Source organism: Deltaproteobacteria bacterium (assembly GCA_016933965.1).
Taxonomy (GTDB): domain Bacteria; phylum Desulfobacterota; class Syntrophia; order Syntrophales; family UBA2210; genus JAFGTS01.
Map to the genome: position 1 here is coordinate 1 of JAFGTS010000002.1, position 55,034 is coordinate 55,034.

At 55.3% G+C, this 55,034-nt stretch carries 47 protein-coding genes and 1 tRNA gene; 23 read left to right on the forward strand and 25 right to left on the reverse strand.

Annotated features, from left to right (window positions below; translation table 11 throughout):
* Window positions 1–39: 39 nt before the first annotated feature.
* A tRNA-Thr gene (locus tag JXO48_00290) sits at window positions 40–115 on the reverse strand.
* A gap of 120 nt (window positions 116–235) precedes the next feature.
* On the opposite strand from JXO48_00290, the gene JXO48_00295 reads away from it, so the two are divergent.
* The 9 genes from JXO48_00295 (at window position 236) to JXO48_00335 (ending at window position 10,813) form a co-directional block, all read left to right on the forward strand.
* Entirely contained in the window at window positions 236–2,485 is a 2,250-nt protein-coding gene (locus JXO48_00295) for an adenylate/guanylate cyclase domain-containing protein (GenBank protein ID MBN2282308.1), read from the forward strand.
* 34 nt (window positions 2,486–2,519) lie between these two features.
* Window positions 2,520–4,514, forward strand: a complete 1,995-nt coding sequence (alr, locus tag JXO48_00300) for an alanine racemase (GenBank protein ID MBN2282309.1) — start codon at window positions 2,520–2,522, stop codon at window positions 4,512–4,514.
* A 32-nt stretch (window positions 4,515–4,546) separates the two neighbouring features.
* Window positions 4,547–5,602, forward strand: coding sequence for a D-alanine--D-alanine ligase (locus JXO48_00305; protein ID MBN2282310.1), 1,056 nt, complete (start codon window positions 4,547–4,549; stop codon window positions 5,600–5,602).
* 96 nt (window positions 5,603–5,698) lie between these two features.
* The gene (locus JXO48_00310; protein ID MBN2282311.1) at window positions 5,699–6,763 is read left to right on the forward strand and encodes a D-alanine--D-alanine ligase; all 1,065 of its coding nucleotides are present in this window, start codon (window positions 5,699–5,701) and stop codon (window positions 6,761–6,763) included.
* Between the two features lie 2 nt (window positions 6,764–6,765).
* Window positions 6,766–7,545, forward strand: a complete 780-nt coding sequence (locus JXO48_00315; protein ID MBN2282312.1) for an ABC transporter permease — start codon at window positions 6,766–6,768, stop codon at window positions 7,543–7,545.
* Window positions 7,546–7,547: 2 nt separating this feature from the next.
* The gene (locus tag JXO48_00320; GenBank protein ID MBN2282313.1) at window positions 7,548–8,297 is read left to right on the forward strand and encodes an ABC transporter ATP-binding protein; all 750 of its coding nucleotides are present in this window, start codon (window positions 7,548–7,550) and stop codon (window positions 8,295–8,297) included.
* A gap of 71 nt (window positions 8,298–8,368) precedes the next feature.
* Window positions 8,369–9,799 (forward strand): MCE family protein, encoded by a 1,431-nt coding sequence (locus tag JXO48_00325; protein MBN2282314.1) that lies wholly within the window; start codon window positions 8,369–8,371, stop codon window positions 9,797–9,799.
* 151 nt (window positions 9,800–9,950) lie between these two features.
* Window positions 9,951–10,496, forward strand: a complete 546-nt coding sequence (locus JXO48_00330; GenBank protein ID MBN2282315.1) for a hypothetical protein — start codon at window positions 9,951–9,953, stop codon at window positions 10,494–10,496.
* Window positions 10,497–10,528: 32 nt separating this feature from the next.
* Window positions 10,529–10,813 (forward strand): zinc ribbon domain-containing protein, encoded by a 285-nt coding sequence (locus JXO48_00335; GenBank protein ID MBN2282316.1) that lies wholly within the window; start codon window positions 10,529–10,531, stop codon window positions 10,811–10,813.
* A 60-nt stretch (window positions 10,814–10,873) separates the two neighbouring features.
* Here JXO48_00335 and JXO48_00340 read toward each other — a convergent pair whose 3' ends face one another.
* The 6 genes from JXO48_00340 to selD all read right to left on the reverse strand — a co-directional run bounded on the left by JXO48_00340 (window position 10,874) and on the right by selD (window position 15,041).
* Window positions 10,874–11,092 (reverse strand): hypothetical protein, encoded by a 219-nt coding sequence (locus tag JXO48_00340; protein MBN2282317.1) that lies wholly within the window; start codon window positions 11,090–11,092, stop codon window positions 10,874–10,876.
* Between the two features lie 2 nt (window positions 11,093–11,094).
* Window positions 11,095–11,961 carry a sugar kinase gene (locus JXO48_00345; protein ID MBN2282318.1) on the reverse strand — a complete coding sequence of 289 codons (867 nt, stop codon included), beginning with the start codon at window positions 11,959–11,961 and terminating at the stop codon, window positions 11,095–11,097.
* Entirely contained in the window at window positions 11,949–12,515 is a 567-nt protein-coding gene (locus JXO48_00350) for a DUF3343 domain-containing protein (protein ID MBN2282319.1), read from the reverse strand. The genes JXO48_00345 and JXO48_00350 overlap by 13 nt, the downstream gene beginning before the upstream one ends.
* Entirely contained in the window at window positions 12,512–12,730 is a 219-nt protein-coding gene (locus JXO48_00355) for a sulfurtransferase TusA family protein (protein MBN2282320.1), read from the reverse strand. Before JXO48_00355 ends, JXO48_00350 begins: the two co-directional genes overlap by 4 nt.
* Before the next feature lie 15 nt (window positions 12,731–12,745).
* On the reverse strand, window positions 12,746–13,831 hold the full coding sequence (locus tag JXO48_00360; protein MBN2282321.1) for a YedE-related selenium metabolism membrane protein: 1,086 nt from the start codon (window positions 13,829–13,831) through the stop codon (window positions 12,746–12,748).
* A gap of 157 nt (window positions 13,832–13,988) precedes the next feature.
* Window positions 13,989–15,041 (reverse strand): selenide, water dikinase SelD, encoded by a 1,053-nt coding sequence (gene selD, locus JXO48_00365; protein ID MBN2282322.1) that lies wholly within the window; start codon window positions 15,039–15,041, stop codon window positions 13,989–13,991.
* 161 nt (window positions 15,042–15,202) lie between these two features.
* Here selD and JXO48_00370 point away from each other — a divergent pair, with 161 nt between their 5' ends.
* Complete coding sequence (locus JXO48_00370) at window positions 15,203–16,156, forward strand: LysR family transcriptional regulator (GenBank protein ID MBN2282323.1); 954 nt, start codon at window positions 15,203–15,205, stop codon at window positions 16,154–16,156.
* Entirely contained in the window at window positions 16,131–17,516 is a 1,386-nt protein-coding gene (gene thrC / locus JXO48_00375; protein ID MBN2282324.1) for a threonine synthase, read from the forward strand. Before JXO48_00370 ends, thrC begins: the two co-directional genes overlap by 26 nt.
* A gap of 336 nt (window positions 17,517–17,852) precedes the next feature.
* Here the strand turns inward: thrC and JXO48_00380 are convergent, their stop codons facing one another.
* From JXO48_00380 to JXO48_00390, 3 genes are read right to left on the reverse strand one after another with little or no spacing between them, the layout of a single operon-like run.
* The gene (locus JXO48_00380) at window positions 17,853–19,478 is read right to left on the reverse strand and encodes a peptide-binding protein (protein ID MBN2282325.1); all 1,626 of its coding nucleotides are present in this window, start codon (window positions 19,476–19,478) and stop codon (window positions 17,853–17,855) included.
* Window positions 19,479–19,519: 41 nt separating this feature from the next.
* Window positions 19,520–20,854 carry a nicotinate phosphoribosyltransferase gene (locus tag JXO48_00385; protein MBN2282326.1) on the reverse strand — a complete coding sequence of 445 codons (1,335 nt, stop codon included), beginning with the start codon at window positions 20,852–20,854 and terminating at the stop codon, window positions 19,520–19,522.
* Between the two features lie 30 nt (window positions 20,855–20,884).
* Window positions 20,885–21,499, reverse strand: coding sequence for an isochorismatase family protein (locus JXO48_00390; GenBank protein ID MBN2282327.1), 615 nt, complete (start codon window positions 21,497–21,499; stop codon window positions 20,885–20,887).
* Between the two features lie 284 nt (window positions 21,500–21,783).
* Between JXO48_00390 and tolQ the strand changes: the two genes are divergently transcribed.
* The 6 genes from tolQ to ybgF all read left to right on the forward strand — a co-directional run bounded on the left by tolQ (window position 21,784) and on the right by ybgF (window position 26,808).
* Entirely contained in the window at window positions 21,784–22,563 is a 780-nt protein-coding gene (tolQ, locus tag JXO48_00395) for a protein TolQ (protein MBN2282328.1), read from the forward strand.
* A complete protein-coding gene (locus JXO48_00400; GenBank protein MBN2282329.1) occupies window positions 22,560–22,979 on the forward strand; it encodes a biopolymer transporter ExbD in 420 nt (139 codons plus the stop codon). Before tolQ ends, JXO48_00400 begins: the two co-directional genes overlap by 4 nt.
* 3 nt (window positions 22,980–22,982) lie before the next feature.
* The gene (locus JXO48_00405; protein ID MBN2282330.1) at window positions 22,983–23,726 is read left to right on the forward strand and encodes a TonB family protein; all 744 of its coding nucleotides are present in this window, start codon (window positions 22,983–22,985) and stop codon (window positions 23,724–23,726) included.
* A 64-nt stretch (window positions 23,727–23,790) separates the two neighbouring features.
* Window positions 23,791–25,113, forward strand: a complete 1,323-nt coding sequence (gene tolB, locus JXO48_00410) for a Tol-Pal system beta propeller repeat protein TolB (protein MBN2282331.1) — start codon at window positions 23,791–23,793, stop codon at window positions 25,111–25,113.
* Window positions 25,114–25,378: 265 nt separating this feature from the next.
* A complete protein-coding gene (gene pal, locus JXO48_00415; protein MBN2282332.1) occupies window positions 25,379–25,960 on the forward strand; it encodes a peptidoglycan-associated lipoprotein Pal in 582 nt (193 codons plus the stop codon).
* Window positions 25,961–25,989: 29 nt separating this feature from the next.
* Window positions 25,990–26,808, forward strand: coding sequence for a tol-pal system protein YbgF (ybgF, locus tag JXO48_00420; GenBank protein ID MBN2282333.1), 819 nt, complete (start codon window positions 25,990–25,992; stop codon window positions 26,806–26,808).
* A 4-nt stretch (window positions 26,809–26,812) separates the two neighbouring features.
* Here the strand turns inward: ybgF and JXO48_00425 are convergent, their stop codons facing one another.
* The 6 genes from JXO48_00425 to JXO48_00450 form a co-directional block, all read right to left on the reverse strand.
* On the reverse strand, window positions 26,813–27,607 hold the full coding sequence (locus tag JXO48_00425; protein ID MBN2282334.1) for a DUF4292 domain-containing protein: 795 nt from the start codon (window positions 27,605–27,607) through the stop codon (window positions 26,813–26,815).
* 7 nt (window positions 27,608–27,614) lie between these two features.
* The gene (locus JXO48_00430) at window positions 27,615–29,345 is read right to left on the reverse strand and encodes a tetratricopeptide repeat protein (protein ID MBN2282335.1); all 1,731 of its coding nucleotides are present in this window, start codon (window positions 29,343–29,345) and stop codon (window positions 27,615–27,617) included.
* A gap of 5 nt (window positions 29,346–29,350) precedes the next feature.
* Window positions 29,351–30,217 carry a divergent polysaccharide deacetylase family protein gene (locus JXO48_00435; protein ID MBN2282336.1) on the reverse strand — a complete coding sequence of 289 codons (867 nt, stop codon included), beginning with the start codon at window positions 30,215–30,217 and terminating at the stop codon, window positions 29,351–29,353.
* Window positions 30,218–30,222: 5 nt separating this feature from the next.
* Complete coding sequence (locus JXO48_00440; GenBank protein MBN2282337.1) at window positions 30,223–31,587, reverse strand: S41 family peptidase; 1,365 nt, start codon at window positions 31,585–31,587, stop codon at window positions 30,223–30,225.
* A gap of 199 nt (window positions 31,588–31,786) precedes the next feature.
* Complete coding sequence (locus JXO48_00445; GenBank protein MBN2282338.1) at window positions 31,787–32,290, reverse strand: permease; 504 nt, start codon at window positions 32,288–32,290, stop codon at window positions 31,787–31,789.
* Window positions 32,291–32,353: 63 nt separating this feature from the next.
* The gene (locus tag JXO48_00450; GenBank protein MBN2282339.1) at window positions 32,354–34,591 is read right to left on the reverse strand and encodes a molybdopterin-dependent oxidoreductase; all 2,238 of its coding nucleotides are present in this window, start codon (window positions 34,589–34,591) and stop codon (window positions 32,354–32,356) included.
* Window positions 34,592–35,009: 418 nt separating this feature from the next.
* Here JXO48_00450 and JXO48_00455 point away from each other — a divergent pair, with 418 nt between their 5' ends.
* A complete protein-coding gene (locus JXO48_00455; protein MBN2282340.1) occupies window positions 35,010–37,025 on the forward strand; it encodes a HAMP domain-containing protein in 2,016 nt (671 codons plus the stop codon).
* Between the two features lie 114 nt (window positions 37,026–37,139).
* Here the strand turns inward: JXO48_00455 and JXO48_00460 are convergent, their stop codons facing one another.
* From JXO48_00460 to fdhF, 5 genes are all read right to left on the reverse strand, one after another.
* Window positions 37,140–38,771, reverse strand: coding sequence for a trehalose-binding protein (locus JXO48_00460; protein MBN2282341.1), 1,632 nt, complete (start codon window positions 38,769–38,771; stop codon window positions 37,140–37,142).
* Window positions 38,759–39,526, reverse strand: a complete 768-nt coding sequence (locus JXO48_00465) for an ATP-binding cassette domain-containing protein (GenBank protein MBN2282342.1) — start codon at window positions 39,524–39,526, stop codon at window positions 38,759–38,761. Before JXO48_00465 ends, JXO48_00460 begins: the two co-directional genes overlap by 13 nt.
* Window positions 39,516–40,181 (reverse strand): molybdate ABC transporter permease subunit, encoded by a 666-nt coding sequence (gene modB, locus JXO48_00470; GenBank protein MBN2282343.1) that lies wholly within the window; start codon window positions 40,179–40,181, stop codon window positions 39,516–39,518. Before modB ends, JXO48_00465 begins: the two co-directional genes overlap by 11 nt.
* Window positions 40,182–40,949 carry a molybdate ABC transporter substrate-binding protein gene (modA, locus tag JXO48_00475; protein ID MBN2282344.1) on the reverse strand — a complete coding sequence of 256 codons (768 nt, stop codon included), beginning with the start codon at window positions 40,947–40,949 and terminating at the stop codon, window positions 40,182–40,184. It abuts the gene before it with no gap.
* 268 nt (window positions 40,950–41,217) lie between these two features.
* Window positions 41,218–43,911, reverse strand: a complete 2,694-nt coding sequence (gene fdhF, locus JXO48_00480) for a formate dehydrogenase subunit alpha (GenBank protein MBN2282345.1) — start codon at window positions 43,909–43,911, stop codon at window positions 41,218–41,220.
* A gap of 459 nt (window positions 43,912–44,370) precedes the next feature.
* Here fdhF and JXO48_00485 point away from each other — a divergent pair, with 459 nt between their 5' ends.
* Complete coding sequence (locus tag JXO48_00485; protein ID MBN2282346.1) at window positions 44,371–45,435, forward strand: 4Fe-4S binding protein; 1,065 nt, start codon at window positions 44,371–44,373, stop codon at window positions 45,433–45,435.
* 278 nt (window positions 45,436–45,713) lie between these two features.
* Here the strand turns inward: JXO48_00485 and JXO48_00490 are convergent, their stop codons facing one another.
* A complete protein-coding gene (locus JXO48_00490) occupies window positions 45,714–47,270 on the reverse strand; it encodes an acyl--CoA ligase (GenBank protein ID MBN2282347.1) in 1,557 nt (518 codons plus the stop codon).
* A gap of 66 nt (window positions 47,271–47,336) precedes the next feature.
* On the reverse strand, window positions 47,337–48,746 hold the full coding sequence (locus JXO48_00495; GenBank protein MBN2282348.1) for an NAD(P)/FAD-dependent oxidoreductase: 1,410 nt from the start codon (window positions 48,744–48,746) through the stop codon (window positions 47,337–47,339).
* Between the two features lie 650 nt (window positions 48,747–49,396).
* Between JXO48_00495 and JXO48_00500 the strand changes: the two genes are divergently transcribed.
* Window positions 49,397–50,125 (forward strand): flavodoxin family protein, encoded by a 729-nt coding sequence (locus JXO48_00500; GenBank protein MBN2282349.1) that lies wholly within the window; start codon window positions 49,397–49,399, stop codon window positions 50,123–50,125.
* Window positions 50,126–50,421: 296 nt separating this feature from the next.
* Here the strand turns inward: JXO48_00500 and JXO48_00505 are convergent, their stop codons facing one another.
* Together JXO48_00505 and acs are read right to left on the reverse strand one after the other, a co-directional pair.
* A complete protein-coding gene (locus tag JXO48_00505; GenBank protein MBN2282350.1) occupies window positions 50,422–50,844 on the reverse strand; it encodes an amino acid-binding protein in 423 nt (140 codons plus the stop codon).
* Window positions 50,845–50,942: 98 nt separating this feature from the next.
* Entirely contained in the window at window positions 50,943–52,985 is a 2,043-nt protein-coding gene (gene acs / locus JXO48_00510; GenBank protein ID MBN2282351.1) for an acetate--CoA ligase, read from the reverse strand.
* 495 nt (window positions 52,986–53,480) lie between these two features.
* Here acs and JXO48_00515 point away from each other — a divergent pair, with 495 nt between their 5' ends.
* From JXO48_00515 to arsM, 3 genes are all read left to right on the forward strand, one after another.
* Window positions 53,481–53,813 (forward strand): metalloregulator ArsR/SmtB family transcription factor, encoded by a 333-nt coding sequence (locus tag JXO48_00515; GenBank protein MBN2282352.1) that lies wholly within the window; start codon window positions 53,481–53,483, stop codon window positions 53,811–53,813.
* A gap of 13 nt (window positions 53,814–53,826) precedes the next feature.
* Window positions 53,827–54,300, forward strand: a complete 474-nt coding sequence (locus JXO48_00520; GenBank protein ID MBN2282353.1) for an arsenate reductase ArsC — start codon at window positions 53,827–53,829, stop codon at window positions 54,298–54,300.
* A partial coding sequence (gene arsM, locus JXO48_00525) for an arsenite methyltransferase (protein ID MBN2282354.1) occupies window positions 54,269–55,034 on the forward strand: 766 nt, incomplete at its 3' end. The genes JXO48_00520 and arsM, both read left to right, overlap by 32 nt.

Below are 55,034 nucleotides of genomic sequence, written 5' to 3' on the forward strand. Positions count from 1 at the left end.
AAAGAGTTACAGGTCAAACACCGTAACCCTTATTATAACTGGAGCCGATGAGGAGACTCGAACTCCTGACCTACTGATTACGAATCAGTTGCTCTACCGGCTGAGCTACATCGGCTCGTGGAGTGCGTTTTTATATTAACATTATGGGATTGTCAAGGATAAGATGCCAATCCTTACCTTGACTTTCCCGGTCGCTTTGAATAAGATTCCGTCAATTCATAATTGGTCGAATTATATGAAAAATCTATTAAAAAAGCTTGTTACGATCTCACCTTTGAAGATCAGCTGGCTGGTGATCATCATTGTTGCGGCCCTTTTCATCATGAATGTGGCCTTTTTTAATTTTCTCGAGCTGAAGAGCCTTGATCTGCGAATGATATCGCGGGGTGTCGGGACCCCCGGTGACGAGACGCTTATTGCCGCCGTTGATGAGAAAAGCCTGAGCGAACTGGGCCAGTGGCCCTGGTCACGGACGGTGATCGCCCGGCTTATCGATACACTGCGGGAATACGGCGCGAAGGCGGTGGGATTCGACGTGGTCTTTGCCGAACCCGACGAGACATCGTCCGCCGAAGAGATCGAAGCGATCTCGAATGATATCCGGGGCCTCGGTTTTGAAGACGTGCGGGTCCTGCGTCTGCTGGAGGAAAAAAGAGCCGCCGCCGATACGGATGCCGTCCTTTCCGAGGCGTTGCGCCGTGCAGGGAACGTGATTCTCGGTTATTTCTTTCATACCGGCGCGAGTGATATCGGTCATCTCAGCGAGGATGACCTCCGGAGAGGTCAGGAATACATCGCCGGTTCGAAATACAAGATCGTTCAGATCAGGGGGAACCCGGCGAACCTTCCCGTCATCAGGGCGTATGGTGTCGTACCGAACATCGAACCCCTTTCACGTTCGGCGCGTGCCGGCGGATATTTCAATTTTGTTCCCGATGTTGATGGAACAAACCGCTGGTGTCCGCTGGTGATTCAATTCGGTGATGACTTCTACCCGCCCCTGTCAATCGCGGTCCTTCAGCAATACCTTGAGGGGACCATGCCGGCCCTGCGGATCGAGGAATACGGTGTTGACGGGGTTGCGCTGGGTAACATCGACATCCCGACGAACGAATCGGGAAAGATGCTCATTAATTATCTGGGACCGGCAAAGACCTTCCCACACTATTCGGTCACCGATATCCTCCACGGGCGGCTGGATCCCGAACTTTTCAGAGGCAGGATCGTTCTCGTGGGCGCCACGGCGACGGGGATCTATGACCTGCGGGTGACCCCTTACAGCCCTGTCTATCCCGGCGTCGAGATGCATGCCACGGTGATCGATAATATTCTTCATGGAAATTTCATCCACCGGCCGGGCTGGATCGCCCTGCTGGACCTTCTGACCATCCTTTTGCTGGGGCTTATCACGGGGGTGTTGATCTCCCGGATGCGTGCCGTGTGGGGGCTCATCGTCTGCATCCTGATCCTCGCCCTCTATATGGCCGGTAACACCTGTGTCTTCAGCGCTTTCAATGTCTGGCTCAACATGGTGTATCCCGTACTGACCGTTCTCGCCGTATATGTGGGGATCACGGTTTACAAGTACGTTACGGAAGAACGTGGGAAAAAGAAGATCCGCGGCGCGTTCCAGTATTATCTGACCGCCTCCGTCATAAACGAAATGCTGAAGGACCCCTCGAAATTGAAGCTGGGCGGGGACAAGAAAGACCTCTCGGTGCTCTTTTCCGATATTCGCGGATTCACATCGATCTCCGAAAAGCTGACGCCGGAAGAACTGGTCCACCTCCTCAACGAATACCTGACGGCTATGACCGATATCGTTTTCAAGTATGACGGACTCCTCGACAAATACATGGGAGACGCCATCATGGCCGTGTTCGGGGCGCCCCTGGACCAGCCCGATCATTCCTTCAGGGCCTGCAATACCGCCCTCGACATGATGGCGGAACTGAAGAAACTCCAGAAGAAATGGGAACAGGAAGGCCGCCCGGTTCTCGATATCGGCGTCGGTATCAACTCAGGTGACATGGTCGTGGGGAACATGGGTTCCGAGATGCGTTTCGATTACACCGTCATGGGAGACAGCGTGAATCTCGGGTCCCGGCTTGAAGGGATAAACAAGGAATACGGAACGAATATCGTCATCAGCGAATATACCTATGAGAAGGTGAGGGACAAACTCCTCTGCCGGCAGCTGGACGCCGTGAAAGTAAAGGGAAAGGCGCTTCCCGTCAAGATATACGAGCTCATGGGTAAACAGGGAGAGGACGGAGACTGGGCGGCCCTTGCCGCCGCTTTTGAGAAGGGACTGGAAAAATACAGGAACTGTCAATGGGATGAGGCTATTGCCGCCTTTGAAGGCGTGCTTGCCATGGCTCCCGGTGACGGTCCGTCCCGTTTGTACATCAGCCGGTGCCGCGAGCTTAAGGAAAACCCGCCCGGCGACGACTGGGACGGTGTGTTCACCATGACCAGGAAATAATTTGCGAAAGGGATCGGTCGGCGACGTATAGACGATGAATGCGGGATATGCCACGGGAACGGGGACAGAACAACGGGGATCGGAAACTCACAGATACCGGAGCTGGGTCGAGATCGACCTCGACAATTTCAGGAACAACTGGGAAGAGATCAAAGAGCTGACGGGACCGGCGGTCGGCGTCCTTCAGGTGGTAAAGGCGGACGCTTACGGCCATGGGGCCATTGAGATATCAAAGGCAGCCCTGAAGAACGGCGCCTGTTGTCTCGGCGTCGCCAACGCCGATGAAGGGATACAGCTCAGGATCAGCGGTATCAGCGCTCCCATCGTGATCCTGAGTCCTTCCACCTATTCGGAAATAGATCAGATCGTCAAGTACCGGCTGATACCTTCGGTCTCGGATGTTCAGTTCGCGAGGCGGCTCAACGAACGGTTCGAATCTGAGCGTTCAAAGGCCCCCGTTCATCTTGAGGTTGACACGGGAATGGGGCGGGGCGGCACGATCTATCCCGAAGCGGTGGACATGGTGGAAACCGTCATGAAACTTCCCCGCATCGAGGTGGCGGGCATCTTCTCCCATCTGTCATCAAGTGAAGAGGAAGACGAGGAATACAATCGTTTCCAGTGGGAACGGTTCCGCACGATACTGGAGGAACTTGAACGGAGAGGGATCAGGATACCCCTGCGCCATATTTCGAACAGCGGCGGTATCCTGAACTTCCCTTCCTTTCATCTGGATATGGTGCGGCCCGGTATCATGACCTACGGAATTTACCCGTCGCCGAAAACGGAGGCAAAAGCGTCACTGGCGCCGGTGATGAGTTTCAAGACCACCATCGTGCTGATAAAGGACTTTCCGGAGAACTACAGCATCGGGTACGGTCGCGCCTACGTCACGAAACGGCCGTCGCGCATTGCAACGATACCCGTCGGGTACGGCGACGGCTACGGGTTCATCCTTTCGAACCAGGCCGAGGCCCTGATACGGGGGAAACGGGTACCCATCGTGGGCCGCATATCCATGGATATGTGCACCCTTGATGTCACGGACATTGCGGATTGCGAGGTGGGTGACGAGGTGGTCCTCATGGGGCGGCAGGGCAGCGAGTATATCAGCGCCAATGAGATCGCCCGGAAGGCGGGGACGATCAGCTATGAAGTGCTGTGCGTCCTGGGAAAACGGGCCCCGCGGGTCTTCGTCAACAAGGGAGAGCCCGGCGCTGTGGAACCGAGGCTGCGGAGAATATTTGTGCCCGATGAAGAAAAATCATTTGCCCGGATAGACAGCATGATACGCAGTTGTTTCCAGGCGAGGGCGGAAAGCGTCGATCTGGGCGATGCCATATATTATGAGATGTTTGAGACGCTCTTCGGCAGGGAGGACCGGCAGCTCGAGCTGCGGAGCGGGTTCATATACGACATCAGGGTGAGCGATATTCCCCCGGGCGAAGGCGACGTACGGACCATCAGTGATTATTTCCGGGTGGCGACGCATATCGAATACACGAAGGTGCTGAGAAATCCCCTGTTCATGATCGGCTGCGCCCTGAACAACACCCAGCTCGCGGCGCTCTTTGAAGAGGAGAAATGTGAGTACCGGTGGCTTATCCATGGCAGGAACGAAGAGATCGGTGAGGCGGATTTTACCGTCGCGGCCGTCCGGATCGACGGCCAGGCGGTTCCCATCGTCCGCTCCGGCAACACTAAGCGGGGCTATGAGGTCTGGTGCGGCGGCGACGAGCTGATCGAAAAAATGAACCGGGACGTGAAAATAGAGATTGAGATTGTCACGAAAAAGTATAAAAGCAGCAATTATTTTTCCGTATATCTGGCCTACCCGACACGGGGCATGGAGATCAACTTCCACTACGGGGAAACGGATCTCAAGAACGTCCGGGAGGTGAGCTTTTTTGCCGGCAGGCACCCCTATCCGGATGTTTCCATCGACAGGGGCCGGTCGGTGACATTGAAGATCAGTGACGATGACTGGGTCTTTCCGAACAGCGGCGTCACCTTTCTCTGGGAACTGTGAAAGGCGGGGATATTCACAAGGGATCGGGTTTTATGGAAAAAACGCGTGTAGGGATCATACTGGGCGGCATGTCCTCGGAACGGGAGGTCTCTCTCAACAGTGGAAGGAACGTGTTCGACAACATGGACCGGGAACGCTATGAACCGGTGCCGCTCTTCATGGATTCGGCGGGAATGCTCTGGCATATCCCCTGGCAGCTTGTATCGCAGAATACCACGGTGGATGTGGAGGAACGCCTGGAGAAGGAGGCCCGGAGAATGCCTTACGAGGGGCTGAGGGACCATATCGACTTCGCGTTCATAGCGCTTCACGGAAAATACGGCGATGACGGCTGCATCCAGGGGTTGCTGGAGCTTTTGAACATACCCTATACGGGACCCGGCGTGCTCGCCTCCGCCCTGGGGATGGACAAGCACATACAGCAGAAAATCCTCCGGGCGGCGGGTCTTCATGTCCCCGAGAGCCGGGTCGTGGAGCGTTCCGAGTGGGAGCACGATGCCGGCTCCGTGAGCTCGAGCATACTGGACACCTTCGGCATTCCCTGCGTGACGAAACCGACCCGCGAGGGTTCAAGTATCGGCGTTACCATCATCCGGGATGAGAGCATGCTGCCGCAGGCCATGGAAACCGCCTTTCAATGGGACCGGCGGGTTCTCGTCGAAGAGTTCCTGTCGGGAACGGAGTTCTCCTGCATCGTCCTGGAGGAGGACGGGACCCCCCGGCCGCTCAGCGTTACCGAGATCCATCCCCGGGACATGTACTTCTCCTATGATGACAAGTACATGCCCGGACGCTGCCGGAAGTTCACGCCGCCCCGTACGATCGACCCCGACGTGGTGGAACGGATAAAGGAGGAAGTGGTCAGGGCCTTCGAAGCCCTGGGATTCAGGTCCTACGGCAGGATCGACGGGTTCATCCTGGAGTCGGGCGAGGTGATGATCACCGATCCCAATTCATCATCGGGCATGGCGCCCTCGTCCTTTTTCTTTGAGCAGGCCGCGGAAGAGGGAATGCTTCCCTCCATGATCATCACCAGGCTGATCGAATGTTCCCGGCAGGTCCATGCGGAGAAGAAGGGGCCCCTCTGAAATGATGACCGCTGAAGGGAACAGAGGTTCTGAGAGGAAGAGAAATACGGTGATATGCACGATCGAAAGCAGCGATAGGGGAGAAAAACAGTTGGCATGGTGATGAAAAAGAACGGAAAGATCCGGGTCGGTGTTATTCTGGGAGGGATGTCCTCGGAGAGGGAGATCTCCCTTGAGAGCGGGAGAAACATACATAGCAAACTGAACCGGGAAAAATACGAACCCCTGGCGTTGTTCATGGATCCCCGGGGTGCCCTCTGGGAGATTCCCATCAAGCTTCTGATGCGTAATTCGACGCAGGATATCGAGATGGACCTGGAAGGGGAGGCCCGGCGGGTTCCCTATGAAGACCTGGGGAACCATGTCGATATTGTCTATATCGGGCTTCACGGCAAGTACGGGGAGGACGGGTGCCTGCAGGGGCTCCTGGAACTCCTGAACATACCCTACGTGGGATCGGGCGTGCTCGCCTCCGCCCTGGGCATGGACAAGTATAACGCGCGGCGTATCCTCGAGATCGAGGGGATCGAGGTGCCGAAAACCCTGCCGGTTACCGCGAGAGCATGGAAAGATTCTCGACAGGAGATACAGAAAAGGGTAAAAGAAACAATCGGTTTTCCCTGTGTCGTGAAGCCTTCCCGGGAAGGGTGCAGCACGGCCGTCATGAAGGTGGTTACGTCCGAAGGGATCGATGCCGCTATGGAAGCGGCCCTTGTCTGGGATCCGCTGGTCCTGGTGGAGGAATTTCTCGAAGGTATGGAGGTGACCTGTGGTGTCCTTGGAAACGACGAGCCCAGGGCCCTGACTCCCTCCGAAACGATTCCGACGACGGACATCCTGACCCTTGAAGACAAGTTTCTGTACGGTCAGGGAGAGAACAAGACGCCGGCGCGACTTCCCGAAACGGTTCTGAAAAAAATTCAGGAGACGGCGGTGAGGGTATTCAAGGCACTCGGCCTCAACGTGTATGCCAGGATCGATATGTTCGTTCTCAAGGACGGCCGTGTGGTGGTGCTGGAACCGAATACTCTTCCCGGAATGACGCCGTCCACGGTACTCTTTCACCAGGCGGCGGAATCGGGGATCAGCCAGACCGAACTGATGGACCGGGTGATCGATCTCTCGTTCGAGGCGCACCGGAACAAGCGGGGACCCCTGTAAGAATGAACAGCACAGCGGCGTTGCTCGACAAACTGGGACGACTGGTCCTCAACCACGTGGAGGAGATGGGAAAGATACTCATCTTCTTTCTTTCCACCGTGAGATGGGCCGTTCGTCCTCCCTTGAAACTGCGTCTCATATTCAAACAGATGGAGTTTGTGGGAGTCAAATCGACCTTCGTGGTGGTTCTGACCGGGACCTTCACGGGCATGGTCATGGCGTTGCAGGGATACTACGGTTTCAGCATGTTCAATGCCGAGAGCCTCGTCGGATCCACCGTGGCGCTGGGATTGACGCGCGAACTGGGGCCGGTCCTGACCGCTCTCATGGTGACCGCCCGGGCCGGGTCGGCAATGGCAGCCGAGCTGGGAAGCATGCGGGTCACCGAACAGATAGACGCACTGTCGGTAATGGCGGCGAATCCCATGAAGTACCTCGTCGTTCCCCGGATCGTCGCCGGCGTGATCATGCTTCCGATCCTTACTATTCTCTCCGACTTTGTCGGGATCCTGGGAGGATATTTCGTCGGTGTTTCCGTGCTGGGCATCAATGCCGGCGCTTTTGTGAACAACATCTATGACATGGTCGGCCTTGACGATATCTACAACGGGCTCATCAAGGCCGCCGTTTTCGGCTTTATCCTGTCCCTCTTCGGCTGTTACAAGGGATTCAATAATGAAGGAGGCGCCGAGGGAGTCGGCAAGGCCACGACGGAAGCCGTGGTGCTCTCGTCGGTGTATATCCTGGTAAGTGATTATTTCCTGACGGCGATTATGTTCTGATCATGATAAAAATGGTTAATCTTCACAAATCCTTCGGCCCGCAGGAAGTCCTGCGCGGCCTCGAACTCGAGATAACCGAGGGGGAAACCACGGTCATCATCGGCCAGAGCGGCGGCGGAAAGAGCGTGCTTCTCAAGCATATCATCGGGCTTTTGAAACCCGATCTCGGACAGGTCATCTTCGAGGGAAAAGACATAACCCGAATGGACGACAGGGAGCTGAACGAAGTAAGGAAAAAATTCGGCATGCTTTTTCAGGGCGCGGCCCTGTTCGATTCCATGACCGTTGGTGAAAACGTGGCGTTTCCCCTGCGGGAACATACGAAAAAGACCGATGAGGAGATCCGGGAGATCGTCAACGACCGGCTCAGGGCCGTGGGGCTGCCGGGGGTTGAGAATAAAATGCCCTCGGAACTGAGCGGCGGCATGAAGAAACGGGCCGGCCTGGCCCGGGCGATCGCCATGCATCCCCAGGTGGTCCTGTTCGATGAGCCGACGACGGGACTGGATCCGGTGACGGCGGAGGCGATAAACCAGCTCATTATCGAGACGCAGCGGCAGTTCAACCTGACCTGCGTGGCCACCAGCCATGATATGAAATCCATATTCACCATCGGTCACAAGATAGCAATGCTGTACGACGGCAAGGTGGTCGCTTTCGGAACGCCGGAAGAGATACGCCAGTCATCGAACGAGGTGGTCCAGCAGTTCATCCATGGTAAGCTGGACGGTCCGATTCACATGAACGGGTAGGGCGATGAGACGGCGGCGGAACCGCTGCGGGAAACCGTACAACACGTTTCAATAACGACACGGGGCGCATTATGTTTGCATCAATCAGTACGGAAGCGAAGGTCGGGTTGTTCATCCTGGTGGCGCTCATAATCCTGGCATACATGTCATTCCAGGTGGGAGAGCGCAGGATCGGATTCAAGAAAGGCTATGTGGTGAGCGCCACGTTCGACAATGTGTCCGGTCTTGAGCGGGATGCGTCGGTCCGCATCGCCGGTGTGGAAGTAGGGCGGGTGCAGGAGATCATTCTGCTCGACGGCAAGGCGCGGGTGACCATGAGGATCATTCCGGAGGTCCGCCTCGAAAAGGATGCCCGGATACTCATCAAGGCATACGGGATCCTTGGTGACAAATATATCGAGATCGTGTCGGGTTCCGCCGAGGAGGGCTATATCGGGGACGGCGGGGAGATCACCAAAGTGGAGCAGCAGGTCGACCTCGACAGGCTTCTGCGCGACCTGGGCGTGATCGCCGGGGATATCATGGCCATAACGGATTCCTTAAAACAGGTGATCGGCGGTGAGGAGGGGACGGCGAATCTTCGTGATATAGTCACCAACACCAGGAATTTGACCGATAACCTGAATCGTGTCGTCTCTGAGAACAGGGAAGAAGTGAACCAGATGATCGGTCGTCTGAACAATGCTTCCGAAAAGATGGAGAAGACCTTTACCGCCCTGAACGAGATAATGGACAGAATAAACCGTGGTGAGGGAACTATCGGAAAACTGGTGGAAGACGAACGGATCTTCGACAATCTGAACGATACGGCGGCATCGCTCCGGGAGATAACGGACAAGATCAACCGGGGCGAGGGCAGCATCGGCAAGCTCGTCAATGATGACGAGACCGTGAACAACCTCAACGCGGGCCTGAAGAGCATAGACAAAAGCATGGAGGGCATCAGTTCATACCTTTCCAAGGCGGAGCGGTTCCGGACATCCATCGGGTACCGGCATGAATATCTCTTCGACGACGGTGATTCAAAGGGATACGTTGAACTGCGGATCAGCCCCCGGGAGGATAAATTTTACATTCTCGGTCTCGTTGCCGACCCACGGGGGCGGCGGACGGAAAAGGAGCGGTGGATAGACGGGAAGTACAGCGAGGAGGTAATCTGGGAAAAAGGCGGCCTTCTCTTCAACGCGCAGATTGGGAAGCGGTTCAAGGACATCGCCTTGCGGGGGGGATTGCTCGAGTCCACGGGCGGTTTCGGCATCGATCTTTTCACCCTCGATGATGATCTGAAATTCACGTTTGAGGCCTTTGATTTTGACAAGGACCGGAATCCGCACCTGAAAGCCTATGCCGGCTATCGCCTTTTTAAACATATCTTTCTCACGGCGGGCTGGGATGATTTTGTCAGCGACGAGGGGAACGAATCACCCTTCGCGGGAGTATCCATTCATTTCGACGATGATGATCTGAAATACATCATGAGCAGCGCGCCGCTTCCCAAATGACCGTATACGTGAGAGAACGGGAGCCGGGGGATATCCGTCCGCAGTGGAGAGAAGCGCCTGAAAAGGGTGTTGCGGTCAAGACGATACATCCTTGACAGGAAGGAAAAAATGAATATATTAGCCCCGGAACACCGGCGGACAGGGGTTCAATATGTATTTCAGCGTACCGGAGAAATCCACTGTGCAACGGTCCTTCGGCCACGCCGAGAAGCTGGCCGAACGGTACTTCGTTCTGGGAAGCGGAGGAATCCGCTCGCTCCGTTATGAAGTACAGACTCTTGCCCACCTGAACGAGGCCGAGATCCGGGAGGACGCCTTTGCCCATCTCTGCCGGTATTACTGCCGGAAAGAGGGGCGGGACGATCATCCCCATAATTATTATTTTTACAAGGTGTGCCTGCAGGATAACCGGATCCTCGACGCCGTAGAGAGAGGAAGCAGCTTTATAAAGCTCGGGCCGCTGATGCTGTACATCGCGCTCCACGAACTCGTTCATGTCGTGCGGTTTCACTCGGGCGACGTGGATTTCGATGCGTCCATGGAGGAAAAAATTCTCGAAGAGGACCGCGTCCACGGAATAACCCGGAACATCCTGCATCCGATCGGTGATCCCGATGTCAACCTGGTGATCGACTGTTTTACCGAACGGTACCATGTGGGTGATATTTTCACGGTCGCGCCGGAGCAGAGAAACTGAGCGAAAAAGACCCTTTCGGAGGTTCGAAGGATATGCCCATATACGAGTATAAGTGCAGGAAATGCGGAAGGCAGTTCGAAATCCTGCAGAGCATTACCGATGACGATGTAAAACGGTGCAAATACTGCAAAGGACCCGTGGACAAACTGATGTCCCTTTCTTCCTTTCATCTGAAGGGTTCGGGATGGTATGTCACGGACTACGGCGGAAAGAAGCCCTCGACCGGGGAAAAGTACGAAGAAACGTCCCCGTCAACTCCGAAAGAATCAAAGGAAACGTTGTCCCCGTCAGCGAAATCAGAAAAAACAGGGGAATAGGCAAGTCATCAAGAGATAAGAGGCAGGTGGCCGTTACTGCATGATGCTTTCAGAAACGCATCACTCGCGTGCCGCCTTCTCCAGCTCTTCGAGAAGCCGGTGCAAGTCGATACCGTGACGGCCGCACAATTCCGTTAATGTTTCAAACAGGGCGTTGCAGCAGATGCAGAATCCGGCCTGTTGGTCGTAGTTTCTGAAAACGGCCTCGGTGCCACGAAAGCGGTTCACCACGTCCAGGACCGTCATGTCAGCCAGGATCAATCTATCCTTCGTTTCCATCGTCATTTCCTTACTTCCATCAGGGCCTGACCCACCGCGGCGGGTATGTGTTCAATGAACTCGGCGATCTGTGTGGCCGGTGTGGGCCGCGTGAGGGAACCGGCGAGACGGTTCGCCTTCATGGCGATAACCGCCGCTTTTTCCATCGGAACGGCGGCGTCTATCAGCGCAGATACAATCCCCGTCAGGGTATCGCCGGTGCCCCCCATGGCTTCCAGAGCCTCCTCCACGGGATCGTCGACCGTGGCGATGATACCGCCGCCCTGTGCGAGATAGTCCCGCCTTCCCTTGACGATCAGGTGGCGGGCAGCGTTTCCGTGCGCGTACGCCCTGGCTATGAGGTCGGGTACACGGTTCTCGTCATGGAGGATGAAGCCCCTGGTGTAAAAGGGGTGAGGCGCCTGCTCGTCGGCGAGAAAGGCGAGCTCTCCCACATCGGGGGTGAAGAGGTCGTACAGCGAGGACATGCCGCTCATCTTTGCCGCATACATGAAGCCGGCATCGGCGATAAGCCGTGGTTGTTGATGCAGGTTCCTGAGTACGCCTTGTAACTTTTCATGCCAGTGAAGAATGGGCTGGAGGTAATGAAGGGTCAGGGTGTCAAAGTGCGATCGCGGCAGTTCTTCCGTCAGACAGTGATAAAGTCTCCTGCTTCCCTTTCCCAGGCCGACGTCACCGACAAGAAAAGCGGTCGGACCCGGGTGTCCCAGCACGCGGGCCGTCTGAACGGCCGCGGCTATTAGAGCGGGTGTTCCCCGGTTGACGTGGACCGTTCTGCCGCACAGGGTGATCGTATCGCCGTTGAGAAGCGCCTCTCCCCTGACGAGGGGAAAGTCTTCTTCCGGCACCGTTCCCGCTATTCCGAGCACCGCCGCAGGACCTCCTCATAAGCGAGCTGCAGGGCGTACCCGCAGAGAGTATGGCCGATATCGCCCGGACGGGGGGCTTCCCTGAGAGCATGCCCGACCATGGCGCAGGCAAGATAGGGCACGTCCGGACATCCTCCGCCGGATATGTTGACGATCTGTTGCGTGTTCTTGTCCACGGTCAGTTTCATGTTCGCCGCCCGGACCATCAGGTATTTACCGAAATCCTTCACATGAAAAAGATCGACCGGACGCAGCAATGGACCAGTCACGGGCACGACTTCAAGGGGAGGGATATTGACCCTTTTGAGAGATCGGACGATATTGAGTTCCTCGATAAGGGGGAATTCGATCACCAAGTCGCAACCGCGCTGAACTTCAGGGGGTGGACCCATGACCCGGATGTCCCAACCGTCCTTCTTCAGCAGGGTTTCGGCCTGGATGACCTCGCTGGTGTTTTCAAACAGAAGGATCCCCCGATCCCCGTTCCGGGAAGAATGTTCCCTCTTTTCCGCCTGCCCGCTTTTTTTGAAAAGACCGAAGATCGCCACGATCAGTCCTTTTTGATGATGACTTTATAGCCGCTTCCGTCTTCCACCACGTCGGCTATCGTCCATCCCTGGTGTTCCGCCGCGCGACTTACGTTCTCTCTGGACGTGTCCGTGTCGACCAGAACTTCCAATTCACGTTCATTGCCGGCCTTGATCTCATCCAGCGTCATGATGACCGGCTGGGGGCAGGAAAGTCCCCTGGCATCGACAACTTTACTCATAGCCGTTCTCCTTCTTCATGCGATTCGTTTTCTCATGGTGAACCCGATAAAGAGACACACCGCAAAACCGATGATGACGGCCTGGATACCGTATGGACCGACACCGTTCGGTGAGCTTGCCAGGCCGAAATTATGCGCGAATGCCGCACCGACGATCATGCCCAGTACGAACACGGCCGCGTCGCCGTCTCCTTCACCGGCCATGAAAAGCTGGCGGCCGGGGCACCCTCCGGCAAGGCAGAAGGCAAGACCGGCGAGGGCCATGCCGGCGAAGTTCCAGAGGCCCATCGTATGTGCCACCGGTTGTCCCTGAAAACCGGGATGGAACTGGCCGACGATGAGGTTCGTCACGAAGGCCGCCACGATCAGAGCGAGAAATCCCGACAGGAGGTGTGTCTGCCGGAAGATGATGAAGTCCCGGATGGCTCCCATGGTACAGAACCGGCTTCGCTGCGCGAGGAACCCGATCAGGAGCCCCACCCCGAGCGACACGGGAAGCGCCGCGTGCATGGCTCCCGGTCCCTTCAGGCTGTAAAAGAAAACGCCGTTCCTGTCCTGACCGGCGACCTGGGGAAATATGAGCATGAGCGCCAGAAAACCCAGCATGATCAGGGGGAGCATCCATCCCGCCGACGCATGGGTCTTTTGTGTCCGTCCCAGGTTGTAACCGCTTTTCAGGAAGAGGGTGCCGATCCAGATACCGAAGATGAGCCCCAGGAGGCCGGGTATGGCGTTGCCGTCGCCGCCGGCAAGCCGCAGGGCGGCCCGCCAGGGGCAGCCGAGAAATACCAGGGCGCCGATCATAGCAAACGCTCCCAGGACGAACCGGACGATCGGGGCGGAGCCGAGACGGGGACGGAATTCCTTGAACAGGTATGCCGCGGCCAGCGCCCCGAGAACAAAACCGATGATCTCAGGCCTCATGAACTGGACGACGGCGGCCCGGTGCAAACCGAGGGCCCCCGCGATATCACGTTCGAAGCAGGCTACGCAGATCCCCATATTGCCGGGATTGCCCAGTTTCTGGAGGAGTGCGGCCAGGATCCCGATGAGAATACCAACGCCGATGATGCCCCAGCGGCCGGCGAAAAAATTTTTCATCCCTTTCATTCATCCGCTCCTTTCGGTGAGTTCTGTTACAGCAGGAACCTTCAGGATCAATGGAACGGATGCCATATATATGTAAATATATAATAAGTCCAATTCTTTATATGAATAATTAAATGAAAGGTATTCAGTGTAAAACTATTTGAAATACTTACAGAACGATGATTTCCCCCGGCGGTTCCTGCACCACATCACCGATGATAGATGCATCTCTTATTCCCTCGGAACGCATGCGGGCGACAAGCGTTTCCGCCTCCTCGGGAGAAAGTGAAACGAGGAGTCCTCCCGAGGTCTGAGGGTCGAACATGACGTCGACCATCCAGCCGGGACAGTCAGGGCCCTTTTCGATCATGGGCAACCGGAATTTCCTGTTGCAGTTCAATCCGCCGGGAATGATGCCCATCTCGACGAAGGGGCGGACATCCTCAAAGAAGGGAACCGACGAAGAACGGATGACCATGCCCACGGTGCATCCCTCGATCATTTCAGAGGCATGACCCAGGAGGCCGAACCCGGTAACATCCGTGCAGGCATGAACGGTGGAGCATTCGGCGATAAGCTCCGCAGCCCTCTTGTTCAGGGTGACCATGCATTCCACCGATCTCTCGACCAGTTCGTCACTTGCCATTCCCGCCTTCAGCGCCGTGTTGATGATCCCCGTGCCGAGGGGCTTGGTAAGTATCAGCGAATCGCCGGCCCTGGCCCCCCGGTTGAGGAGGACCCGGTCGGGATGGACGGTCCCCGTTACGGAGAGGCCGTATTTCAGTTCATCGTCTTCCACGCTGTGACCGCCCACGAGTATGACGCCCGCCTCGCGCATCTTGGCAAGGCCGCCCCGGAGGATCTCGTGCAGAACGGAAATGTCCATGGTCTTGATGGGGAAACAGATGATGTTCATCGCCGTCAGCGCCGTGCCGCCCATGGCATAGACGTCGGAAAGGGCGTTGGCCGCGGCGACCAGGCCGAATGTGTAAGGATCATCGACAATGGGGGTAAAGAAATCCAGCGTCTGGATCAGGGCCAGCTCATCGCTCAGTTTATAGACCCCGGCGTCGTCGCAGTGCTCGATACCTGCGATGAGATTGGGATCTGTGATCAGCGGAAGACCGCAGAGCGCCTGGTTCAGGTCACCCGGACCTATTTTGCAGGCTCACCCGGCACCGCTGACCATCTCGGTCAACCTGATCTTCTTTTCTTCTCCCATATGAGTTCCTTCTTCTCTCGGGTACTTCTGAAACGACCCGCGAATTATTGGACACATCGCGGAACCTCATGACCAATAGCCGAAGGGAAAGAATAAGTCAAATTCATAATAGTAATAACTTGCTGTTGATTATGAACCGCGGATATGATAGGTACACTGTCATGAAATTCACTCCCATGAACAGTGTCACCCTGCAGCAGCTCCAGGCCCTGGTGTGTCTCGCGGAAGAGCGGAGTTTCAGCCGGGCCGCGGTCGTGATGAGACTCTCGCAGCCCTCGTTGACGAAGCATATCAGGAATCTCGAGGATACCCTCTCGGCGACCCTGGTGGACAGGCGAACCCATGGGATCACCCTGACGCCGGAGGGAAAAATACTGACGGAGCATGCGAAGCGCCTCTTCAAGCTGCTCGATGAGGCGGCTGAAAAGATCGAGCGGGCCCGTGACAGCGAAGCCGGCTGTATTGAGGCAGCCGCCAGCACAATCCCGGCCACATATATTCTTCCCCGCCTGATCCCGCTCTTCAGGGAGCGCTATCCCGGTATCAACTGTTACATCAGGACAGGCGACAGTGACGGGGTCATTGACATGATCCTGAACGAGGAGGCCCAGGTGGGTTTCATCGGAAAGGGGATCGAGCACCGGAAACTCGTTGCAAAACCGCTCTGGAAGGACCGGCTGGTGCTGGTCGTCCCCAGCCGTCACCGGTGGCGAGGAAAAAAGAAGGTATCGTTGGAAGAAATACTCTCGGAACCGTTCGTCGCACGGGAACGGGGGTCGGCGACGAGGGCGATAACGGAGGAGTATCTGCTGGCCCGCCGGGGCGTTGATATGTCACGGTTCAACGTCGTGTGCGAGCTGGGCAGTTCAGAGGCGGTGAAAGAGGCCGTCATTTCCGGCATGGGGGTATCGATCATTTCGATCCATGCCGTACGGCGCGATATCGAGACATCCAATCTTTTTGAGGTTCCTCTTGAGGACTGCGCCATCGAGCGGGATTTTCACGTCATTTATCTGAAGCAGTTCATGCCTCAGAAGTATCACACGCTGTTTCTCGACTTTCTTGAAAGGGAACCGGTAAGCAGGCACTATGGAGAAGATAATTCGTTACGTTAGCACCAACAGACATCTCAACAATGTGGCGGGAATAACACCCTTCAGGGATACCGTTCTTTTCAGGGAGGCCCTGCTCCAGGGGCAGGCGCCCGACGGGGGTCTCTTTATGCCGGAAAGGGTCCCGTCTCTTGACCGGAGAGAAATACTCTCACTCAAAGGGAAGCCCTATCCGGAGGCCGCCCTGCTGGTGACGAAAGCCTTTCTTGCGGGCGAGGTCGAGACGGATGTCCTGGCGGTGATCGTAAAGGACTCATATCCCTTTTCCGTGCCCCTGGAACGTGTGTACGACCGGAAGTACCTGATGCGGCTCGACCAGGGGCCGACGGCTTCGTTCAAGGATTTTGCGGCACGCATGATGGCGCGGCTCATGAGCCATTTCCGGCCTGCAGGCAGGCGGCTCAATGTCCTGGTGGCCACTTCGGGGGACACGGGAAGCGCCGTGGGCGAGGCATTTAAGGGGGTCGAGGGCATCACCGTCAATATTCTGTACCCTCGTACGGAGGTCAGCGGCCGCCAGAAGAAACAGCTCGACACGATCGGGGAGAACGTTCAGGCCCTGTCGATCGAGGGAAAATTCGATGACTGCCAGAACCTGGTCAAGGAGGCCTTTTCCGATCCCTCCCTCGCGTATCTGAACTTCACATCGGCGAACTCGATCAATTTCGGCAGGATCATGCCGCAGATCGTCTATTACATCTATGCTTACGCCCAGCTTGCAGAGGGTGACGAAGAGATCGTCATATCCGTTCCGTCGGGAAACTTCGGCAACGCTCTCGGATGCGAGTACGCGCGGCGCATGGGACTGCCGGTGAAACGGCTCGTGATGCCCACGAACGAGAACGATGAATTCCCCCGGTTTCTTGAAAGGGGCGTCTATGAGAAAGTGTCCCCCTCGCGCGCCTGTCTCTCCAACGCCATGAACGTGGGGCATCCCAGCAATCTGGCGCGTTTTTTCGATCTTTTCGGAGGGACGGTGGACCGTACGGGGGTGGTCCATTCCTATCCCGATGTCGACGAGATGCGCACACGTATTTTCTCGGTCAGTGTCACCGACGCGATGACGAAGGAGTGCATCAGGAAGACCTACGAGACCTACGGCGTTCTTCTGGAGCCGCACGGTTCCGTCGGATGGCGCGGCCTTGAGCTCTATCTCGAGCGGGAAGGGGATTTCCCTCTGTGCCTGTCACTGGAAACGGCCCATCCGGCGAAATTCCCCGATGAGATCACGGAACTGCTGGATATCGTTCCCGAGAGCCCTGAAAGCATGAAGGACCTGGACGACCGGACCGGGGAACCGGTGGAACTGCCCGCCGACTACCCAACCTTCCGGGAATATCTCAGGGACAACCTTTCTTCGTGAAACGGAAAACGGAATTCCTATTATGTAAACGGCCTGTTGCCTTAATCCCTTTTTTGCCGGCCCGAAACGTTTTTGATACATCTATACGGCTTGCTCCGGGCGATCTCAAAACTCGCCTCCGGCTCAGACAGTTGAGATCGCTTATCCTCCGCTTCGCCGAGATGTATGACAAAAACGTTTCAATGGCCGCTTCAAAAGGGATCTACGTCAAGGCAACATGACGTAAAGAGTTTATGCGTTTTTCACTTTGCCACTTTGTCACTTCTTCAGCAACGCCGATATATAGGCATACTGAAAGAAACAACCACACATGAATAGGGATTCACCAATCCCGTTTCACGGCGTCATCACGTACCGCTGCCGGTCTTCCGGCACATACCATTTGATGTAATTGTATCCGATCCCGATGGGTGCCGGTTCGATGCCCTGAAACCGCGAATTGATGATGGGCAGGGCGTCGGGGACGTACAGAAAGGTATAGGGCTGCTCCTCAGCGAGGATTTCCTGGATCCGGTCATAGCACCGTTTCCGCTCTTCCCGGTCGAAGGTGCTTCGGCCCTCTTCGATCAGCCGGTCCACTTCTTCGTTCCTATATGAAATAAAGTTCAGTTCGCCGGGCTTCGTTTTGCTTGAGTGCCACACGTCGTAGAGATCGGGGTCAAGGGTTATCGTCCACCCGAGAATGGTGGAGTCGAATTTCTTTTTATTGATGAACTCGTTGATGAATGCGGCCCACTCGATGACCCGGATCTTCACCGTTATTCCCAGTTCCGACAATCGCCTCTGAATGATCTCGGCGCACTTGGCCCGCATCTCGTTTCCCTGGTTTGTGATTATTTCGAACTCAAAAGGCCTGCCGTCCCGGTCGAGAACCCCATCGCCGTCATGGTCTTCCCATCCAGCCTCCTTCAGCAGTTCTTTCGCTTTCCCGGGGTCGTAGGGATAGCGCTTGACATCGGGGTTGTAAGGCCAGGTTCCCGGTTTGTACGGTCCCGTGGCGATCTTGCCGAGACCCAGCAGGACTCCGTCGATGATCTCCTGCTTGTTGACGGCATAGGAGATGGCCTGCCGCACCGCCTTGTCACGGAACAGGGGATTGGTCAGGTTGTACCCGAGGTAGGTATACCCGAAGGCAAGGTACCGGTACTTGTTGTAATTGTTCCTGAAGACGGCGTTCTCCGTCTGCCGCGTGTACTGAAGCGGCGTCAGGTTCATCTGGTCTATGCCCGTGGCGCGCAGTTCCAGGAACATCGTTGCCATATCGGGGATAATGCGCATGATGTAACCGTCGATGTATGGCCTGCCCTCGAAATGCTCATGGTTCGATGAAAGAACGATCTTTTCCCCCGTCACCCACTCCTTGAAGCGGTAAGGGCCCGTTCCGACGGGGTGACGGGCCAGGGGGGACTTCGTGATATCCGTGCCGGCCATGAGGTGCTTGGGGAGAATGGAAGACCCCCAGCTCTCCAGGGCCGGCGCAAAGGGTTTGTCGTAGGTTACGCGAAAGGTGTGACTGTCAAGAACCTCCGCTTTTTTCACCTTGAGAAAATCGCCGGCGTACGCCGTGGGTGTTTTCGGGTCCACCGTCACCTGATAGGTATAGAGGACATCCTCGGCGGTAAAGGGATGACCGTCGTGCCATCGCACGTTTTTGCGCAGGTGAAAGGTGATGGAGAGACCGTCATCGGAAATGTCCCATGATTCGGCGAGGTCCCCCTCGATGTTCATATCCTTGCCATACTTTATGAGGCCGTTGAAGATCATCGCCGAGATACCGTGGGAAGAACTGTCCGTGGAGAGCAATGGGATCAGGTTCGAGGCATCGCCGATGGATCCTTCGATCAGAATATCGCCGAAGGCGGGCGCCCCGGCGTTCAATGCCCCCTGCGATTGGGCGGTCCCTTCCGTTTCGCCGCTCCCGCAGGTCCAGAAAAGAAGGCACATGACGAAGACAGGAAGCATCCGCACGATCCGCCGCTTCCAAATTCTATCTATTGCTGTCATCAGAGAGTCCTTTCAACCGCCTCGGTAAGGGCCGCCAGTTTTTCCGATATTTCAACGGGGTAGGCGGGTCGCGTTTCAAGTGTGAGGAAGTGCCGTGGTAATGTTTCAAGTTGTCCGAGCGTATATTCCCGGATGTGATCGATCCTGGGGTGCTCCTCGCATGTCTTCCCCTGCTCCATGAACCGCCGAAGCAGGGGTGTCCCTTCTCTGTCGTCACCTTCAACGGTCAGGACATCCTTGACCATCCGATTGTTCTCGAAGAGGCGGAACACCTGTTTCGCCCCGGGGAGCGTCAGTTTCCCCGTGGATATTTTCATGCGGGGGACCCCCGCATATTCCATAAGCTTGTAGGCACAATCGAAATAGGGGGCATCATCGGACGTGTCCATTTTGGTCCCCACGCCGAAGCCGTCGATGGGGGCGCCTCCGTCAAGCAGGTCCCTGATACCGTACTCATCGATGTTACCGCTCACAAAGATTTTGATGGACGGGTATCCTGCCTCGTCCAGGAGCGTGCGGACCCGGCGGCTTGATCCCGCCAGGTCACCGCTGTCGATACGGACGGCATTGACGGATATCCCCCGCTCTTTCAGGATCGTGGCTGCCTGCACGGTCGTACGCGCCCCCTTCAGCGTATCGTAGGTGTCGATCAGGAGCGTGACGTTTCCCGGGTTCGCCTCGGCGAAGGAAAGGAACGCTTCCAGTTCGCCGGACTGTGCTTCGATGAAGGAATGGGCCATGGTTCCGAATATCGGGATATCGTAGACTGGTTCTGCCATGACCGTCGCCGTTCCCTCGAATCCCGCGATATAGGACGAACGGGCCGCGAAAAGGCCGGCTTCGGCGCCATGGGCGCGGCGAAGACCGAAATCAACGAGGATGGCTCGCCCGCGGGCGGCGAGATGGCACCGGGCGGCCTTGGTGGCGATAAGGCTCTGAAAATGAATGATGTTGATCAGGCGGCTTTCGATCAACTGGGCCTCGGGAAGAGGGGCCGTGACACGGATCAGGGGTTCATTGGGGAAACAGACCGTTCCCTCCGGCATGGCGTCAACGTGGCCGCTGAACCGGAAATGAGACAGATAATCAATGAGTTCCCGGGAGAAACGACCGCAGCGTGAGAGGTAGTCCGTCTCTTCCGGGGTCAGCCGAAGCCCCTCCAGGAAGTCCAGAACATATTCGAGCCCGGCCGCGACAAAAAAACCCCGTTTTTCCGGAAGCGTCCTGATGGAAAATTCGAAGACGGCCGTGTCATGCAGGCTCTTTTGCAGGTATCCCTGTATCATGGTCAACTGGTACAGGTCGGTAAGGAGCATGCTGGTCGCAGGGTTCATGGCATTCCTCCGGCGGGAAGATCGAGTGGGTCAGGCGAGCCGGTCCGTCGTTATCAGATGTCCGCCGCTTTCCGTCATCTGCTTCAGGGCGTTCTCCTCATCGCCCGGGTTGACGTTGACGGCGCAGATTCCATCGGTGAAGACGTATGCTTCAAAGCCGAGTTTCAGAGCGTCAAGAACGGTATTGAGGACGCAGTAATCCGTGGCCAGGCCGCCGATGAAAATTCTTTTGATCCCGAGGCGGTCAAGTATCCGGGAGAGTTCCTCCCATTCGCTGTTCCGGCCGTATATGGTGGAGTACTGCTCCTCGTCGTGCAGCACCCCCTTGGATATGATGATTGCCTCTTTAGGGACCATGATGTCGCGGGCGAACTCGGCACCCGGGGTGTTCTGGACACAATGTTCGGGCCAGGGCCCGTTCCGTTCCTTGAAGGAACAGTGTTGAGTCGGATGCCAGTCGCGGGAGAAAAAGATGGGAAGCCCCCGCTGGTGAAACAACAGAACGGCTCTGTTCAAGGGATCGATCACTCTGTCACCAGCGGACACGCCGAGGGCGCCCCCCGGAAGAAAATCATTCTGGACATCGACAACGACCAGCGCGTCACCGGCCTGGAGTTGTATCCTCAATTCCTGTTTTTTTTCCATCGTTCTCTTCCTTTTCCGGGAAAATCCATTCAGATAAAGGACTTAAGATACCTTAATCGTGGGACCTTCAATTTTCAAGAAAAAAATAATCCGGCCAATCCCGGAAATGGCCCCGATACTCGTCATTTTCCAGGGGGCTATTTGGTGTCGAATGAACGGCAGCGCCGAACCGTGCTTTTATTTTTGTTTGAAATACTGGGAGGTTAGTTTCCCCCTGAAGAAAAGAGCTGTTGACAACGGCACCGATTTCAACTACAAGGTCGATACGATTATCCGTACAATGAATGAGAAATAGAGGTGACATTGTGAATGAGGCGTTAGCGGTTACCACAGCCGATATCGGAAGGGGTTTCCATGGAAATGTGCTCGATCTTATCCTGAGTGCCGGTCCCATGGTCCAGTTCGTCCTGCTGCTCCTGCTCTTCTTCTCAGTTGTTTCCTGGGCGATCATATTGATGAAATATCGGACCATCAGGCGGTCACGACGGGAAAATCAACTGTTTCTCGATGTGTACATGAAGATAAACAAGCTTTCGGAGGTTTTCCCCGAATCAAAGAAGTTCAGGTACTCACAGATCGCCGAGGTCTTCCGGGCGGGGTACACCGAACTTGTGAAGATAGCAGGGATGCGGAAGGAGTCCTCTGCCGAGGGCGAACCGATGGATGAAACCCTCGCGCTGGAGCTGCGTGGCCTCGATAACGTGGAACGGACCCTGAACAGGGCCTGTGACGCCGAATCGTCAAAGCTTGAGAGTTTTCTCGGTTTCCTGGCGACGACGGGGAGCGCCTGTCCCTTCATCGGTCTCTTCGGGACCGTGTGGGGCATAATGAACGCCTTCAAGGGGATCGGTGTAACCGGTACCGCCACACTGGCAGTAGTGGCACCCGGCATTTCCGAGGCGCTAATCGCCACGGCGGCGGGCCTGGCTGCCGCCATACCGGCCGTCGTTTTTTACAATTATTATCTTAACCAGGTCAGAGCCATAACGGGCGAGGCGAACAACTTCGCTTCAGAGTTCATGAACATCATTGAGCGGTATTACGTGAAAGCCATTCGACGATGAGATATTCGCGAAGCCGGAGAAATGACGGGCACAAGCCCGTTTCAGACATCAATGTTACACCCCTGGTGGATGTTATCCTGGTCCTGCTGATCATTTTCATGGTCACGGCCCCCATGCTTCAGATGGGAATAGACGTGAACCTTCCCCGTGTGAAGGCGAAGAGTGTCGATGTGGGAGAAGAAAAACTGATCCTGACGATTACCAGGGAACAGGAAATTTTCATCAACCGGTACAAGACGTCTTTCGATGACCTTACTGCAAAGCTGGAGAATATTTTTGCCGCCAGGATCGACCGGGAAGTGTTCATGCGCGCCGATGAAACCGTCCCTTACGGGTTTGTCGTGAAGGTGATGTCCGAAGTACGGAAAGCCGGTGTGGACAAACTGGGCATGATCACCGAACCGCCGAAGGAATAACCTATGGCCCTGGTGGTGATGGAGAAGAGAAAACAGGACGACGGCAGTGGTCTGATAAACATGATGGTGATCTCCTTCCTGATCCACGCGCTGGTCATCTCCATCGTCATTTTTTCACCGTCGTGGCCGTCCCCGAGATGGACCTTCGGACCCGTCTATACCGTCGATCTGGTAACGCTCCCCGTCAATAAGGTCGAAACGGCGGGCCCGGTAAGCGCGCTGTCGCGGGACCTGGCGGGTATTTCGCCGAAAGAGCAGCCGCTCGTGATCAGAAAGGCCGTCGAACCGACGACCATCATTCCGCCGAAAACAATGGAGGTGCAGAAGAAGACCTCCTCGGGAGCCACCGAAAAGGCCATAGAAGATATCCGGCGCAAGGAATCGGCATCACTTCCGCAAACGGCATCGGCCGGCCGGCCGGGACCCATCCTGTCCCGGGGAGATACGGCTTTGTCGATGAAGATGCAAGTATATTATACGGTTATCTGGTCAAAGATCAGGGAGCAATGGGCATTGCCCCAGGGTATCCTTGATGATGATACCATTGTTGCCGTTGTTGATCTGAAAATACTGAGAAATGGAGAAATAGCGGACCTGACTTTAGAAAAACGTTCCGGTAATACCTATTTCGATGAATCGGCGGTCAAGGCGGTCAGAAAGGCGGCCCCCTTTCCACCCCTGCCCGAATGGCTTGATCAAAGCGTCTTTGAGGTGGGAATTCGCTTCCATTCATCGGAGCTGCGGTGATCATGAGCCATTGGAGCAGGCGGTCACGGTATTCTCGTTCCTGTGAATATCCCGGAGATATCTCATGCAAAAGGTAAAAATCATAATTTGTGTCATTGTGCTGCTGTTGTCCTGCGCGGCCATGCCGGCCTGGGGCAAGGTCTACATCGATATCGATTCCCCCGCTTTTCAAAAATTTCCTATCGCTGTGCCGGACTTTTCCGTCTTGGGCGGGTCGGAGGGGCAGGGAAACCTATCGCGCTGGTTTTCTGACGAAATGACGCGGCTCCTCGATATCACGGGATATTTCAGGATCATCCCGCGGGATGCCTTCCTCTCCGATACCGGATCAGGCATAGCGGCCGGCACGATCGATTTTTCGAGCTGGGCGGTCGTGGGAGCCGATTTCCTTATAACCGGGGGATATACGGTGACGGAACAGGAACTGTCCGTGGAATTCAGGCTCTTCGACGTGGTGGAAGGAAGATTGATCGCGGGAAAGAAATACTGGGGCAGGCCGGCCGAGAAAAAGCGGATCCTGATCAGATGCATCGATGAGGTGCTCCTGAAGCTCACCGGAGAGCGGGGCGTTTTCGATACGAAAATAGCCTTCGCGGGGAAGACGGGTTCCGTGTCGGAACTGTTCCTGGTGAATTTCGACGGCACGGAATTGACCAGGATCACCGATTACGGGCGGCTGACGCTGCTCCCGCAGTGGTCGCCCGATGGAAAGAAAATTTCCTTTACCTCTTACCGGGATCGTAATCCCGACTGTTACATCATGGATCTCGGGACACGCCGGGTGACCAAGGCATCGGGTTCCACGGGGCTCAATCTTTCCGGTCCCTGGTCCCCCGATGGGAAAAAGATGTCGCTCGTCCTGACCAGGGAGGGCAATGAAGATATCTATGTCCTGGATATTGAAACGAACCACTTTCAGCGGTTGACCACAGACCCGTCCATTGATGTATCACCCACCTGGTCGCCCGACGGAAGGAAGATCGCCTTTGTGTCGAGCCGATCGGGTTCACCCCAGGTCTTTGTCATGGATGCCGACGGGAAGAACGTCCGCAGACTGACCTATGAAGGTTCCTATAACACGTCACCCTGCTGGTCGCCGAGGGGGAACAGGATCGCCTATGAAGGGACAACCAACGGCGTGTTCCAGATATTCATCATCGAGGAAGAGACCGGTGGCGTTATCCAGGTAACCTTCGAGAACGGGGGAGGCGAGGCACCGGCCTGGTCGCCGGACGGCCGGTATCTTGTTTTTACAACCCGGCGCGGAGCAAAAACGAATCTGTGCGTGATCAACGCGAACGGGCTGAATCCCCGTGTGATCGGCAGCAGCCCCGATCTTACCTCCTGTGAAGACCCCGCGTGGTCACCGTCTTTAGATTTATATTGAGTTTATCGGGAATTTATGGTTATCATGCCACCATCTTCGGGAAGAAATGTGAAAGACTTCATGGTCCCCGATATGTGAATGATATCGATCTCTTGGTGGAATCAACGGAACAGAGGGACACTTTGTTGGCAGGATTCCATGATGTCGGGGAGATATCCGGAGAAGTCGAGGAAAGAACACCCCCCGAAGTTTTTTTTGCAGCGGCCTTAGGGAAATATTCCTCAAAACGACAGCGAATTACTAATCTTACGAGGAGGAAAGAAACATGAAAAATACGTTGTACAAACTGGGATGCATCATTTGCATCGTCAGCCTGGCGATGATCATGGTAACGGGATGCGCGAAAAAAACGGAAACCACGCAGATCCCCGGTGCCACATCCGCCGAGCAGGCAAAGGCCCAGGAAGCTGCGGCGGCTGAAGAGGCTGCACGGCAGCAGACCCTGAAGGAACAGGCCCTGAAGGAACAGCAGGAGGCACTGAAGAAACAGCTGCTTGCTGAGGCGGCTTCCTTCGTGGATATCCATTTTGATTTCGACAAGTACGATCTGAAACCGGAGGCACGGGATATACTGAGCAGGCTGGGGGACTGGCTCATTACGCACCGTGATTTCGAGATGGCCATCGAGGGACACTGTGACGAACGGGGGACGAAGGAATACAACCTGGCCCTTGGCGAGCGCCGTGCCGATTCGGCGAAGAATTATCTTGTCAATCTCGGTGTCGATGGCGCGCGGATAACCACCATCAGCTATGGGGAAGAACTCCCCCTTGATCCGGCGCAAACGGAAGAGGCCTGGGCGAAGAACAGGAGAGACCATTTCGTTATTTATCCCGTTAACCAATAGTAATGAAGGGTCGTGCAAGAGTGAGACATATGCGGTCACCGCTGCTGATTCTTTTGCTTTTAGCACTGGTCGGGTGTGCGTCACAGAGTGATCTGACCCGAGTGTCCCAGGTCTTGGAAAGCCGGGTCGACGCCGTTACTGCCGACGTGGAAAGCATGAAGAAAGCTGCTGCTGATAACGAGGATACGGGCAAGTTCGTCCGTAAACGGGTCGCCGATATCAGCGATAACCTGACGGGGTTGCGGACCGAGTTGCAGCAGTTGAGGGGGAGCATCGAGGAACTGCAGGTGCGGGTGGCGTCCCTTGAATCGGATTCGAAAAAAGAGACCCCCGAATCGGTACGTGACGCCGTGGCTGACATTGCCGGACGCCTTCAGTATATCGAGAACTATCTCGGGTTGATGGAAAAGAAAGAGATTCCTGGAGGGGTGCAGGGTTATGAGGTGTCCGGTTCCCTCAAGGAAGAGGTTGACAAAGAGAAAAGTTATTCGGAAGCATTGAAGACCTTCAAGGAAGGCAGGTACACGGAAGCGAGACAGCAGTTCCAGGATTTTCTGGGTGCCTTTCCCGATACTGAATATTCAGATAACGCCCAGTTCTGGATCGGAGAATGCTTCTATTTCGATGGAAAATACGAAAAGGCCATTCTCGAATACGAAAAAGTGGTCCAGAATTATCCGAAGGGGAACAAGGTTCCCGACGCCCTCTTGAAACAGGCCCTTTCCTTCATGAAACTGGGGGATACGACGAGCGCGAAGCTGCTGCTTCAGAGAGTGATCAACGATTATCCCAACACGACATCGGCCCGGCGGGCCCGCGAGGAGTTGCTTTCCATAAAAGAATCCTGAAAGCTCAGTTCAGAAATTCCGGCGTAATCCCCGGGGGAAGGGTCAGTTCAAAAAATGACGTATCCTCCGGGGTCACTTTTTTCAGGGTCTCATAGCGGAGAAAGACCGTCGTGCCCGCTTCATCTTCCAGTGAGAGAACCATCCGTTTCGGGTAACCGGTCGCCTCATCGTAGTTCTCGTAAGAAACCCGGTAGGGAACATCTCCCGGTTCTTCGGAGCCGCTGGAATCAATACGCATCGTTCGGAGTCGTTCGGGCTCGATCCAGATGCTCATCACCGGTTTTCCGTTCCCGGTAATGTCGATACGCCACGATCCGTTTTCAGCCTCCTGTGAAAACCGGTGCTCAGTGACGGTTTCGAGCGGTATCGTTCCGGACAGGAGGGATACCATGTCCCGCACTGAAAGAGGGATATCAAAAAAGCGCAGCAGGTTCTCACGCGTGGTAAAACCGCTGAAGAACCGGCTTTCCCCCGGCAGGAAAGCCTGGAAAACGGTGCCGTCGGAGGTGAAGTAAAGATCGGGCGGGCCGAAAAACCCGATCGTCTCCATTCTCAGGAATGACGGTTGCCGCAGGGCAAGAGCGATGGTCCGGGTATATCTGCCCCGCGACGAATCAATGGTTATGACAGCCATCGCCTTGAGAATGCTTCCCCGGTCATGTTGAGCATTGATGATATCGATGATGTCCCGGGCCGGCGGGACCGCTCGCGCTTCCTTCACCGGCACCGTCCTGAGGGAGCATCCGGCCAGAAGTGCCAGCATGATCACAAGCACGGCCGCACGAATCGTCTTTCTCATGGGGCTCTCAATTCTGCGGATATGTCAGTTCTTCTATTTTTTTCTTCACGGCCCCCTCGTTCTCAGGGTTCAGTTCAAGGGCCTTTCGATATTGTTCGAGGGCTTCCGGGATCCTCCCGGCTTCCCGGTAGACATCACCCAGATGTTCTCTGACCGTCGGGTCTTCCGGAATGATACGGGCTGCGTCTTCGAGGTTTTCGATCGCCGGTTTGAGTTTCTTCTGCCGGAAGTACACCCATCCAAGGCTGTCCATGATGTATCCGTTGTTCGGCCGCAGTTCGAGGGCTTGCTTGATGAGCCGTTCCGCCTCGTCAAGGCGGATACCCCGGTCGGCGTAACTGTATCCGATGAAATTAAGAGCTTCCGCGTGTTGCGGATCCTGTTTCAGGACGTCCTGCATCGCAGCGATACTTTCCTCGTGACGGTTCGTTTTTTCGTATATGATGCCGAGGCGGTAGTAGAGATCTATGCCGTCCGGGATGAGAAAGATCCCGTCTTTGATCGTTTTTTCCGCTTTGTCAAAGGCTTCCTTCTCTTCATAGAGGACCGAGAGGAACACATAGAGCTGTTCCTCCCTGTTCTTTTTTTCTACTGCGTCACGGAGCAGTTCTATCGCACCGTCCAAGTCGCTTTCATTCTGGAGGATCAGACCCATCTGGATCCGTGCCGGTGGGAACAGGTCGGAATCTTCCGTTATCCTTCCGTACAATTCGAAGGCCTTCGACGGTTCATCCAATTTTTCGTATGCCGAGGCCAGGAAGAAAAGCGCCCGGTGATGATCGGGATTTCTTCTCAGGACGGTCTCGAATTCCTCTGCGGCCCGCCGGTAATTGTTTCCCTCAAAATAATAGGCGAGGCCGAGTGAAAAATTAGCCTCCACGTGGCTGTCATCGATCGCGAGCAGGGATTCGAAAACGTCGATAGCCTCGGTATAGCGGTGCAGTTTGAGAAGCACCGTTCCGAGCCGGTATCGTGCGTTGATGGTGTCCGGTTCCGCCTCGATGAACTGCCGGTACAGGTCGATCGCCTCGTTTTCCTGCTCACGGCTTTCGTAAAGCATGCCCAGATCTATCAGGGCCGGTTCATAGCCCGGTTTTGTTGCAAGGACCTTTTTGAACCACTCTTCAGCTTCATCGGCGTTTCCCTTCGCTTCATACAAGGTGGCCAACTGGTACATACCCATAACATTTTCCGGATCGCGTTCGAGAAGCTTTTCAACGGCGACGATGGCCGCATCGTAATTTTCAAGCTGCCGGTGGAACATGCTCAGGAAAAGGTAAGGCTCGAGCCGTTCCGGTTCGATCTCCACGACCCGCTCATACTCTGCGATGGCCCGTTCATATTGCTTAAGGTTCCCGTACAGGCCGCCGAGCAGCACGTGGGTATCGAAATCATCGGGATTATACGAGAGCGAGGTTTCCAGGAGTCCGACGGCCCTGTCTACCTCCCCCTTTTTCAGGTACAGTCGTGCCAATTCGATCCTCAGGAAGGGTGATGTGACGTCATCGCTCAGGCTTTTGCGGTATTCGTTGATGGCCTTGTCCGTTTCACCGCGCAAGGCGTAAAGGGTCCCCAGTGAATAGTGATAATAGGCTTCTTCGTGTGATGATCCGGGATGGGAAGGGGACATCACCGAAAGCCCACCCCTGACATCGGGCAGACTCGTACAGGCGATGGTAATGAGAAACGCTATTCCTGTCGCGATCATTGTTCCTGCTGTTTTGAATCGTCGTTTCATCGGGTTCAACCAACCAGCCGTGACAATGGGACGACCTCGATCCCCTTCTCTTTAAGCAGCGGCAAGGCTTTTCTGAGGGCGGCCACGGTGCTCGGGTAGGGATGGCCGATGAGGATGAGGGTATCCCACCGGTCCGTCGACTCCGCGACGGCGCTCAGTATGTTCAACGTCTTTTCGTAATCCTGTTCGTTATCGATGAAAATGTCGCGGGCCGCGTGCCTGATATCGATCATCCGGGCGACCCGGTTTCCCACGGATCTGCCCGTGGTCATGCTGTCGAGAAAGAAGAGGTTTTTCCCCTTCAGGAACTGCATTAACTGTTTCAGGCGTTCTTCATCCTCCATGAATCTCGATCCCATGTGATTGTTGACACCGCACGCGTAGGGCACTGAATCGAGGTCCGATTCAAGATGTTCTCTGATCTCCTGTTCGCACATGGTGGTGAAAAGAGCGCCGGTGCCCGGATCTTTTTCGGGATATCCGTGGGGTTCCATGGGAAGATGAAGAAGGACATCCCTTCCTGCATAATGGACCCGCGTTGCGGCTTCGGAGGAGCAGCGAAGGTGCGGCAGCACCGCAAATGTTATGGGAACGTTCATGGCAAGAAGCTCATCGATGACCGCCATGTCCCGTCCGATATCATCGATGATGATAGCGACGTTCTTTCCCCGGAGCGTTTCCGCTTCGGGACCAAACGGTCTCAAGGCGGGTTCCGCGACCTTTCCGGGAGGCGCTTTTCCCTTTGGCGGTAACGCCACCGTCCGCTGCTGATAAAACCGGTAGGCCAGAAAAACCACGACGGTGCAGAGGATGACGACACCGGTACAGACGAAGATGTTTTTCCTATATGATCCCTTTTTTCTCCGTTTCACGCCTGTCAGCTCGCCCTGTCTGTCCCCTGTTTTTTCAGAATCTGCCAACTTTTCAGTATGTCGACAGCTGTTTTGAGCTGGAGGTCTTTTTCCAGATCAACGCCGATGATGTCCTCCGATATTTCATCCGTCTCATCGGTTGAACCGCCCTCATCCGGCGTGCCTTCCGGTTCTTCGATGGTCTCTCCTTCTCCTTCTATATGGTTCTTCAGGTCTTTTTCCCTCAGCCGCTTAATCTTTTCCTTTGCCGTCAGGCGGTGGTCCACGGATTCCACCACGATGTCAGGGGCGATGCCCTTTGCCTGGATCGATGTTCCGCTGGGCGTATAGTACTTTGCCACTGTCAATTTCAGCGCCGAGCCGTCGCTCAGGGGCGTTACTATCTGAACGGAGCCCTTGCCGAAGGACTGGGTACCCAGGATCAGGGCCCGGCCGTTGTCCTGAAGAGCGCCGGCGACGATCTCGGAAGCGCTGGCGGTTCCTCCGTTTATCAGGACGACCATGGGGCAGGTCACTTCATCTCCATCGTCTTGTGCCTTGAATATCTTTTCCGAGTCGTCCTGCCGGCCCTTTGAAGAGACAATGACACCGGAGGAGAGGAAGATGTCCGAGACCCTGACCGCCTGGGTCAGCAGGCCACCGGGATTGTTCCGCATGTCGAGGACCATACCCTTCAGGGGTTCATCCTTTATGGAGATCTCATCAAGGGCGTCCTCGAGTTCCTGAGTTGTCGTTTCCTGGAAGTTCGTCAATCTGATATAGCCGATACCGTCTTCGAACACCCTGTTCTTGACACTCTGGATCTTGATCTTGTCACGGGTTATTTCATATTCTTTCGGCTGATCGAAGCCCTCGCGCATGATCGATATGGTTACGGTGGTGCCCACCGTCCCCCGCAGTTTGTGGACCGCGTCGTATATGGTGAAACCCTTGGTGGATTCTCCGTCGATCCCGACTATCTGGTCCCCTGCCTTGAGCCCCGCTCGGTATGCCGGAGTGTCTTCAAGGGGCGCTACAACGGTTATGATGTCGTCAACAAGGGTGATCTCGATACCGAGACCGCCGAAGACCCCCTTGGTGCTTACCGAAAGGTCCTTGTACATCTCGGGTGTCAGATATACGCTGTGAGGATCGAGTGTTTTTATCATGCCCTTGATGGCGCCTTCTATGACCGTCTTCGAATCCACTTCCTCGACATAGTCGTTCTCGATCATGTCAAGTACCTGGTTGAAAAGCTTCAGGTTTTTATAGGTGTCCTTATCAGCGCACATTGCCTTGTCTATACGCGGTACGCCGGAGAGTGCGAGAAACAGAACGAGGATTATAAGGATCAGGAAAAGGACGCCTTTTTTACTGACATTCACATTCATTCAATACCTCCACGACACAGGTTCTCTCTATAAGAATGGAAAACATACCACCATTCATTCATTCATTTCCAATTTTTTTTGATCAACCGGAAACGGCATTTCACTTTGGTCCCTTTTCAACGGCCCTGGAATTGAAGTGAAAAAATACGGTCGTATTATTCCCGAATCTCGAATCCCGATCCCCGAATCCCGACCTCTACTAAAGCGTCCACCGCGGCCCCGAGAAAAAATACTGAGCGATAAGACCGGCGATGGGAGGAAAGAAAAAGGTCGTGGCCAGCCTGATGATGGTGAATTTCCAGCCCAGTATCCCCACTTCCATGGGGATCCTGCTGACCGCCCAGAGGGACCATCCCGTGAGAAAGGCCACCATGGTTCCGACACCGGCGCCCGATTGGAGGAGCCCCGCGGCAATGGGAAGGCTCACGTATGGACCGCCCGGTGAAAAACCACCGGCGATGGTGCCTATGATGATGCCCCGTATACCCGATTCTGCGCCCACCCAGCGGGAAAGCATGTCGTGGGGGAGAAGCACCTGTACCAGGCCTGCAACGATAAATGCAAAAAAGAGGAGGGGCAGGATCTGGATGGTCATTGCGGCGGCGAGCTTCAGCCCGGCCGTGTGCTGACCTTCGCCGCGCGCATATGCCAGGGCGAAGAGGCCGACGGCGAGCACGGCCATGATGATCGTGGGGATCAGCATATTTTTTGACCTCTCGTTTTTCATGGGATCAATTCACCTGTATTCGCGGTACTGCTCGTACCGTCAGACCGCCTCGATCCTGCATGGAACATACCGGTGAAGCGGGGTGGCGGCGAACCGGTCCCGGTGGATGTTCTTTGTGAGCCGGTTCACATTGACCCCGTGTTCCGTGCCGTCAAAGAGGAGACCGAATCCATGAGGAATGATGACCTGTCCCGTCCTGGTCCGGTCGCTCACTTCCAGTTCAACCTCAACGGTCCCCGCTTCGGTGGTGACCCGCACCATCCGGCCGTCGGCAAGACCCATCGATGCCGCATCATCGGGATGCATCATGACCGTGCAGTCGCGCTTGCCTTTATTCCATGCCGGATCGCGCATCAATGTGTTGGCGTTCATGCTCATGTGTCGCCCTGCCTGGAGAATGAAGGGGTAGCGGGGATCGGACCGGAGGGCCTTCTCCTCGGACACGGATTCGATGCCGGTGATCCATCCATCCATTTCAGGGACATGAACGTGGATGCGGCCGTCTTCGTGGGCGAGCATTTCCATGTTTCCCTCCGGGTCGCACCTTCCGATGACGAGTCCTTCGGGGTGATCGAGAATAGCCTGGAAGATGTCTTCACCCATGGTGATGCCCGGGGTGAAGCCGGCCCTGGCGGCGTTTTTACGGAAGCTTTTCGGGGCGACCTGCAGAAGTCCCCACAGGGCGGCCAAATTAGCTGAATCAAACTTCCGTCCCAGGGTTTTCGCGAGGATGAACGGCATGTTCGGGAGCGCTTTCGGTTCGCTTTGCGCGTAGGTCATGAGCTCCATGCCGAACTGCATGCGGTCGAGATCCGCCGCTTTTACGAGCGATTCCGGTATGGAGGGAACAAGCCCGGCAGCGTCGGCGATACGGACTATCATCTGGCTGATCTCAAGAGGTTCGCCGAGGGGTTCGATAATGGGCCGCCGCATCTGAAAATAGATCTCCGGGAACGTCCAGGCAAAGAAGGTGCCGTCCCATGATTCATAGCCGGACCGCGAGGGGAGAACATAGTGAGAGAGCATCGCCGTCTCCGTCATGGCGAGTTCGCAGGTGACGAGAAGATCGAGCCGGCTGAAGGCCTTCTCATATGCCGTGGTATCGGCATAGGAACGGAGCGGATTCGAGCCGGAGCATAGAACAGCCCTCAGGCGTTCGGGGTGATCGCTCATGATCTCCTCGGGCATCACATTGGGGGGGAAAACACCCATGAGCGCCGGGAAATCCGTCGTCACGGTACGCCAGGTCTTTGGGTCGCGCTCGTCGGTGTGGGCTCCGATGGGCATGAGGTGCCCGGGTATGATATTACCTCCCGGGACACAGATGCGACCGCAAAGCGCCATGAGAATGACATCCAGATAGGTCGTCGCCGTGCTGTGGCGATTCATGTATACACCGAGGTCTGTATGCATGCAGGATTTCCGCGTGGCGAACTGATAACACACGTCACGCACCTGGCCGTAGTCGAGACCGCAGACATCGATGGCGCCCCGGATATCGAAATCGCTGAACCAGGGTTGAATCTCCTCAAAGCCGTTCACGTGCTTTTCAATGTAATCGCGGTTGTGCCATCCTTCCCGCAACAGGATGGCGATCATCGCCCTGGTCAGGAGTGCGTCCGTTCCCGGCCTGATCGGCAGGTGGATGTCCGCCATTTCCGCTGTTTCTGAGCGCCGGGGATCAATGACGACAAGTAGCTTGTCGGAGTTCTTGGAAAATTCCCGCAGGACAAGGGGAGCCCGGGGCATCTGATGACTCTGCATGCCGTTCCATCCCACGGCAAGAAGCATGTCGGCGTTTTGTTCATCGGGGATGGTAAAAAGATACTGGCGGCCCGTGGCGCGGCCGTGGGCCCAGAAAATGCCGGTCAGTTCCTGGGCAAGGGCGCTGTAATGATAGCGGGAGCCAAGGGAGCGCATCAACCGCACGCCGAACGCGGCCTCGAAATGGCAGCCCTGACCGCCACCCCCCATGTAAGCGAACGACCTCGGCCCGTTCGCATCGACGATCGACCTTAGTTTTTCCGCTATTTCACTGATCGCCTGATCCCATGAGATCCTCTCGAAACCGTTCCCTGTGCGCTTCAGGGGGTGGGTCAGACGCTCCCGCAGATGCTGGTGATAGGCGATACTGGCACCTTTCCGGCACATATACCCCTTCGACCGGAAATTATTCTTGTCTCCCCGTACCTTCGCGATACGGTTGTTTTCGACATACACCTCAAGGCCGCAGTTCTGAGCGCAGAGAACACATCCCGTTTTATGCCACGTGCCCATGCATTTTCCTCCTCGCCGTACCGGTAGAATTTTTCATACCCGCAGGTATTGCATATTTCGTGCTTTCCGACAAAAGGAATTTTCAGAACGATGCCGCCGCCGCGATGAGTAAGAACCATGCCGGAACGGTGGGTCTGTAAGGGGACGGTCATGGACAGATGGCACGGACCAGCCGATGCGGCCCCGGGATAATGATAGCGGAGCGAGGGGTGGCCGGGGAAATACGGCTCCTGTGTGTCCGGGATCGTGACTTCTTCGAGGAAATAATGATTGATATTCAAGGCAAATCCTCTTACATTGGCGATAATCGATAACCATGACAGGCAAAAAGGGATGAGGAAACCCGTAACTGGGACCAGTGGAGAGGTGTTCCTTTTAGATTTCCGTGGTACCGTTACGATCCGAGGGGAGGGCCCACATGAAACTCCAGACGAAGTTGTTGATCCTCTATATTCTCTGCACGATACTTATCATGCTCGCCCTTGGTGATGTCTTTTACTCAAGACTTTGGAAGGAACGGCTGGAGTCGATTCGGAAAGACCTTTCGAACCAGCTTCAGCATGCTGATTTTGCATTGGGTTCATTTTTCGCCGAAGTAGGGAACGATGTTTCCGCATTAGCGGCGAACGAGTTGGTCTGGACCAGAGATGACCGCGATTTTACCAGCTTCCTTGATGCCGACGAAGAGACCTTTGAATATCATATCAATGAAACCGAGCAGAGAATTATCGATGTTTTCAATAATTATCGCATGACACACCCCTATGTGAATTCGGTATACATGGGGAGGGAGAACGGCAGTTTTGTCCGGTCGCACAAGCGGGCGCGCCCCACCCGGTATGATCCCAGGGAACGACCGTGGTACGTCACGGCGAAGAACAATCCCGGCCGGGTGATGGAAACCGAGGCATATCCGTCGGTCACCACGTCCGATGTCAACATCGGTTTAGTGAAAGCCCTTGTTGATGGGGATGGTGCGGTGTACGGTGTCGTCGGCGTCGATGTGACGCTGGTGAATCTGACGAACTATATTTCAAATTTCAAGACCAGTCCCCCGGGGAAGATAATTCTTCTGGACAGAAAGGGGACGGTTCTGGCCGGCCTTACAAGAGAAATGCTCTTTAAAAATGTCAGTAATTATTCGGCTGCTCTTGCGAAAACACTTATGGAGACCGGACGGGAGCATCCTTCCGTAAGCATTGATGATGAAAAGTACTATGTTTTTTCGCGTTCTGCAATGCACCAGGACTGGAAGATAGCCGTCCTGATCCCTTCGGTAAACATCGAAGAGCAGATCATCGGTCAGATCATACTGACAATATCGGGATTGGCGATCGGCCTGGCGTTACTGAGCTTCCTCACCCTGGTGGGACTGAACATCTACGTGACGAAACCGTTGAAGCGGTTCATCGACGAAACGGACTACATTGCCAGGACATCGAATCTCGAGCGTCACATCGATATAACCTCCAAAGATGAGATCGGGGCGCTGGCCCGTTCTTACAACGACATGATCGACGCCCTCAGCTTCACTTACAAATCACTGAAAGATACGGAAACGGAGCTCATAGCGCACAGGGACCATCTTGAACAATTGGTCAATGAGCGTACATCGAGTCTCCAGGAGGCGAATGAACGGCTCTCGGCCGAGATAGAGGAGCATAAGCTGACCATGCTGGCGCTTGCCGTTGAAAAAGAGCGTGCCGAGGTTGCTGACCGGCTCAAGTCCGCCTTCCTGGCCACCATGTCGCACGAACTGAGAACGCCGCTGAACTCCATCATCGGGTTCACCGGCATCATTCTTCAGGGACTGGTCGGGCCGCTCAATGATGAACAGAAAAAACAGTTGAACATGGTGCGAGGAAGCGCACAGCATCTGCTTTCACTGATCAACGATGTTTTGGATATATCCAAGATAGAAGCGGGGCAGTTGCAGTTGTCCCATGAAGACTTTGACCTGCGCGGTGCCGTGGAAAAGGTCGTGGAGAGTACCCGCCCCATTGCGGCAAAGAAAGGTCTGAAACTGACCGGTACCTGTTCTGTCGACATTGGAACGATGAAAGGTGACGTCAGACGGGTGGAGCAGATACTGCTCAATCTGCTCAGCAACGCCATAAAGTTCACTGAAACGGGGTCGGTGACCGTACAATGCGAATCCGACGAAAGGAACGTAACCGTAAGGGTCATCGACACCGGCATCGGCATCAGGACCGAGGACATGGAAACCCTTTTCAAGGCCTTCAGACAAATCGATTCGGGAATAACGCGAAAGTATGAAGGCACCGGGCTGGGGCTTTCCATATGCAGGAGACTGGTGGAACTCATGGGAGGATCGATCTGGGTGACGAGCGAATGGGGTTCGGGGAGCACCTTTGGTTTTTCACTGCCGAAAGAGGGGGACGATTCGAATGAAACGGATACTGATCGTCGATGACAACGCCGCTGATCCGTACCTGCTCGAAGAACTCCTGAAGAGTTATGGGTCTTGACATGATATAGGCGGAAAACGGTCAGGACGCGTCAGAGCATTCCGATCAAGACACACGCCTTATTTCCCGAAATGGCACAGGGGGTAGACGCAGGTTTCGCAGTTGAGGCAGAAGCCTCCGTGTCCCAGGCGGGCGAGGTCGTTCCGTGTCATGTCGAGTCCCGCCAGGAGCCGGGGAAGAAGCACATCAAAACTGGTCGTCTTGAAATAGAGGGCGGCGGCGGGGACACCGATCAACTGAACCGGGCCAATCCGGCCGGTCAGTGTCATGGCTCCCGGCAGCAGCGGGCTTCCGTACAGGATATCCGTGGCGCCGGCATCAATGAGTCCCTGGCGGGTCACATCGTCGGGATCAACCGAGAGACCACCTGTCGTCACCAGAAGATCGATCCCCTCGCCGATCAGCGCGGTCGCTGATTCGGCAATGATTTCCCGGTCGTCGGGAACGATGCGGCTGTAAACGGTATCACACCCGAATCGCCCGAGCTTTGAACGGATCAACGGCTCAAAGCGATCTTCCACGAGGCCGCTTGCCACTTCCGTGCCCGTCACCAGAATGCCTGCGACTGCCTTTCGCAGCGGCAGCACGCGAAAGAGGGGATTCCCCTCGAGCACTCCCATGGCCTGATTGAAATACGGTTTTGAAAGGTACAGGGGTATCGCCCGCGTTGCGCCGATGGCGGAATCTCCGGCGACGACCGTCCCGTTTCTCCGTCCGGCACACATGACATCGGGGACCAGGTTGAAGGAAAAGAGACGTTCGGTATCGACAACCAGCAGCCCCTCCCGTTCCGCAAAAAAGGTCACCTTTCCCTCACTCGGCCTTTCGTCACGGCGCACCCCCTCTCCAGCCATGGCGGCGGCAAAGGCGACGGCGGCATCGTCCTCATGGACCCAGTTTTCATCGGGATGTGCCGTTTCCTTGACATAGACGCGTGCCCTTCCCATCTTTCTCAGCATGTCGATATCATCGGCCCCGATGACCTGATCGCGCCGGAATGCGGGTCCCTTTGTTTCAAAGGGGACGACCCGCGTCATATCATGAAGACCCGTCATTCCGAGTGCGTTCTCAAGGGGAACGGCCTTCAGGTCGGGAGCGGCCGGCTCGGCCGGGGCCTCCTGCTTCTGATAGGGGGTCTTACTGCGGCATCCCTTGCAGAGCTCCCCGTCCCTTTCGGGATATGCCTCGCCGCAGAGCGGGCAGAGGACGATCCGTTTCCCCTTTCTCCGCTTTTCGAGATATTCCGGCCGCATTGTTATCTTCTGCGCGCCCATGATCTGGTAACCCGCGTCCTTTATCTGATCGAGGAGCGCCTGCAGGTCCTGTTCTCTTTTCGGCTTCAGCTTCAGAAACCAGTTCTTGATCTCCGGCCAGTCGTCCAACCTGGACGCGTCGATAAAGACCCTGATTCCGTCTCCTGTATATTTGTCATAAAAGCTGACCGCGTACCGGCCGAAATCGACGACCTTGAGCCAACCGTTCCCGATAGTGCACGGTGTCAGGAGCTGGACCGCGTCGGGAAGACAGCTGGGCGTTTCGCAGATCACGTCGCAAAGGACGTTTTCCGGCATCCGGCTCCGCGCGAACTGGACCATGAAACCGCCGATGATGATCCCCGGTGCGACGCTTCCATGAAAGGATTTTACCAGGTGGATATATTCTTCAAAGGAATAGACACCTACATTCGCCATTTTTCAGCCTCCATGGAATCATAGAGCACGGATCGATCGAAGCCATGGTACCGGGTAAATCCGTATTTGAAATCTTCGTCCGATCCTCCCGGGTGGTTTCGGTCCTTCAGCATGAACTGGAGCATCCATTTCCTGACGATCTTTCCGTTCACGAGGGGAAGCACGTCATCGGCCAGAAAAAGCGCCTCATCGATGTCATGGGTAACATGAATGATCGGTATGGCGACTTGATTTCTCAGGTCTTTCAGCTCGTCGCGCATGTTCCTTCTCGTGTTGGCGTCAAGCGCCGAAAAAGGTTCGTCAAGAAGCAGTATCCGGGGCCTGCGGGCAAGGGCCTGGCAGATCGCGCACCGCTGCCGCTCGCCGCCGGAGATCTCGTGCTGCCTGCGATCCCTGAGATGCCATATGTCAAAAAGCTTCAGCAGACGCACGACCTCATCCTTTGAATGGGCGGCGAAGGCCACGTTCTTGTAAACGTTGAGATGGGGGAACAGGGTATAATCCTGAAAAACAAATCCCAGGGACCGTTCCTGGGGAGGACGCATTATGCCCTTCGCGGAATCGAACCATACCTCTCCGTTATAGGAAATCGTGCCGCCGTCTGGCCGTTGCAGTCCGGCGATCATTCGTATGATGGTGGTTTTTCCCGCGCCCGAGGGTCCCACGAGGGCCAGGACCCTGCGGTCATCGCAGGAAAAGGCCACGTCAACCTCGAAGTGGGGCAGTTGTTTGGTGATATGAACTTTAAGACCCATAAAGACTGCTCCTGGTGAGCCGGTTGATGATCAGCAGAAAGATGTAGCTGATGGGGACCAGTATCAGGCACATCATGCCGGCTTCATGGTAATTGAGGGCTTCTACCGCTTCATAGATGGCAATGGAGGCCACTCTGGTCTCGCCCGGGATGCTTCCACCGACCATGAGAATGACGCCGAATTCTCCCATGGTATGGACGAACACGAGTATCGCCGAGGCCGCCACTCCCCCCAGGGCGTTGGGAATGATGACCTTGAAGAATGTCGCCAGAGGGGAAAGACCGAGCACGTAGGCGGATTCGAGGAGACGACGGTCGATCTTTTCAAAGGCCGTCTTCATGGGCTGTATGGCGAAGGGAAAGCTGTATATGATCGAGGCGAACACGATACCCGCGAAGGTAAAGACGAAGGGCGACGCCGTGACCGCTTCCCAGATCCGGCCCAGCGCGCCCTTAGGTCCCATGACCACAAGCAGGTAGAATCCCAGCACCGTGGGAGGCAGGACCATGGGAAGGTTGAGCAGGGCCTCGAAGAACGATTTTCCGCGAAAACGGAAATAGACGAGAAGGTAGGCAAGCGGCGCCGACAGAATGATCAGTATCAATGTCGAGAAGACAGCCAGCTTCACCGAAAGTATAAGGGGCAGAAGGTCCATTTACTTATACCCGTACCGCTCCTTCACCGCCCGGGCCTCATCGGATGTCAGAAATTCAGCGAATCGCTCGGCCGCTTTCCTGTTGCCCGTCCCTGTGAGCACGCAGGCGGCCTGAATAATGGCGGGAGCTTCCGGGATCATAAAGAAACACCCCTTTTTGCCGTCTTCCGAGAGTGCCGAGGAATAGGCGCAGAATCCGATATCCGCCGCTTCGGTGCAGGCGTATTGAAAGGCCTGCGCGACCGTCTGAGGGAACACGAACTGGGCCTTGTGCGGATCCCACAACCCGGCGCTTTTGAGCGCGTTCATGGCGGCCGTGCCGTAGGGAGCGGTTTCCGTGTTGGCAATCGCGATCTTCCGCACGTCTTTTCGTTTCACGACCTCCCGCCAGTCGGCGGCCCCGCAGAGTTCCTTTTTAGCGGTCCAGAGGACGACGCATCCCTTCGCATAGACGAATGGTTTGTCGGCAAGGCCCTGTTCATATAGAAGAGCGGGCCGTTTCTCGTCGGCCGCGAGAAAGAGATCGTATGGCGCGCCTTTTATGATCTGGCTGTAAAGCTTGCCCGTGGACGTATAGGTCGCGTCAACGTCGACTCCCGTTTTGTCCTCGAACATCCGGACAAGTTCCTGTGACGGGAGAATGAAGTTCGCCGCGACGGCGACGATCAGCCTTTCTCCCGCCCAGACCGAAGAGAGAGAGAAGAAAATGATAATGAGTACGGTGCTTACCGTTGTATACAACCGGCGTGTGACTGAATGATTATTCATCGCGATCACCTCCATGCCCCGAATGATATCGTCGGAGAATCAGGCCGTGGGAGTTTCCTGCGAATCTCAACACAGGGGATTCTATACCGGAATAACAAGGGGTCGTCAAAGAAATTATGTTATTTTTAACATACATAAAAAGGGTACATGCTCCTGCCGGCCGTAATGCCGGGCTTTCCATTTCACGCCCTGATCTATCTGTTCATGGATGGAGTAACCAGGATAGGTAACGGGGCGGGGATCCTTCCGGTCCCCGCCCCGTCCATTATTAGAGTTTTTCCAGATTCACGGCGCACGCCTTGTATTCGGCCGTCAGTGTGGCCGGATCGAAGACGGGGTTCGTCAGCCAGTTCGCACAGGCCTCCCGGAAATGAAAGGCCATCCATACCATACCCGGCGGCACCTGTTCCGTTACGTTAGCCCGGACCTTCACGTCGCCGCGGCGGGATCTGACCCTGATGATCTCCTGGTTCCTGATGCCGAGCCGTTGTGCGTCGGCCGCCGAGATATCGGCCGTTTCCTCGGGGAGCAGGAAATCCATGTCGGCGCGGCCGGTCTGCGTCCTGGTGTGATACTGATAGAGCCGTCTTCCCGTGCTGAGCACGAAGGGATAGTCGCTGTCGGGAACTTCCGCCGGCGGTGTCCAGTCCACCGGATTGAACTGGCCGAGTCCGCAGGTGAACTTGCCTTCCTTGTGAAGGAAGCAGGTTCCCGGATGCTCCTCATCGGGACAGGGCCACTGCAGGCCGTCCTTCTCGATCCTCCGGTACTTGATACCCGCGAGAGAAGGCGCGAGGACCGAGATCTCATTATCCCATATCTCGCCGGCGCTTTCGGATTTCCATTCATGTCCCATCCGGCGGGCCAGTTCCCTGAATATCCACCAGTTCGGACGGGCGATGCCCGGCGGTTCACTGACCTTCCGCACGCGGTTGACCCGGCGTTCACTGTTCGTGAAGGTGCCGTTATCCTCGCACCAGGCGGCGGCCGGGAAAATGACATCGGCGAATCGTGTCGTTTCGGTCGGAAAGATATCCTGGCACACGATAAATTCGGCAGCCGAAAGCTCCTCCTCCACCTTGGCGATGTCGGGCTCGCTGTTCGCCAGATTTTCTCCGAAAATGTAGAATGCCTTTACTTCCCCGCTTTTCAGGCCCTCCATCATCTGGGGGATCATCAGGCCGTTCTTGCCGGGGAGGTTCTCCACGCCCCAGGCCTTTTCGAACTTGGCGCGACTGTCGGGATTGGTGATGGCCTGGTAGCCCGGAAAGACATTGGGGAGCGCGCCCATGTCACAGGCGCCCTGCACATTGTTCTGGCCGCGAAGCGGGTTGACGCCGCCGCACTCTTTGCCCATGTTTCCCAGAAGCATCTGAAGATTGGCCGTGGACATGACGTTATTCTTGCCACAGGTGTGCTCGGTGATGCCGAGGGTATAGCAGAGCATGCAGGATTCGGCTGCTGCCAGCCGGTGGGCCACGTCACGTATCATGTTCTCGGAAACGCCGGTGATCTCCGCGGCCCTTGCCGGCGGATATTCAAGCACCTTCGCTTTCAGTTCCTCAAAACCGACGCAGCATGACGAAACAAACTCCTTGTCGTAGAGCTTCTCGGTGATGAGAACGTTCATGACGCCGTTCAGGAATGCGATATCCGATCCCACCGCGATGGGGACATGGAGCGTGGCGAAGTCGACGAGGGGCTGTTTCCGGGGGTCCACCACGATCAGCTCAGCCCCGTTGAGAACGGCGTTCTTGAGGAAGGTCGCCGCCACGGGGTGCGCCTCGGTCATGTTGGTGCCGATACAGAGAAACATCCGCGCCCTGCTGAACTCTTCAAAGGAATTGGTCATTGCACCGGAGCCGAAGGATGCCGCCAGACCGGCGACAGTCGGAGCGTGTCAGGTACGGGCACAATGATCGATATTGTTCGTTCCCAGCACCGACCGGAAGAGTTTCTGCATCTGGTAGGAATCTTCGTTGATGCTTCGGGCGCAGCTGACGCCGGCGATGGCGTCGGGCCCGTATTTTTCCTTGATCTCCTTGAATTTACCGGCGACGAGGTCCAGCGCTTCGTCCCAGGAGGCTTCCCGGAAATCGCCGTTCTCCTTGATGAGAGGTGTGGTCAACCGGTCCTCGGAGTAAATGAAGTCATAGGCGAAGCGCCCCTTGACGCACAGGCGCCCCTTGTTCGGCGCACCGTCCTCGACGGCCGTCACTTTCGCGATTTTCCCTTCCTTGTTGATATGAAGCCAGAGCTGGCAGCCGACACCGCAATAGGGGCAGGTGGTGCGCACTTTCGTCAGTTCCCAGGGGCGCCCCTGGTATCTCGATTTCTTTTCAATAAGGGCGCCGACGGGGCAGACCTCAACGCACTGACCGCAGAAGACGCAGTCGCTGTCAAAATAGGTCTGGTCTGTTCCCGCGACGATCTTTGAATTGACACCGCGGTACCCGTAACTGATCGCCCGGTTGACCATGACCTCATTGCAGGCCTGAACGCACCGGCCGCAGAGGATGCAGCGGGTGAAGTCACGAATTATGAAGGGGTTTTCATCTTCCTTCGGATATGGCTGCGGGGTGATGGTGAAAGATATGTCGGTGATCCCGTACCGATAGGCCAGGTCCTGAAGACGGCAATTGCCGTTTTTCTCACAGGTAAGACAGTCGTGGTTGCCGCTGGCCAGGAGTAGTTCGATGGTCATTTTCCTGGACCGACGGACCCGCTCGGATTCGGTTTGTATGTCCATGCCGGCGGCAGCGGGGGTACTGCAGGCGGCTACAAGCGACCGCGCTCCCGCGACCTCAACCACGCACATACGGCATGCACCCGTCGGTGTGGTACCTTTCAGATAACAGAGCGTCGGTATGTCGATCCCCGATTCCGTCGCAACATCGAGGATTGTCTGACCGGGCTCGAACTCAACACGTTTCCCGTTCAATTGTAACGTTGCTGTGGCCATGTTTTCACCTCAATACCTGATCGGTTTCAAAATGACTTGGTTCCGTAACTAGTGAAAAACCAAGGATAATGAGCATCGCTCATCTGAAATTGGAGGCTCTGCATTCCATAAAATACTTATGATGATCCCACGATTCGTATGTCGACGATGACATAAGTCAATATTGACATATTGTCAAGTTTTTATCGCGGCGGGAGTACATCTTTTGAGGGGTTGTTCGATGGATACGATACATTCGTCTGCCTGACCACAGATCTTGATGAAGCTACCACGGCTCAGCCGTTCAAGAGGCAGCGGAAGTGTTGATTTTCTGATTCTAACAACCTATTCTACATTTTTACTCGATGTCTGCCGGAAAGTAGTATGACTCTTATTCTAAATGTGGTAATTTTCTCACGTTTCAAGTGAGGCGTTTGATGCATGATACCTGACGCCCAAATCTTCTTTCAAGGAGCCGGTATGATGGAAACAGTGCATGAAAAACTCTCGAAGCGTCTGGATAAACTGCCGATCCCCTATCCGGCAACAGCCTCTGGTGTGGAGGTCAGGATCCTGGAAAACTGGTTCACCGAGAAAGAGGCGGAGATAGCCCTTGCCATGAACGGCTTTCCCGAATCTGTTAACGCGATCGCCGAGCGCCTGGCCATGGATACCGAAGTGTTGGCGCCTCTTCTCGATGCAATGGCCTCCAAGGGGGTCATCTTCCGGATCGCCAAGGGAGAGAAACGCCTCTACAACCTTGTCCCACTGGCGGAAGGGATGTGGGAGTTCCACATCAACGCAAATACACCGGACGATGTCCGGACCCTGCGGACCTACTTCGACGAGTTCATGCGGAAGGGCTGGTACGGCACCCCGACGAGCCAGCATCGGATCATCCCCATTTCGGAGAGCCTGTCCGCCGACATGGAGATCCTGAGCTATGAACTGGCGGAAGAGATCATCAAGGCACAGACGAAGATCGCCGTTGCCCCCTGCATCTGCAGAAAGGAAGAACGGATGTTGGGCGGGGGGTGTGATCATCCCTTAGAGACCTGCATGGCCTTCGGCGCAGGGGCCTATTTCTACATCGACAACGGCCTCGGCAGGGAGATCTCGCAGGCCGAGGCCCTGACCATTCTCAAGGAAGGCATGGATTGCGGGCTCGTTCTCCAGCCGGGCAACGGTCAGAAGGCCTGGAACATGTGCATGTGCTGCGGGTGCTGTTGCGCGCTCCTGAAAACGCTGAAGAAGATGGAAAAGCCCGCGGCAGTGGCCCACACAAATTTCTACGCCTCGGTGCTGGCGGATGAATGTACCGCATGCGGTGTCTGTGAGGAAAAGTGCCCCATGGAGGCGATCCGGGTTACGGATGACGTTGCGGTGGTGAACCGGGATCGGTGCATCGGCTGCGGCGTCTGTGTGGGTGCCTGCGCGTTCGACGCCGTCAAGCTCCACAAGAAAGACGTTGCCGACCGGTATATACCGCCCGGGGATGTGGTCGAAATGCAGACCCGCATCGCAAAGGAACGCGGACTTTTATAAGGCTCCGGCGGGCGGAGAACTGCCGCTCCGCGTATTCCTCAATTCCAAAGCGATTTCCAAGGACTTGAAGGTAGATGGGACTTCTCCCTGGAATTTTGGGATCAAGCGTAGTTCCTATATTTCCATTAAACTCAACCAGCTTACTGTGCCCGCAGATCATCAGACACAGTAAGAAGGAGGTAATGCCCTGTGTTCAATTAAAAGATTATCCTGTATTCTCTGCCCGGAGGTATCCGCCTCGATCATAATGCATCATCTCGATCCGCGCGGCTTCCCTGTCACACATTAAATTCCTTTCTGATCTCCTGATAAAGTTCGAGTTTCTTTACCTTTCCTATAGGTGTCAGCGGAAGCATGGGCCGGATGATAATATCCTCGGGGATCTTGAAATTGGAAAGTTTATCCTTCAGAAATTCCTTGATGGCTTCCGGTGTGGGCTCTTTTCCCGGATTCGGCATGATGTAGGCACGGCCGACCTCGCCCCATTTTTCATGGGGACGCCCCAGAACCGCCGCCATCATGACATCCGGATGCTTGCAGATCACGTCCTCGATCTCCGGGGGATACACATTCTCACCGCCCCGGATGTACATCTCCTTTTTCCTGCCGACGATGATGAGATAACCATCCTCGTCAAGCTGCCCCATATCCCCTGTGTGGAGATAGCCATCGCGGTCGAACACCCGGGCATCGTCATCGGGTCGTTGCCAGTATCCTTTCATGACCATGTCACCCTTGATGCAGATCTCGCCAACTTCTCCCTGCGGCAGGATATTTTCGTCGAAGTCTTTGATGACCAGGTCAACTCCCGGAATAGGCTTGCCGACGGAATAGGTCAGTTTCTCCGTCCCGTCATCGGGATGGGTGTAAGTGACGGCGCCGCTCACCTCTGTCAGGCCATAGGCGTTTCGCGGGATAACCCCGAGCTTGTCTCTGAACGCCACGATCAGCTCGGAAGGGCAGGGCTGGGCGGATACAATGGAAATCTTCAATGAACTCAGATCATATTTGTCCGCGTTGGGGTGCATCAGTTCCATGGCATACATGACTGGGACCTGGCCGAGTGTCGTCGCTTTTTCGGCATCGATCAACCGGAGCGTTTCCTCCGGATCGAACATGTCCATCATGACGACCTTGTTCCCTATGTTGGCATTGCAGACGATTCCCATAACGGCGCCACCCGCGTGACTGAAGGGGAGGTTTAGCAAAAGGATGTTTCCTTGATAATAATCAGCTGCTTTGATCTGGGCGTCTGTCAGGGAAATGAGATTTTTGTGGGTCAGCATGGCGGCCTTGGGGATGCCGGTTGTTCCCGATGTGTAAATGAATATAGCGGGGTCATCCTCGTTGACGGCATCCATCGCGCTTTTCAGTGCCGCCGGGTCGGGCTCGGCCAGGAACTCCCGGTAGAACGTGGTTCCCTCCCTTTTCTGGTCCATGCAGACAACATGCTTGAGCGTGGGTGTTTCATCCCGAACGCTCTCCAGATTGGCCATGAAGTCAGAACCCATGAATTCAGTTGGGAGGAAAAGAGCGGTTATCCCGGAATCATTCAGAAAGAATTTCAGTTCCGGCGCCGTCGTCCGTGGGCTTAAGGGAACACCGATAGCGCCGATCTTGGCCGCTCCGAAGAAAGCAAAAACAGCTTCTGGCCACAGAGGACTGTATATGCCGATCCGGTCGCCGCGCCGGACGCCCGCATTGAGAAGACCAATTGCCACTCGGTCCGTCTCTTCATCATATTGACCGAAGGAGATCCGGCGTTTCTTGAATACCAAGGCCTCCTCATTCGGTATATCCCTACCATGCTTCTTCAAAAAGTCTCCTATAACCATGTCGTCCCGTCCCCCTTCCTCGTTGATCATGATCCGTTAAGATTCATTTTGTGTGTGCATTGTTTTTCATTGATGCATGTTTCGCAACATTCTCCATAGATTCAGGGCGCTGTCAGCCGCCATTTCAGTACCCACGCCGCGTCCTCCCGCATCCGCTCCCACGAGGTATAACCCTTCAACAGGTGTTTGATTGGACGGTCGGTCCTTTCCCACCTGTCGCCTGTTCTGGGCCACACCGATGACTTCGCCGGTCCACCTCCCCGAGATCTTTGAGATGTAACGGGTATCAGTGCGAATTTTCCAGACGGTGTGCCTGTCTATTTCAGGAAACAGATCACGCATGGTGTTCTCGATGCGATCAAGCACTTCTTCACAGATCGCTGAGACCTGGTCATGTTCATCAAGTTCGGCAGGTGCCAGTGAACCCGCCAGTACTACCTGACACCCGGATGGTGCGAGGCCCGGATCGGCAGCGGAAGGCACAGGTACAAATATGGCGGTCTGCCGTTCCACCAGCTTTTTATCTCTGAAATCGGGGAAATAGCAGAAGAGGTGCGGTCTGACCACCTGCGCGTTCAAGGCATACTTTACACTGGCGGCACCAAAGGACAGGCGCAGGTCGTCGGCCATGGACAGGTATGTGTCGGGAAAATGATCCCTGCCGGCCAGGGCGATGCTTTCCTTGATACCATTGTTGCTGATAACGATATCCGCCGGGATGAAACCGCCCGCCTCCACTCCTCTTACCCGGTTGTCCTCTACAACTATCTTTTGCACCGGAGTGGAGTAGCGAACCTCCCCGCCATGGGCCTGGAGCGCGTCCAGGTACGCTGTCGGTATCGCCCGCATTCCGCCGACAGGGTAACACAGGTTGTGCTTTTCGGCCTGACTGGAAAAGCATAGGATAAATTCTCCCGCTGATGCAGCACGACGGGAAACACACATATACATGCCTGTAAATCCGTCCAGAACGCGGTTCAGTTGCTCATCGTCAACGAAACGTGCCATATAGTCGGATAAGGAAGTACGGTCCAGAATCTCCATCTCTTCGGCAGAGTGATCACGGACGAAGTCTTTAAAAAGGGCGTGAGCTCCCTCCTGGTTCCCGGGCAATACCCCTATTTCCTCAAAGAATCTTTGCAGAAATCTTTCTTCAACTATGTCTTGGGCCAGGACGGCGGTACGTCCGCCGGTGCTGAACTGCATTGCCGGTTCCAGTGACGTGAACTTTATGTGCGCTCCCACAATGTCCGCAATTTCACCCAGGGGACCTTTGTCACCCCGTGCGAGCCAGTGCACACCGGTATCATAGACATAACCTTCTTTTTCAAAGCTTGTGGCCTTACCGCCCGGATAACTGTTCCTTTCCAGGACAGTGACTTCCATCCCTTCCCTGGATAATAACGCAGCTATACTTGAACCGCCTATGCCGCTTCCGATGATCACTGCCTTTTTGCCCCGGATGTTCCCTGTCATCGTAACCTCCTTATGATTAAATGGGATGGTCATTTTCCCCCTGCACCATATAGAACTTGAGATCAAGAATGATGCCCTCGTAAAAGTTGTAAAGGGCAGTATATGAAACGCTTCTCAGCAAGCTCCAGGGGCACGGCACACACCCCCTCGGGAATGAGGCGTGCTTTTACGTACGTCTCAATGACGAAGGGTTAATCCGGTTTCCCTATATGAACGTGCGAAGCTGTCTTATCTTTTGAAGACGTTTAATGTCCGGGATAGGGACTTTCGATCAGGAAAATCAAAAGACCTGCTTTCCCCCTCTTGTATCAGATTTTCCTGTGACTGATTTTCTTTAAATCACTTTCTTCACAGGGTTGTCAAATATAAAGAACATACGTACTGTTTCTCCAAAATGCATGATTTCATGGAAATACATACATTGAGCGATAAGGCCGTTTGAAAAACTTGTAACTGGACTCACCAACCCGCACGATCCCTGCTTTTCTCATTGCTCCTGAGAAGTTCGGGGTGTAAAAAGCATATGACGCCGATCTCGAAAACAATAAGATAGGGAGTGACGTCGGATAAAGCCGGATTGCTTCTGCCGATCGAATGGTCACAACATCAACGCTGACAGATTTTCAAATACTTACGCAAGGAGATGATTCATGAAGATCCTGGCCATCAACGCAAGCCCCCACCGGGACAAAGGCAACACTGCCCTGATACTGAACCCGTTTCTTGACGGCATGAGAGAAGAGGGTGCCGAGGTCGAGGTTCTCTATACAATGAAAATGGACATCAAGCCGTGCCTTGGCTGCCTCAAGTGCTGGACCAGGACGCCGGGTGCCTGCATCCAGAAGGACGATATGAAGGAAGTGCTGCCCAGGATCAAAGCAGCCGATGTCATGGTCTTTGCCACGCCGCTTTACTGGGACGGGGTTTCCGGACCCATGAAGATGTTCATGGACCGGATGACGCCGTTGGGCCAGCCGTTCATCATTATGCGGGAGGGGAGGGATCGCCACCCGGTCAGGGAGGGATATGGCCATGGTAAGATTGTGGTCGTCTCGACGTGCGGCTACTTCGGTATCGAGAACTTTGACGCGATGATCACGCATTATAAGGCGGTGGCGATAAACCTTGAGCGGGAGTTTGCCGGCGCGCTCCTTCGCCCCAACGCCCAGTCGATCCAGCCGATGATGATGATGGGGATGGGCGATCAATTTACCGAGATCTTTGCGGCGGCAAAGAGGGCCGGGACGGAACTTGCCCGCAACGGGGAGATGCAAGAGGCGACGCTCTCGGTCATCGGGCGTGACATCATGGATGTCGGAACCTTCATGAACAATGCCAACAAATATTTTACCAAGGTGCTGGAAGACCTGAAGAAATAAAGGATCCGGCACAGTATCGGACCGCTGGATCTTACCACCCGCCCGGCAACATCAGGAGATATTCACCAACGTTCGCCAGGCAGGATGACATCCCCCTGGAAGTAGTGTCGAGGGCAATCTTTTCCACCGGACTATTGTGAAAAAATATGCCGTCCAAGTCGGTAAGCCCCGGTACTGACGGCCTGGCTCAACCGGGCGGTTTGCAGGCCGGACTGACCGGGGCTTGTCCTCATCCGGTTCCGTTCTTATCCATTCCGTGGAATGTCCCCCTTGCCCTTGGTAACCGTGATTTCGATCTACTCACTCATGAGGATGTCGGCGGCCCTTTCCGCGTCCTCCGCAGTGTCGAAACTGATGTATATAATGAATCTCGGACCAATGACGGCCGCGGACAAGCCATGGAGGTTGATCCCGGCCGCTGCGATCTTTTTCGTCATATTATAGGCAACGCCCGGCTTGTTATCTCCCTCAACACGCAGTGATTTAATACTGCTCGTCACGTTAAAGCCGAGGGTGGCGGCTGCGGCAACCTCGACATCCCCGCGCAGAGGGGTAACAAAGACAACGCCGGTGCCTGGTTTTTCCGGAGCCCTCCTGGCAATAATGAAGTCAAGGTCCGCGCCCGAATCCGTCAGGCCGGAGAGTATGTTCGCCAACCCTCCGGGTTCATCCTTGATGGCGGCAGCCCACACGTCCACTCGATCGACTATTACATTCATCATCTCACCCTCCTTGTTTGTGTTCTCAATGTTCTTTTTTTACCATTCCCTCCCTACTTATGGCAGCATGCCTCGTTTTATTGATCTCAGGCTGATCCTTATTTTCCCTGAACCATCTTGGTTATTTCGACCACGACTTCCGGGTTTGCCAGTGTCATGACATCGCCGACATCCGTGCCATTGGAAATAGCGCTCAGCACGCGGCGCATGATTTTCCCCGAGCGGGTCTTGGGCATGTCGGAGACGATCCAGACCTTTCTCGGTCGTGCGATCGCTCCGATCTCTGTTACCACCGCGTTTTGGATCCTCCCGGCAAGCTCGTCGCTTGGAGTGAAGCCGGGCTTCAGGGCAACGTACAGATCGGGTTCCTTTCCCTTCACTTCATGTTTGACGGGAACAACGGCAGCCTCCGCCACCTCTTCTATGATCATGGCGGCTGATTCGATTTCCTTGGTTCCAAGCCTGTGACCTGAAACATTAATAACGTCGTCAATCCTGCCGAGAATGCGCACATATCCATCGGCGGCCACAACGGCGGCGTCACCCGTCATGTATGGCCAGTCCTGCCATCTCTTGCTCGCGGAGTCTTTACAGTATCTTTCATAATACTGGCTGACGTAGCGATCCCTGTCGCGCCATATGGTCTGGAAACTGCCGGGCCAGGGGTTCTGTATGCAGATGTTACCCGCCTTGCCGGTGCCGGGAGGGACAACGTTACCGTCGTCGTCATACACGATGGGGTGAATGCCCGGTACCCCCGGGCCCGCGCTGCCGGGCTTCATGGGTTTGATCGCCGGCAATGTGCTGCAGAGGAAGCCGCCGTTTTCCGTCTGCCACCAGGTGTCAACGATGGCCGCTTCGCCTTTGCCCACCGTGTAGTAATACCATTTCCACACTTCGGGCTCGATGGGCTCTCCCACGGTGGTCATGTGCTTGAAGTGGTAATCGTATTTTTGCGGCTCGTCGGGGCCGAGCTTTCTCAAGGCGCGGATCGCGGTAGGCGCGGTGTGGAATATGTTGACATCCAGGTTCTGGGCGATCCGCCAGGGCCTTCCCGCGTCCGGGTAGTTCGGGACACCTTCGTAGATCACGGTGGACGCGCATATCGCCAGTGGGCCGTACACGATATAGGAATGCCCGGTGATCCATCCTATATCCGCCAGGCACCAGTAAACGTCTTCGGGGTGAATGTCCTGGACGTACTTGGACGTCCCGGCCACATAGGCGAGATAGCCGCCCGTGCTGTGCTGCGCCCCTTTGGGCTTTCCCGTCGTACCGCTGGTGTACATGAGAAACAGCGGGGCCTCCGCGGGCATGGGCACAGGGTCGACGATTTTCCCGAAGTGGTCTTTGAGCAGATCGTTGATGATGAAATCACGGCCCTGGACCAGGGGTGTCTGCGACGAGTACTTTCCGGGATATCGTTGCCATATGAGGACTTTGTCCACCTTCTGGTTTTCGCCCGCAGCCTCGGCGACGGCGATGTCCGCTTTTTCCTTGTGGTCGATGAGCTGGCCGGCCCTGTAATAGGCATCCATGGTAACCAGAACGCTGCTTGCCGAATCAACGACCCTGTCGGCGCATGCCTTGCCGCTGAATCCCCCGAAGACCTGCGAGTGGATGACGCCGAGGCGCGCGCAGGCCAGCATGGAAATGGCGAGCTCAGCCACCATAGGCATGTGAAGAGTGACAGTATCCCCGGCCTTCAGCCCGCAGAAATCCTTAAGTATGGCCGCGAACTCGTTTACCCTGACGTAAAGCTCCTGGTACGTGATATGTTCAATTTTTTCATTTTCAGGTTCCGGAACGAAGTGGATCGCCGTCTTGTTCTTGTTTTTGTCGAGGTGCCTGTCGATGCAGTTGTAGCTCGCATTAATCCTGCCGCCGACGAACCACTTCCAGCAAGGTGCGTCGCTTGTGTCAAGCGTGGTATGCCAGTACTCGTGCCAGGTGAGAAGGTCGGCATACTCCTTGAAGCAGTTTGGAAAATTTTCCAGGCTGAAACGCTCGTAGACTTCCGGATCCGTCATGTTCGCCTGGGCGATAAACTGAGCAGACGGATAAATGAACTCCTCTTCCCCCCAATGTACTGCAATTTCAGCTTCTGAAGTTTCCGCCAGGTCTTTTTCTTTTTTGCTCATACGATAACCCTCCTTTCTTATTTTTGAAGAAAGCATGACCCCTCTGAAGGCCTGGAGCCTGCGCAGAGAGTCATAATGATTTCAGCCGCCTGAAACACAAAACCCTGCCTCTTCTCAGAAGCAGGGTTTTGATAATAAACCATGACATCACCCTTTCAGGAAAGGGTTTAAAAGTGTGATCAGTTTCTCAGGGAATTTTAATGATATATTTATGCTTCTTGTGCATCAGTAAGTCAATAAGATATTTTGTGATGTTTTTTATCTCCTTAATTGTCAATATTATGAAATCCCCCGCAGAATACCCCGTCTTGTTGACGGGGACAAATGTGGAGCGGGGGTAAGAGGGATGCGATCCCCCTCATTTAAATTTCTTGGATGCCCCGCCCTGTGGGTGGGGTAATTCACTTAAAACCAGAAATAACCTTGACATTGGATCTCAGGTTGATTATATATGCGCTGTTGCGCAGATATGCATATAGGTTTCGGGAGGTGAACATGCAGGATGAAGCAAATCTATTCAAGGTCTTGAGCGATCCGACCAGGCTCAGGTTGGCGGTATTGCTGGCTTTCAGGGGTGAGACCTGTGTGTGTATGTTATCCCAGGCACTCAACGAACCTGACTTCAAGGTGTCGCGTCACCTCGGAATCATGCGCTCGGCGGGGATGGTCGAAGCCCGGCGCGAAGGAACATGGATGCATTACAAGCTAACTAAACCGAGGCATCGCCTGGAAGAATGCCTCCAGATGTGTTTTCGCAACTGCCTGGCTGATCACAAAGCGGTCCAGACTGATTTGAAACGTCTGGAGAAGGCAACCTGTGTCGCGTGAAGAGTAAGGACAGATGAAGAAGAAAGTCAGGATCCTGTTTCTTTGTACAGGCAATTCATGCCGAAGTCAGATGGCCGAAGGATGGACCAGACACCTCAAAAATGACTCCATCGAGGCGTATTCGGCAGGAATAGAGAAGCACGGCCTAAATCAACGGGCTGTCAAAGTCATGGCCGAGGCTGGAGTGGACATAAGTAACCACAAATCGAAGATTGTGGCAGATCTGCCAACAATGCATTTCGACTATGTAGTGACGTTGTGCGGACATGCCCATGAGTCATGCCCATTCTTCCCCGGTACAGCGAAAATCATACACGTCGGGTTCGATGATCCGGCCAGCCTGGCGGCGGATGTAAGGACCGAGGAAGAGGCCCTCGTTCATTATCGGCGAGTCCGGGACGAAATCAAGGCGTTCGTGGAGACACTGCCGGAAGCCTTGGACAAGATTAAAAATCATGAAGGACAAGACTATGAACTGCAATTGTGAGAAAAAGGAAAAACAAGATACACGAAACACTGTTCGCGAGGAATATGGCAACATCGCGAAACAGAGAAGCTCCTGCTGCGGACCATCGCGTTGCTGTGGTGGATCATCGGCTGACCTGAAGGCGGCGGCGGTCGGATATAGCAATGAGGATCTCTCCCATCTCCCTGATGGAGCGAACATGGGGCTGTCCTGCGGCAATCCGACGGCGATTGCGTCGCTCAGACCCGGAGAAGTTGTGCTTGACCTTGGATCAGGTGGCGGCTTCGATGTTTTTATTGCCGCACGCAAGGTTGGTGCGTCGGGTCACGTGATCGGCGTTGACATGACTCCGGATATGATAGATACGGCCCGGCGCAATGTAGAATCTTTCAGGAAGTCCAGCGGCCTGGACAACGTCGAATTCCGCCTGGGCGAGATCGAGCACCTGCCGGTGGCAGACGCAAGTGTTGACGTGGTGATATCCAACTGCGTTATAAACCTTTCGCCGAACAAGGCCCAGGTATGGCAGGAGATCGCACGCGTTTTGAAGCCGGGAGGGCGGGTTTCCGTATCGGACATGGCACTCACTCAACCTCTGCCCGATGCCATCCGTGAGTCCGTTCAGGCGCTTGTCGGCTGTATCGCTGGAGCCGTGCTTGTCGAAGACACAAGAGAAATGGTCCGATCGGCGGGACTGGTCAATGTCGTCTTCGAGACAAAATTGGACTATATCGACCGGATGACCGAGTGGCGTG

What these genes read in the sequence shown, in the direction of transcription:
- JXO48_00295 (MBN2282308.1), top strand. Translation starts at nt 236, where the DNA reads ATGAAAAATCTATTAAAAAAGCTTGTTACGATCTCACCTTTGAAGATC.
- alr (MBN2282309.1), top strand. Translation starts at nt 2,520, where the DNA reads ATGAATGCGGGATATGCCACGGGAACGGGGACAGAACAACGGGGATCG.
- JXO48_00305 (MBN2282310.1), top strand. Translation starts at nt 4,547, where the DNA reads ATGGAAAAAACGCGTGTAGGGATCATACTGGGCGGCATGTCCTCGGAA.
- JXO48_00310 (MBN2282311.1), top strand. Translation starts at nt 5,699, where the DNA reads ATGGTGATGAAAAAGAACGGAAAGATCCGGGTCGGTGTTATTCTGGGA.
- JXO48_00315 (MBN2282312.1), top strand. Translation starts at nt 6,766, where the DNA reads ATGAACAGCACAGCGGCGTTGCTCGACAAACTGGGACGACTGGTCCTC.
- JXO48_00320 (MBN2282313.1), top strand. Translation starts at nt 7,548, where the DNA reads ATGATAAAAATGGTTAATCTTCACAAATCCTTCGGCCCGCAGGAAGTC.
- JXO48_00325 (MBN2282314.1), top strand. Translation starts at nt 8,369, where the DNA reads ATGTTTGCATCAATCAGTACGGAAGCGAAGGTCGGGTTGTTCATCCTG.
- JXO48_00330 (MBN2282315.1), top strand. Translation starts at nt 9,951, where the DNA reads ATGTATTTCAGCGTACCGGAGAAATCCACTGTGCAACGGTCCTTCGGC.
- JXO48_00335 (MBN2282316.1), top strand. Translation starts at nt 10,529, where the DNA reads ATGCCCATATACGAGTATAAGTGCAGGAAATGCGGAAGGCAGTTCGAA.
- JXO48_00340 (MBN2282317.1), bottom strand. Translation starts at nt 11,092, where the DNA reads ATGGAAACGAAGGATAGATTGATCCTGGCTGACATGACGGTCCTGGAC.
- JXO48_00355 (MBN2282320.1), bottom strand. Translation starts at nt 12,730, where the DNA reads ATGAGTAAAGTTGTCGATGCCAGGGGACTTTCCTGCCCCCAGCCGGTC.
- JXO48_00360 (MBN2282321.1), bottom strand. Translation starts at nt 13,831, where the DNA reads ATGAAAAATTTTTTCGCCGGCCGCTGGGGCATCATCGGCGTTGGTATT.
- JXO48_00370 (MBN2282323.1), top strand. Translation starts at nt 15,203, where the DNA reads ATGAAATTCACTCCCATGAACAGTGTCACCCTGCAGCAGCTCCAGGCC.
- thrC (MBN2282324.1), top strand. Translation starts at nt 16,131, where the DNA reads ATGGAGAAGATAATTCGTTACGTTAGCACCAACAGACATCTCAACAAT.
- JXO48_00380 (MBN2282325.1), bottom strand. Translation starts at nt 19,478, where the DNA reads ATGCTTCCTGTCTTCGTCATGTGCCTTCTTTTCTGGACCTGCGGGAGC.
- JXO48_00385 (MBN2282326.1), bottom strand. Translation starts at nt 20,854, where the DNA reads ATGAACCCTGCGACCAGCATGCTCCTTACCGACCTGTACCAGTTGACC.
- JXO48_00390 (MBN2282327.1), bottom strand. Translation starts at nt 21,499, where the DNA reads ATGGAAAAAAAACAGGAATTGAGGATACAACTCCAGGCCGGTGACGCG.
- tolQ (MBN2282328.1), top strand. Translation starts at nt 21,784, where the DNA reads ATGAGAAATAGAGGTGACATTGTGAATGAGGCGTTAGCGGTTACCACA.
- JXO48_00400 (MBN2282329.1), top strand. Translation starts at nt 22,560, where the DNA reads ATGAGATATTCGCGAAGCCGGAGAAATGACGGGCACAAGCCCGTTTCA.
- JXO48_00405 (MBN2282330.1), top strand. Translation starts at nt 22,983, where the DNA reads ATGGCCCTGGTGGTGATGGAGAAGAGAAAACAGGACGACGGCAGTGGT.
- tolB (MBN2282331.1), top strand. Translation starts at nt 23,791, where the DNA reads ATGCAAAAGGTAAAAATCATAATTTGTGTCATTGTGCTGCTGTTGTCC.
- pal (MBN2282332.1), top strand. Translation starts at nt 25,379, where the DNA reads ATGAAAAATACGTTGTACAAACTGGGATGCATCATTTGCATCGTCAGC.
- ybgF (MBN2282333.1), top strand. Translation starts at nt 25,990, where the DNA reads ATGCGGTCACCGCTGCTGATTCTTTTGCTTTTAGCACTGGTCGGGTGT.
- JXO48_00425 (MBN2282334.1), bottom strand. Translation starts at nt 27,607, where the DNA reads ATGAGAAAGACGATTCGTGCGGCCGTGCTTGTGATCATGCTGGCACTT.
- JXO48_00430 (MBN2282335.1), bottom strand. Translation starts at nt 29,345, where the DNA reads ATGAAACGACGATTCAAAACAGCAGGAACAATGATCGCGACAGGAATA.
- JXO48_00440 (MBN2282337.1), bottom strand. Translation starts at nt 31,587, where the DNA reads ATGAATGTGAATGTCAGTAAAAAAGGCGTCCTTTTCCTGATCCTTATA.
- JXO48_00445 (MBN2282338.1), bottom strand. Translation starts at nt 32,290, where the DNA reads ATGCTGATCCCCACGATCATCATGGCCGTGCTCGCCGTCGGCCTCTTC.
- JXO48_00450 (MBN2282339.1), bottom strand. Translation starts at nt 34,591, where the DNA reads ATGGGCACGTGGCATAAAACGGGATGTGTTCTCTGCGCTCAGAACTGC.
- JXO48_00455 (MBN2282340.1), top strand. Translation starts at nt 35,010, where the DNA reads ATGAAACTCCAGACGAAGTTGTTGATCCTCTATATTCTCTGCACGATA.
- JXO48_00460 (MBN2282341.1), bottom strand. Translation starts at nt 38,771, where the DNA reads ATGGCGAATGTAGGTGTCTATTCCTTTGAAGAATATATCCACCTGGTA.
- JXO48_00465 (MBN2282342.1), bottom strand. Translation starts at nt 39,526, where the DNA reads ATGGGTCTTAAAGTTCATATCACCAAACAACTGCCCCACTTCGAGGTT.
- modB (MBN2282343.1), bottom strand. Translation starts at nt 40,181, where the DNA reads ATGGACCTTCTGCCCCTTATACTTTCGGTGAAGCTGGCTGTCTTCTCG.
- modA (MBN2282344.1), bottom strand. Translation starts at nt 40,949, where the DNA reads ATGAATAATCATTCAGTCACACGCCGGTTGTATACAACGGTAAGCACC.
- JXO48_00485 (MBN2282346.1), top strand. Translation starts at nt 44,371, where the DNA reads ATGATGGAAACAGTGCATGAAAAACTCTCGAAGCGTCTGGATAAACTG.
- JXO48_00490 (MBN2282347.1), bottom strand. Translation starts at nt 47,270, where the DNA reads ATGGTTATAGGAGACTTTTTGAAGAAGCATGGTAGGGATATACCGAAT.
- JXO48_00495 (MBN2282348.1), bottom strand. Translation starts at nt 48,746, where the DNA reads ATGACAGGGAACATCCGGGGCAAAAAGGCAGTGATCATCGGAAGCGGC.
- JXO48_00500 (MBN2282349.1), top strand. Translation starts at nt 49,397, where the DNA reads ATGAAGATCCTGGCCATCAACGCAAGCCCCCACCGGGACAAAGGCAAC.
- JXO48_00505 (MBN2282350.1), bottom strand. Translation starts at nt 50,844, where the DNA reads ATGAATGTAATAGTCGATCGAGTGGACGTGTGGGCTGCCGCCATCAAG.
- acs (MBN2282351.1), bottom strand. Translation starts at nt 52,985, where the DNA reads ATGAGCAAAAAAGAAAAAGACCTGGCGGAAACTTCAGAAGCTGAAATT.
- JXO48_00515 (MBN2282352.1), top strand. Translation starts at nt 53,481, where the DNA reads ATGCAGGATGAAGCAAATCTATTCAAGGTCTTGAGCGATCCGACCAGG.
- JXO48_00520 (MBN2282353.1), top strand. Translation starts at nt 53,827, where the DNA reads ATGAAGAAGAAAGTCAGGATCCTGTTTCTTTGTACAGGCAATTCATGC.